The sequence below is a fragment of the Ornithinimicrobium tianjinense genome (assembly GCF_014636495.1).
GTDB lineage: Bacteria > Actinomycetota > Actinomycetes > Actinomycetales > Dermatophilaceae > Ornithinicoccus > Ornithinicoccus tianjinensis.
The window spans coordinates 349,670-405,347 of sequence record NZ_BMEM01000001.1; the positions used below are offsets into that span (position 1 = coordinate 349,670).

58 protein-coding genes (2 of these 58 cut by a window edge) are annotated in these 55,678 nt (G+C 72.7%); 31 read left to right on the top strand and 27 right to left on the bottom strand.

The window, feature by feature from the left end:
- From IEV65_RS01680 to greA, 3 genes are all read left to right on the top strand, one after another.
- Positions 1-1,161 carry the 3' portion of a glutamate mutase L gene (locus IEV65_RS01680; protein ID WP_188427873.1) on the top strand. 222 nt of this gene lie to the left of the window's left edge, so the window shows 1,161 of its 1,383 coding nt (coding positions 223-1,383); its start codon lies beyond the left edge, outside the window; the stop codon is at positions 1,159-1,161.
- A gap of 69 nt (positions 1,162-1,230) precedes the next feature.
- Positions 1,231-2,460, top strand: coding sequence for a threonine ammonia-lyase (ilvA, locus tag IEV65_RS01685; protein ID WP_229734782.1), 1,230 nt, complete (start codon positions 1,231-1,233; stop codon positions 2,458-2,460).
- A 170-nt stretch (positions 2,461-2,630) separates the two neighbouring features.
- Complete coding sequence (greA, locus tag IEV65_RS01690) at positions 2,631-3,125, top strand: transcription elongation factor GreA (protein ID WP_371870146.1); 495 nt, start codon at positions 2,631-2,633, stop codon at positions 3,123-3,125.
- A gap of 56 nt (positions 3,126-3,181) precedes the next feature.
- Here the strand turns inward: greA and IEV65_RS01695 are convergent, their stop codons facing one another.
- Complete coding sequence (locus IEV65_RS01695; protein WP_188427874.1) at positions 3,182-3,685, bottom strand: DUF4307 domain-containing protein; 504 nt, start codon at positions 3,683-3,685, stop codon at positions 3,182-3,184.
- A 91-nt stretch (positions 3,686-3,776) separates the two neighbouring features.
- Here IEV65_RS01695 and mca point away from each other — a divergent pair, with 91 nt between their 5' ends.
- From mca to IEV65_RS01745, 10 genes are all read left to right on the top strand, one after another.
- Entirely contained in the window at positions 3,777-4,811 is a 1,035-nt protein-coding gene (gene mca, locus IEV65_RS01700; protein ID WP_229734783.1) for a mycothiol conjugate amidase Mca, read from the top strand.
- The gene (locus tag IEV65_RS01705) at positions 4,808-5,020 is read left to right on the top strand and encodes a hypothetical protein (protein ID WP_188427875.1); all 213 of its coding nucleotides are present in this window, start codon (positions 4,808-4,810) and stop codon (positions 5,018-5,020) included. The genes mca and IEV65_RS01705 overlap by 4 nt, the downstream gene beginning before the upstream one ends.
- 29 nt (positions 5,021-5,049) lie before the next feature.
- Positions 5,050-5,766, top strand: coding sequence for a PAQR family membrane homeostasis protein TrhA (gene trhA / locus IEV65_RS01710; RefSeq protein WP_188427876.1), 717 nt, complete (start codon positions 5,050-5,052; stop codon positions 5,764-5,766).
- 71 nt (positions 5,767-5,837) lie between these two features.
- On the top strand, positions 5,838-6,602 hold the full coding sequence (locus IEV65_RS01715) for an isoprenyl transferase (RefSeq protein ID WP_188427877.1): 765 nt from the start codon (positions 5,838-5,840) through the stop codon (positions 6,600-6,602).
- 27 nt (positions 6,603-6,629) lie between these two features.
- Positions 6,630-7,463, top strand: a complete 834-nt coding sequence (locus IEV65_RS01720) for a basic amino acid ABC transporter substrate-binding protein (protein WP_188427878.1) — start codon at positions 6,630-6,632, stop codon at positions 7,461-7,463.
- Positions 7,464-7,497: 34 nt separating this feature from the next.
- Entirely contained in the window at positions 7,498-8,295 is a 798-nt protein-coding gene (locus IEV65_RS01725) for an amino acid ABC transporter permease (RefSeq protein ID WP_188427879.1), read from the top strand.
- Positions 8,295-9,062, top strand: a complete 768-nt coding sequence (locus IEV65_RS01730) for an amino acid ABC transporter ATP-binding protein (RefSeq protein ID WP_188427880.1) — start codon at positions 8,295-8,297, stop codon at positions 9,060-9,062. The genes IEV65_RS01725 and IEV65_RS01730 overlap by 1 nt, the downstream gene beginning before the upstream one ends.
- 300 nt (positions 9,063-9,362) lie before the next feature.
- Positions 9,363-10,742 carry an RNA 5'-3' helicase PhoH2 gene (phoH2, locus tag IEV65_RS01735; RefSeq protein ID WP_188427881.1) on the top strand — a complete coding sequence of 460 codons (1,380 nt, stop codon included), beginning with the start codon at positions 9,363-9,365 and terminating at the stop codon, positions 10,740-10,742.
- A 238-nt stretch (positions 10,743-10,980) separates the two neighbouring features.
- Complete coding sequence (locus tag IEV65_RS01740) at positions 10,981-11,859, top strand: aggregation-promoting factor C-terminal-like domain-containing protein (RefSeq protein ID WP_188427882.1); 879 nt, start codon at positions 10,981-10,983, stop codon at positions 11,857-11,859.
- 82 nt (positions 11,860-11,941) lie between these two features.
- Positions 11,942-12,754 carry a DUF1206 domain-containing protein gene (locus IEV65_RS01745; protein ID WP_229734786.1) on the top strand — a complete coding sequence of 271 codons (813 nt, stop codon included), beginning with the start codon at positions 11,942-11,944 and terminating at the stop codon, positions 12,752-12,754.
- 12 nt (positions 12,755-12,766) lie between these two features.
- Here IEV65_RS01745 and coaA read toward each other — a convergent pair whose 3' ends face one another.
- On the bottom strand, positions 12,767-13,726 hold the full coding sequence (gene coaA, locus IEV65_RS01750) for a type I pantothenate kinase (RefSeq protein WP_188427883.1): 960 nt from the start codon (positions 13,724-13,726) through the stop codon (positions 12,767-12,769).
- Between the two features lie 56 nt (positions 13,727-13,782).
- Here coaA and glmS point away from each other — a divergent pair, with 56 nt between their 5' ends.
- The 6 genes from glmS to IEV65_RS01780 all read left to right on the top strand — a co-directional run bounded on the left by glmS (position 13,783) and on the right by IEV65_RS01780 (position 21,141).
- Positions 13,783-15,648: a glutamine--fructose-6-phosphate transaminase (isomerizing) gene (glmS, locus tag IEV65_RS01755; RefSeq protein WP_188427884.1), complete on the top strand. Its 1,866-nt coding sequence runs from the start codon at positions 13,783-13,785 to the stop codon at positions 15,646-15,648.
- A gap of 10 nt (positions 15,649-15,658) precedes the next feature.
- Entirely contained in the window at positions 15,659-16,045 is a 387-nt protein-coding gene (locus IEV65_RS01760) for a holo-ACP synthase (protein ID WP_188427885.1), read from the top strand.
- Entirely contained in the window at positions 16,046-17,593 is a 1,548-nt protein-coding gene (locus IEV65_RS01765) for a bifunctional ADP-dependent NAD(P)H-hydrate dehydratase/NAD(P)H-hydrate epimerase (protein ID WP_188427886.1), read from the top strand.
- Positions 17,594-17,602: 9 nt separating this feature from the next.
- Positions 17,603-18,058: a VOC family protein gene (locus tag IEV65_RS01770; protein ID WP_188427887.1), complete on the top strand. Its 456-nt coding sequence runs from the start codon at positions 17,603-17,605 to the stop codon at positions 18,056-18,058.
- Between the two features lie 198 nt (positions 18,059-18,256).
- Entirely contained in the window at positions 18,257-19,798 is a 1,542-nt protein-coding gene (gene thiC, locus IEV65_RS01775) for a phosphomethylpyrimidine synthase ThiC (RefSeq protein ID WP_371870156.1), read from the top strand.
- Positions 19,795-21,141 carry an MFS transporter gene (locus IEV65_RS01780; RefSeq protein WP_188427889.1) on the top strand — a complete coding sequence of 449 codons (1,347 nt, stop codon included), beginning with the start codon at positions 19,795-19,797 and terminating at the stop codon, positions 21,139-21,141. Before thiC ends, IEV65_RS01780 begins: the two co-directional genes overlap by 4 nt.
- Before the next feature lie 42 nt (positions 21,142-21,183).
- Here the strand turns inward: IEV65_RS01780 and panB are convergent, their stop codons facing one another.
- The 8 genes from panB to IEV65_RS01820 form a co-directional block, all read right to left on the bottom strand.
- On the bottom strand, positions 21,184-21,996 hold the full coding sequence (gene panB, locus IEV65_RS01785) for a 3-methyl-2-oxobutanoate hydroxymethyltransferase (protein ID WP_188427890.1): 813 nt from the start codon (positions 21,994-21,996) through the stop codon (positions 21,184-21,186).
- 84 nt (positions 21,997-22,080) lie between these two features.
- Positions 22,081-22,473 carry an aspartate 1-decarboxylase gene (gene panD, locus IEV65_RS01790; RefSeq protein WP_188427891.1) on the bottom strand — a complete coding sequence of 131 codons (393 nt, stop codon included), beginning with the start codon at positions 22,471-22,473 and terminating at the stop codon, positions 22,081-22,083.
- On the bottom strand, positions 22,473-23,330 hold the full coding sequence (gene panC, locus IEV65_RS01795) for a pantoate--beta-alanine ligase (protein WP_188427892.1): 858 nt from the start codon (positions 23,328-23,330) through the stop codon (positions 22,473-22,475). The genes panD and panC overlap by 1 nt, the downstream gene beginning before the upstream one ends.
- Positions 23,327-24,064: a DUF2520 domain-containing protein gene (locus IEV65_RS01800; protein ID WP_188427893.1), complete on the bottom strand. Its 738-nt coding sequence runs from the start codon at positions 24,062-24,064 to the stop codon at positions 23,327-23,329. Before IEV65_RS01800 ends, panC begins: the two co-directional genes overlap by 4 nt.
- A 154-nt stretch (positions 24,065-24,218) precedes the next feature.
- Positions 24,219-25,997, bottom strand: a complete 1,779-nt coding sequence (gene leuA / locus IEV65_RS01805; protein WP_188427894.1) for a 2-isopropylmalate synthase — start codon at positions 25,995-25,997, stop codon at positions 24,219-24,221.
- A gap of 436 nt (positions 25,998-26,433) precedes the next feature.
- A complete protein-coding gene (locus IEV65_RS01810) occupies positions 26,434-27,546 on the bottom strand; it encodes a glycosyltransferase (protein ID WP_188427895.1) in 1,113 nt (370 codons plus the stop codon).
- A 5-nt stretch (positions 27,547-27,551) separates the two neighbouring features.
- Positions 27,552-28,205, bottom strand: a complete 654-nt coding sequence (locus IEV65_RS01815) for a TVP38/TMEM64 family protein (RefSeq protein WP_188427896.1) — start codon at positions 28,203-28,205, stop codon at positions 27,552-27,554.
- The gene (locus tag IEV65_RS01820) at positions 28,202-29,386 is read right to left on the bottom strand and encodes a glycosyltransferase (RefSeq protein WP_229734787.1); all 1,185 of its coding nucleotides are present in this window, start codon (positions 29,384-29,386) and stop codon (positions 28,202-28,204) included. The genes IEV65_RS01815 and IEV65_RS01820 overlap by 4 nt, the downstream gene beginning before the upstream one ends.
- Positions 29,387-29,811: 425 nt before the next feature.
- Here IEV65_RS01820 and IEV65_RS01825 point away from each other — a divergent pair, with 425 nt between their 5' ends.
- Positions 29,812-30,162, top strand: coding sequence for a hypothetical protein (locus IEV65_RS01825; protein WP_188427898.1), 351 nt, complete (start codon positions 29,812-29,814; stop codon positions 30,160-30,162).
- A gap of 36 nt (positions 30,163-30,198) precedes the next feature.
- A complete protein-coding gene (locus tag IEV65_RS01830) occupies positions 30,199-30,936 on the top strand; it encodes a hypothetical protein (protein WP_188427899.1) in 738 nt (245 codons plus the stop codon).
- Between the two features lie 21 nt (positions 30,937-30,957).
- On the opposite strand, the gene leuD is transcribed toward IEV65_RS01830, so the two are convergent.
- Positions 30,958-31,557, bottom strand: coding sequence for a 3-isopropylmalate dehydratase small subunit (leuD, locus tag IEV65_RS01835; protein ID WP_188427900.1), 600 nt, complete (start codon positions 31,555-31,557; stop codon positions 30,958-30,960).
- Entirely contained in the window at positions 31,557-32,954 is a 1,398-nt protein-coding gene (gene leuC / locus IEV65_RS01840; protein WP_188429375.1) for a 3-isopropylmalate dehydratase large subunit, read from the bottom strand. The genes leuD and leuC overlap by 1 nt, the downstream gene beginning before the upstream one ends.
- Positions 32,955-33,169: 215 nt before the next feature.
- Here leuC and IEV65_RS01845 point away from each other — a divergent pair, with 215 nt between their 5' ends.
- From IEV65_RS01845 to pheA, 6 genes are all read left to right on the top strand, one after another.
- The gene (locus IEV65_RS01845) at positions 33,170-34,315 is read left to right on the top strand and encodes a 3-isopropylmalate dehydrogenase (protein WP_188427901.1); all 1,146 of its coding nucleotides are present in this window, start codon (positions 33,170-33,172) and stop codon (positions 34,313-34,315) included.
- On the top strand, positions 34,312-35,487 hold the full coding sequence (gene alr / locus IEV65_RS01850) for an alanine racemase (RefSeq protein ID WP_188427902.1): 1,176 nt from the start codon (positions 34,312-34,314) through the stop codon (positions 35,485-35,487). The genes IEV65_RS01845 and alr overlap by 4 nt, the downstream gene beginning before the upstream one ends.
- The gene (tsaE, locus tag IEV65_RS01855) at positions 35,484-35,963 is read left to right on the top strand and encodes a tRNA (adenosine(37)-N6)-threonylcarbamoyltransferase complex ATPase subunit type 1 TsaE (RefSeq protein WP_188427903.1); all 480 of its coding nucleotides are present in this window, start codon (positions 35,484-35,486) and stop codon (positions 35,961-35,963) included. The genes alr and tsaE overlap by 4 nt, the downstream gene beginning before the upstream one ends.
- A 28-nt stretch (positions 35,964-35,991) precedes the next feature.
- Positions 35,992-36,567, top strand: a complete 576-nt coding sequence (locus IEV65_RS01860; protein ID WP_188427904.1) for an arsenate reductase/protein-tyrosine-phosphatase family protein — start codon at positions 35,992-35,994, stop codon at positions 36,565-36,567.
- A 215-nt stretch (positions 36,568-36,782) separates the two neighbouring features.
- Positions 36,783-38,303 carry a sugar transferase gene (locus IEV65_RS01865; RefSeq protein ID WP_229734790.1) on the top strand — a complete coding sequence of 507 codons (1,521 nt, stop codon included), beginning with the start codon at positions 36,783-36,785 and terminating at the stop codon, positions 38,301-38,303.
- Positions 38,304-38,326: 23 nt separating this feature from the next.
- The gene (gene pheA, locus IEV65_RS01870) at positions 38,327-39,256 is read left to right on the top strand and encodes a prephenate dehydratase (RefSeq protein ID WP_188427905.1); all 930 of its coding nucleotides are present in this window, start codon (positions 38,327-38,329) and stop codon (positions 39,254-39,256) included.
- Between the two features lie 42 nt (positions 39,257-39,298).
- On the opposite strand, the gene IEV65_RS01875 is transcribed toward pheA, so the two are convergent.
- Genes IEV65_RS01875 through IEV65_RS01890 form a run of 4 tightly spaced genes read right to left on the bottom strand, consistent with a single transcriptional unit; the run spans position 39,299 to position 42,129 of the window.
- Complete coding sequence (locus IEV65_RS01875; RefSeq protein ID WP_229734792.1) at positions 39,299-39,967, bottom strand: GDSL-type esterase/lipase family protein; 669 nt, start codon at positions 39,965-39,967, stop codon at positions 39,299-39,301.
- A gap of 28 nt (positions 39,968-39,995) precedes the next feature.
- Positions 39,996-40,169: a DUF6104 family protein gene (locus tag IEV65_RS01880; protein ID WP_188427906.1), complete on the bottom strand. Its 174-nt coding sequence runs from the start codon at positions 40,167-40,169 to the stop codon at positions 39,996-39,998.
- A gap of 41 nt (positions 40,170-40,210) precedes the next feature.
- Complete coding sequence (locus IEV65_RS01885) at positions 40,211-41,098, bottom strand: aldose-1-epimerase (protein ID WP_188427907.1); 888 nt, start codon at positions 41,096-41,098, stop codon at positions 40,211-40,213.
- On the bottom strand, positions 41,095-42,129 hold the full coding sequence (locus tag IEV65_RS01890) for a GNAT family N-acetyltransferase (protein WP_188427908.1): 1,035 nt from the start codon (positions 42,127-42,129) through the stop codon (positions 41,095-41,097). The genes IEV65_RS01885 and IEV65_RS01890 overlap by 4 nt, the downstream gene beginning before the upstream one ends.
- A gap of 154 nt (positions 42,130-42,283) precedes the next feature.
- Between IEV65_RS01890 and IEV65_RS01895 the strand changes: the two genes are divergently transcribed.
- Positions 42,284-42,439, top strand: a complete 156-nt coding sequence (locus IEV65_RS01895; protein ID WP_188427909.1) for a DUF6131 family protein — start codon at positions 42,284-42,286, stop codon at positions 42,437-42,439.
- A gap of 83 nt (positions 42,440-42,522) precedes the next feature.
- Here IEV65_RS01895 and IEV65_RS01900 read toward each other — a convergent pair whose 3' ends face one another.
- The 10 genes from IEV65_RS01900 to IEV65_RS01945 form a co-directional block, all read right to left on the bottom strand.
- Entirely contained in the window at positions 42,523-42,672 is a 150-nt protein-coding gene (locus tag IEV65_RS01900) for a hypothetical protein (RefSeq protein WP_188427910.1), read from the bottom strand.
- Positions 42,673-42,802: 130 nt separating this feature from the next.
- A complete protein-coding gene (locus tag IEV65_RS01905; protein WP_188427911.1) occupies positions 42,803-43,633 on the bottom strand; it encodes an HTD2 family dehydratase in 831 nt (276 codons plus the stop codon).
- Positions 43,633-44,451: an HpcH/HpaI aldolase/citrate lyase family protein gene (locus IEV65_RS01910; protein ID WP_188427912.1), complete on the bottom strand. Its 819-nt coding sequence runs from the start codon at positions 44,449-44,451 to the stop codon at positions 43,633-43,635. Before IEV65_RS01910 ends, IEV65_RS01905 begins: the two co-directional genes overlap by 1 nt.
- Positions 44,448-45,635 carry an acyl-CoA dehydrogenase family protein gene (locus IEV65_RS01915; RefSeq protein WP_188427913.1) on the bottom strand — a complete coding sequence of 396 codons (1,188 nt, stop codon included), beginning with the start codon at positions 45,633-45,635 and terminating at the stop codon, positions 44,448-44,450. Before IEV65_RS01915 ends, IEV65_RS01910 begins: the two co-directional genes overlap by 4 nt.
- A gap of 41 nt (positions 45,636-45,676) precedes the next feature.
- Complete coding sequence (locus IEV65_RS01920; RefSeq protein WP_188427914.1) at positions 45,677-46,945, bottom strand: MmgE/PrpD family protein; 1,269 nt, start codon at positions 46,943-46,945, stop codon at positions 45,677-45,679.
- Complete coding sequence (locus tag IEV65_RS01925) at positions 46,942-48,129, bottom strand: CaiB/BaiF CoA transferase family protein (RefSeq protein WP_188427915.1); 1,188 nt, start codon at positions 48,127-48,129, stop codon at positions 46,942-46,944. The genes IEV65_RS01920 and IEV65_RS01925 overlap by 4 nt, the downstream gene beginning before the upstream one ends.
- A 136-nt stretch (positions 48,130-48,265) precedes the next feature.
- On the bottom strand, positions 48,266-49,546 hold the full coding sequence (locus IEV65_RS01930; RefSeq protein WP_188427916.1) for a TRAP transporter large permease: 1,281 nt from the start codon (positions 49,544-49,546) through the stop codon (positions 48,266-48,268).
- Positions 49,543-50,142 carry a TRAP transporter small permease gene (locus tag IEV65_RS01935; protein WP_188427917.1) on the bottom strand — a complete coding sequence of 200 codons (600 nt, stop codon included), beginning with the start codon at positions 50,140-50,142 and terminating at the stop codon, positions 49,543-49,545. The genes IEV65_RS01930 and IEV65_RS01935 overlap by 4 nt, the downstream gene beginning before the upstream one ends.
- 60 nt (positions 50,143-50,202) lie before the next feature.
- Positions 50,203-51,255 (bottom strand): DctP family TRAP transporter solute-binding subunit, encoded by a 1,053-nt coding sequence (locus tag IEV65_RS01940; RefSeq protein ID WP_188427918.1) that lies wholly within the window; start codon positions 51,253-51,255, stop codon positions 50,203-50,205.
- The gene (locus IEV65_RS01945) at positions 51,252-52,052 is read right to left on the bottom strand and encodes a GntR family transcriptional regulator (protein WP_188427919.1); all 801 of its coding nucleotides are present in this window, start codon (positions 52,050-52,052) and stop codon (positions 51,252-51,254) included. Before IEV65_RS01945 ends, IEV65_RS01940 begins: the two co-directional genes overlap by 4 nt.
- A gap of 102 nt (positions 52,053-52,154) precedes the next feature.
- Here IEV65_RS01945 and IEV65_RS01950 point away from each other — a divergent pair, with 102 nt between their 5' ends.
- Both IEV65_RS01950 and IEV65_RS01955 read left to right on the top strand, forming a co-directional pair.
- Positions 52,155-53,477 (top strand): MFS transporter, encoded by a 1,323-nt coding sequence (locus IEV65_RS01950; RefSeq protein ID WP_188427920.1) that lies wholly within the window; start codon positions 52,155-52,157, stop codon positions 53,475-53,477.
- A gap of 21 nt (positions 53,478-53,498) precedes the next feature.
- Entirely contained in the window at positions 53,499-53,927 is a 429-nt protein-coding gene (locus IEV65_RS01955) for a PaaI family thioesterase (RefSeq protein ID WP_229734794.1), read from the top strand.
- Positions 53,928-54,308: 381 nt separating this feature from the next.
- On the opposite strand, the gene IEV65_RS01960 is transcribed toward IEV65_RS01955, so the two are convergent.
- Complete coding sequence (locus IEV65_RS01960) at positions 54,309-55,118, bottom strand: alpha/beta fold hydrolase (protein WP_188427922.1); 810 nt, start codon at positions 55,116-55,118, stop codon at positions 54,309-54,311.
- A gap of 194 nt (positions 55,119-55,312) precedes the next feature.
- On the opposite strand from IEV65_RS01960, the gene IEV65_RS01965 reads away from it, so the two are divergent.
- Positions 55,313-55,678 carry the 5' portion of a LysR family transcriptional regulator gene (locus IEV65_RS01965; protein WP_229734795.1) on the top strand. The gene runs 603 nt beyond the window's last position, so only the first 366 of its 969 coding nucleotides appear in the window; its start codon is at positions 55,313-55,315; its stop codon lies off the right edge, out of view.

Below are 55,678 nucleotides of genomic sequence, written 5' to 3' on the forward strand. Positions count from 1 at the left end.
CCCGCCCAGCGGGACCGGGTGCTCGTCTGCTCGAGCGCGGGCGGCGGCCTGCGGCTGGCGGTCGTGGGATACGAGCGGGCGGTGACCGCCGAGGCCGGCCACCGGGTCGGGTTGTCGGCGGGGGCCAAGGTCGTGCACGTGGCGGCCGGGGCGCTCACGCCGGCGGACGTGGCGGCGCTGCGCGCCGCGCGCCCGGACGTGGTGCTGCTCGTGGGCGGGACGGACGGCGGCAACGCGGATGTGCTGCTCCACAACGCGCGACGGCTCGCACGCTCCAGGGTGGGCGCGCCGGTCGTGGTCGCCGGCAACGCGGCCGCGCGCGCCGAGGTCGCGAGCGAGCTGGCAGCCACCGGCCGAAGGGTCCGGCTGACCGACAACGTGCTGCCGCGGATCGGCGTGGTCGAGCCCGGCCCGGCGCGCCGGGCGATCCGCGAGGTCTTCCTGGAGCACGTCATCGGCGGCAAGGGCCTGTCGAGAGGACCGCGGTTCGGCCGGCTGGTGCGGGCAGCGACGCCCGACGCGGTGCTGGCCGGCGTCGAGGTGCTGGCCGACGTCATGGGCGGGGACGTCATGGTGGTCGACGTCGGCGGTGCCACCACCGACGTCTACTCCGTCCTCACCCCCCAGGGGGAGGACGCGACCCTGCGCAAGCACGTCGTCGCCACGCTCTGGCACGCGCGCACCGTCGAGGGCGACCTGGGGATGCGCTGGGGCGCTCCTGGCGTCCTGGAGGCGGCGTCGGCCGAACACCTTGACCCGGGCGTCGACGGGGCGGCGCTGGCCGGCTGGGTCGCGCGGGTGCACGAGGATCCCGCCACGCTGCCCACGACCCGCACGGAGGAGGAGCTCGACCTGGAGCTGGCCCGCCTCGCCGCGACCGTCGCCGCCCGTCGGCACGGTCGCCCGGGCGCACCCGGTGAGGCCCCGCGCCCGCTCAAGGACGTGGGCCTGGTGCTGGGCTCGGGCGGTGTCCTGAGGCACGCGCCGGAGGGTGGCGCCGGCCGGGTGCTGGGCGCGGTGCTGGACGACCACGGCGGTGGCTGGCGCCCGCCCGCCGCAGCACGGGTCGGCGTGGACACGGCATACCTCCTCTTCGCCGCGGGACTGCTGGCCGAGAAGGAGCCCGACCTCGCCCGCGCCGTGGCGGCCCAGATCGCCTGACACGGCGGCGCGGAGGAGGGACCGGACCCCGGGCTACCGCGCCGTGCCGGGAGGCAATAACGTTGACGGGTGCCGAACACCCTTGCCGTGACCCTCGACGACGTCCTCGCCGCCCGAGAGGTGCTGGCCGACGTCCTGACCCCCACGCCGATGGAGCTGAGCAGGGCGCTGAGCGACCGCACCGGCCTCGAGGTGCACCTCAAGTGCGAGAACCTCCAGCGCGCGGGATCGTTCAAGATGCGCGGGGCGTACACGCGCATGTCCCGGCTGACCGAGGAGGAGCGCTCCCGGGGCGTCGTCGCGGCCAGCGCGGGCAACCACGCGCAGGGCGTGGCGCTCGCCGCCCGGCTGCTGGGGATCGAGGCGACCGTCTACATGCCGCACGGCGCAGCCATGCCCAAGCTGGCGGCCACCCGCGGCTACGGCGCGACCGTGATCCAGGTCGGCACCACCATCGACGAGTGCATCTCCGAGGCGCTGCGGCACGAGGCCGAGACCGGTGCCGTCTTCGTGCCGCCCTTCGACCACAAGGACATCGTCGCTGGTCAGGGCACCTGCGGCCTGGAGATCCTCGAGCAGGTGCCCGACGTGCGCACCATCCTCGTGTGCACCGGCGGCGGCGGCCTCCTCGCCGGCATCGCGGCCGCGGTCAAGGCGCTGCGCCCGGACGTGAAGGTGGTCGGCGTGCAGGCGGCCGAGGCCGCGGCGTGGCCGGCGTCGCTGGCGGCCGGGCATCCCGTCCCGGTCTCCTCGATGAGCACGATGGCCGACGGCATCGCGGTCGGCCGGCCGGGGGACGTGCCGTTCGGGGTGGTGGCCGAGCTCGTGGACGGCATGGAGACGGTCGGCGAGGACTCCATCGCCCGGGCCGTGCTCCAGCTCGTCGAGCGGGCCAAGCTCGTGGTCGAGCCCGCCGGCGCGGCGGCCACGGCCCACCTGATGGACCTGGGGCAGGAGGCCGCGGAGCGCTACGAGGGCCCGGTCGTGGCCGTGCTCTCCGGCGGCAACATCGACCCGCTGCTGCTGCTGCGCATCCTGCGCACCGGTCTGACCGTGGCCGGCCGCTACCTGCAGCTGCGGGTCCGGGTGCCGGACCGTCCAGGGGAGCTCGCGGCCGTGCTGACGATGCTCGCCGAGCAGTCGTGCAACGTTCTCGAGGTCCAGCACCACCGCCGGGTCCAGGGGCTCAAGGTCTCCGAGGTCTCCATCTCGATGACGCTGGAGACCTCCGGCCACGACCACTCCGCGCGGGTGGTCCAGGCGCTGCGCGACCGGGGATACACGGTCGACCCGCTCTGAGGCGCTGCCACCGCCGCCTCCTGTGCGTTCTCGACTCTCGGCGGGTTCGGGGCTAGACTAGGAGGTCTACCACGGTCCGGGCAGAAGGTGCCCGGACCTTGTGTTTGGGGAGCGAGGCAGGTCTGACTACCGGCCCGCGGCCCGGACGCACCGAAGGAGGAACGATCAACGTGACGGGCATTGCGAGCGACGCCAGCTACCTGACGCAGGAGGCCTACGACCGGCTCCGCGCCGAGCTGGACCGGCTCACCGGCGAGGGCCGGACCGACATCGCGCGACGCATCGAGGCGGCGCGCGAGGAGGGCGACCTCAAGGAGAACGGCGGCTACCACGCGGCCAAGGAGGAGCAGGGCAAGATGGAGGCCCGCATCCGCCAGCTCGAGCACCTGCTCCAGCACGCGGTCGTGGGCGCCTCCCCCGCCGACGACGGCATCGTCGAGCCGGGGATGATCGTCACGGTCGAGATGTTCGGCGACGAGGAGACCTTCCTGCTCGGCTCCCGCGAGATCATCGGCGACGAGGACGACGTCGACGTCTACAGCGAGAAGTCGCCCCTCGGCGCCGCTCTGATGGGGCACAAGCCGGGTGACACGGTCACCTACGAGGCCCCCAACGGCAAGCAGATCGAGGTCAAGGTCGTCGCCGCCAAGCCCTACCAGGCCTGACCCGTCTCTCCCTGACGCCTCCACCGACGCGTCGGTCGACGAGGCGTCGTCCGCGGCTACCGCTGCGTGGGCGGCGCCTCGTCGGCATACCAGCAGGTGTCGACGTAGCCGGTGACGGCACGCGTCGCCGTCTCGACCGGCAGCACGTGCCTGCTGGGCGAGGCCGGTGCGGGGCCCACCTCGACCTCGGTCCGACCCACCACCGTGTGGCTGATGTCCTGCGCCTCGAGCCGGCAGACGACCGCCCGCGCGGGGTCGCGGCGCAGGTCGAAGCGCACGTCCACCCGGCTGTCGGAGACGATCTCGTGGCCGGTGTCGACCCAGTTCACGTGGCCCGTCGTCGCCGAGATCCCGAACCACACCGCCAGCGCCGACATCGCCGCCACCGCCAGCCCGCCGGCCCACCACCAGAGACGCCGCGGCCGGCCCGCGTCGCCCCGGCCACCGCCGGGGCCGCCCCACGTGCCCTGCGACTCCTCCTCCGCCTCCACGGCCGCGAGGTCGGGCGCCACGGTGTCATGGGGGGTCGGGACCGGCCGGTCCGGGGAGGGGGTCGTCACGTTCGTCACGTCCTGGGGCGGGTGAGAGGATGGCAGGGACGCGCCGCGAGCGGCGCCCTCCCATTGTCCACACCGAAAGAGCCGCACGAGCATGCAGGACCTCCGGCTGATGGCCGTCCACGCCCACCCCGACGACGAGTCGTCGAAGGGGGCGGCGACGAGCGCGCGCTACGTCGCCGAGGGCGTCTCGGTGCGCGTCGTGTCCTGCACGGGTGGCGAGCGCGGCGACGTGCTCAACGAGCGGCTCAAGCACGACCCGCACATCGAGCGCGACATCGCCAACGTGCGGCGCGCGGAGATGGCCCGGGCCGCGCAGATCCTCGGGGTCAGCCACACCTGGCTCGGCTTCACCGACTCCGGGCTGCCGGAGGGCGACCCCCTGCCGCCGCTGCCGGACGGCTGCTTCGCGCTGGAGCCCCTGGACGTCACGACGGAGGCGCTCGTGCGGGTGATCCGCGAGTTTCGCCCGCACGTGCTCACCACCTACGACGAGAACGGCGGCTACCCCCACCCTGACCACGTGATGACGCACGTGGTGACGATGTCGGCTTTCCGCGCCGCGGGCGACCCCGCGGCCTACCCGCACGCCGGGGCGCCGTGGCAGCCGTTGAAGGTCTACTACAACGCGAGGAACCCCGACCGCATGGAGCGGCTCGACGAGGCCATGGTCCGCGCCGGGCTCGAACCCGCCTACGCCGACTGGCGCAAGCACCTCGCCGGTCAGCCGCGTCGCACGATCACCACGCAGATCCGGTGCGGCGAGCACTTCCCCGCCCGCGACGACGCTCTCCGGGCGCACGCCACGCAGGTCGACCCGGACAGCAGCTGGTTCGCCGTCCCGCTGGAGCTGCAGGTGCAGGAGTGGCCGTTCGAGGAGTTCGAGCTCGCCGCCGCGCTCGTGCCCGTGGAGCTGCCCGAGGACGACCTGTTCGCGGGGCTGCGCTCCCTCCCGGACCTGGACGCGGTATGCCGTCGCGCACCTGTGCGCGACGACGCGGGCGAGCTGGTGCTCGCCTACGCGACGACGCCGCCCGCGAGCGGCCCGGAGGCACGGTCGACCGCGGCGCAGGACGCCGACGGCGACGGCCGCGACGACATGCGCGAGGAAGAGGGACACAGCGGATGAACGAGACCGGTGTCGAGATCACGGCGGGGCTGGGCGGGTTCCTCGTCCTCTTCGGGCTGGCGCTGGCGGTGTGGCTGCTCGGGATCGACCTGACCCGCAGGCTGCGCCGGATGCGGCTGCGCGAGGAGGACCGGGTCGCCCGCGAGCTCGAGAGCCGCGAGGCACAGGCTCCCGCGGCCACCGAGGACCGCGAACCTACGGAGTCGTAACTTACGCAACCGTAGGTTACGCTCGGACCATGAAGCGTCCTGACTCTGCGCCCTCCGCGGCCGCCTCCGTCGGCGAGCGGATCGACCAGGTCGTCGAGCAGGCCAAGCCACACCTGCGCGGCTGGCTGCACGTCGGCATGGTCCCCGTGAGCCTCGTGCTGTCCCTGGTCCTGGCCCTGCTCGTGCCCACGACCTCCGGCCGGGTGGCCGCCGCCGTCTTCGGCGTGACGGCCGTCCTGCTCTTCGCGACCTCCGCGACCTACCACCGGGGCCGTTGGTCACCGCGCGTGGCCGGGGTCCTCAAGCGGATGGACCACGCCAACATCTTCCTCATCATCGCCGGCACCTACACCCCGTTCGCCGTGCTGCTCCTGCCCGACGGCCAGCAGCGCACCCTGCTGTGGGTGGTCTGGGCCGGCGCTGTCGCCGGGGTCGTCTTCCGCGTCTTCTGGGTCCGAGCGCCGCGCTGGCTCTACACCGTCGTCTACGTGGCGCTCGGCTGGGTCGCAGTCTTCTACCTCGTGCCCTTCTGGCGCACCGGGGGGCCGGCGGTCGTCGTGCTGATGATGCTCGGGGGGATCATGTACACCGTGGGCGCGGTGGTCTACGGGCTCAAGCGGCCCAACCCCTCGCCCCGCTGGTTCGGCTTCCACGAGGTCTTCCACGCCTTCACGGTGGCCGGCTTCTCCTCCCACTGGGCCGCGGTCCTCGTGGCAGTCCTCGGGGTCAGGGCGGCGATCGCCTGACGTCCTCGTCCCGCCGTCGGGTGACAGGGTCCGCGCGGGGAATTCACAGGGCGGGCCGGTAGGTTGACCGTATGCAGACGCCGCGCGACCTGGTCTACCGCGCCTACACCTCGTCGCTGCGACGGCACCTTCCGGCAGACCAGCTCCCGCGCCACATCGGGGTGATGCTCGACGGCAACCGCCGCTGGGCGAGGGAGCGCGGGGCCGCGAGCGCGGAGGGCCACCGAGCGGGCGCGGACAACATCGCCCCCTTCCTCGGCTGGTGCGAGGAGGCCGGGATCGAGGTGGTCACCCTGTGGCTGCTGTCGACCGACAACCTCAACCGCGGCGCCGCCGAGCTCGAGCCGCTGCTGGGGATCATCGAGCAGGTCGTCACCGACCTGGCGGACACCCGTCGCTGGCGGGTGCACGTCGTCGGCGCGCTGGACCTGCTGCCCGAGCAGACCGCGCAGTGCCTGCAGCAGGCCGCCGGGCGCAGCGCCGACGTCGACGGGATGGTCGTCAACGTCGCGATCGGCTACGGCGGACGCCGTGAGATCGCGGACGCCGTCCGGTCGCTCCTGCGCGAGGCCGCCGCCGAGGGCCGCACCCTGGAGGAGCTGGCCGCGTCGGTGACCGCCGAGGACATCGCCGCGCACCTCTACACCAAGGGGCAGCCCGACCCGGACCTGGTCATCCGCACGTCGGGGGAGCAGCGCCTCGGTGGCTTCCTGCTCTGGCAGAGCGCGCACAGCGAGTTCTACTTCTGCGAGGCCTACTGGCCGGACTTCCGCAAGGTCGACTTCCTGCGCGCCCTGCGGTCCTACGCGGAGCGGGAGCGCCGCTTCGGCACCTGACCCGGTGAGGGCATAGTCTGCCCTGCTATGAACACGCGATCGTTCCAGGCCCTGTCCATCGCCGCCGTGCTGGCGCTCGGCCTGTCGGCCTGTGGCTCCGACTCCGAGGAGAGCCCCGACGCAGCCGGCGGCTCCGACCTCAACCTCGTGACCGACGGCACCCTGACCGTCTGCTCCGACGTGCCCTACCCCCCGTTCGAGGACTTCGACACCTCCTCCGAGTCGGGCTTCAAGGGCTTCGACATCGACATCGTGCAGGAGATCGCCGACGGTCTCGAGCTGGAGCTCGCCGTGAAGGACTCCTCCTTCGACGCCCTGCAGTCCGGTCTGGCCCTCAACGCCGGCGACTGCGACATGGCCGCCTCGGCGATGACCATCAACGAGGAGCGCAAGAAGAGCATCGACTTCAGCGACGGCTACTACGACTCCAAGCAGTCCCTGCTGGTGCCGACCGACAGCGACATCAAGACCATCGCCGACCTGGCCGGCAAGAAGGTCGGCGTCCAGGCCACCACCACCGGTGAGGCCTACGCCAAGGAGAACGCCACCGACGCCGAGCTGATCTCCCTGCCCAGCGACGCGGAGATGTTCCAGTCGCTGCAGGCCGGCACCGTCGACGCCCTCCTGCAGGACCTCCCGGTCAACCTCGAGCACACGAAGAGCGGTGACTTCACCATCGTCGAGGAGTACTCCACCGACGAGCAGTACGGCCTGGCGATGAAGAAGGGCAACACCGCGCTCGTGGACGCCGTCAACGCCGAGCTGGCGGAGATGCGCGACAACGGTACCTACGACGAGCTCTACGCGAAGTACTTCACCGAGGGTGGCGACGCCGACAGCGCCACCAGCACCGGTCGCTGAGCCGGCCTGCCCCGGACGAGGACAAGGAGGACCGATGACCAGACGCCAGCGTCAGCGCGCCATCCGGATGGTGCTCTACGCCATCTTCCTGGCGCTGGTCGTCGGCCTCCTGTTCCTCGTCGACTGGGAGAGCGTCACCCGCAACTTCTTCATGACCGAGGCGTTCACCGGCACCTGGCAGGACATGGTGCTGACCGCCGCCAAGAACACGATCCTCTACACGATCGCCGCGTTCGTCGGTGGCTTCGTCCTCGCCATGATCCTGGTGCTGATGAAGCTCGCCCCGGTCGCCCCCTTCCGCTGGGTGGCGACCGGCTACATCGAGCTGTTCCGCGGGCTCCCCGCGCTCGTCGTCATCCTGTTCATGGGCTTCGGCGTGCCGATCGCCTTCGGCGGCTGGCGCCCGCCGGGCGGGATCATCGGGTCCGGCCTGACAGCCCTGATGCTCGTCGCCGGGGCCTACATGGCCGAGACCCTGCGAGCGGGCATCGAGGCGGTGCCGAAGGGACAGTCCGAGGCGGCACGCTCACTCGGCATGAACGGCGTCTGGACCATGTCCTCGATCGTCATGCCGCAGGCGCTGCGCATCGTGGTCCCGCCGCTGACCAACGAGCTGGTGATCCTCCTCAAGGACACCTCGCTGCTCTTCGTGCTGGGCTTCGCGGCCAACCAGAAGGAGCTGACGTCGATGGCGCGAGACTTCATGGTCAGCGGTCCGTCGGCCGGCACCGCCACCAGCCTGACGTTCGCCGCGCTGCTCTACCTCGCCATCACGCTGCCCCTGACGCAGCTGGTGTCGTGGATGGAGCGCAAGCAGAAGAGGAGCCGGTGATGGAGGATCTTCACCCCACCCAGAAGGTCGACCGGTCCGCCCCCGCGATCGACGTCCGGCAGCTGCACAAGAGCTACGGCGACCACGAGGTGCTCAAGGGGATCGACTTCTCGGTCGAGAAGGGCCAGGTCGTCTGCGTGATCGGTCCTTCCGGCTCGGGCAAGTCCACGCTGCTGCGCTGCGTCAACCGGCTCGAGGAGCCGTCCTCCGGCCAGATCCTGGTCGAGGGCATCGACATCACCGACCCGGACACCGAGCTGGACAAGGTCCGGTCGCGGGTCGGGATGGTGTTCCAGCAGTTCAACCTCTTCCCGCACATGACGGTGCTGCGCAACCTGACGATCGCCCAGCAGCGCGTCAAGAAGCGCGGCCGCGCCGAGGCGGAGAAGATCGCGCGGGAGAACCTGGCCAAGGTCGGGCTGGCCGACAAGGAGGGTGCCTACCCCGGTCACCTCTCCGGCGGCCAGCAGCAGCGGGTGGCGATCGCCCGGGCGCTGTCCATGGACCCCGACATGATGCTCTTCGACGAGCCGACCTCGGCTCTGGACCCCGAGCTCGTCGGTGACGTCCTGGACGTCATGCGCAAGCTCGCCGAGAGCGGCATGACGATGATGGTGGTCACCCACGAGATGGGGTTTGCCCGCGAGGTGGGCGACAAGCTGGTCTTCATGGACGGCGGCGTCATCGTCGAGGAGGGCAGTCCGGTCGAGGTGCTGACCAACCCCCAGCACCGGCGCACGCAGTCCTTCCTGTCCAAGGTGCTCTAAGACCTCGTCACGCCCGTCACCTGCGCCCCACCCGCCTCGTGGTCGACAGCGGGTCGCCGGAAATTCACCCGGAGGTCGCCGACTCGCCGTGTCGCCACGAGGGTATGACGTGGGTCACGGCATACCGTCGGAGGCAGACGTCAGGACACCCGTCCTCGTCTCGGGAGGCCCACCACATGGAGCTCTGGCTTCGGACGGAGGGCCGGCACCGGCTCACCGTCGTCGTGGCGGGGTCCGGTCCCGGCCCCACACCGACCATCGGCGCGTGACCGCACGGGCGCGCGTCAGCAGGGAGCCACGATGACGACCACCACCCGCGTCCCCTCTTCCACGCGCGTCGCCGACACCGCGGACGGCACCGCAGCCGCCGGATCCGCGACCACCGGGCTGAAGACCTACGTCCTCGACACCTCGGTGCTGCTGTCGGACCCCCGCGCGATCCAGCGGTTCGCCGAGCACGACGTCGTGCTCCCCGTGGTCGTCATCACCGAGCTCGAGGCCAAGCGGCACCACCCCGAGCTGGGCTACTTCGCGCGCCAGGCGCTGCGGCTGCTGGACGACCTGCGCATCGAGCACGGCACGCTCAGCGAGCCCGTCCCCGTCGGGGAGGACGGCGGGCGTATCCACGTCGAGCTGAACCACAGCAACCCCGAGGCCCTGCCGGCCGGTTTCCGCCTCGGCGACAACGACACCAGGATCCTGGCGGTCGCCGCCAACCTGGCCGCCGAGGGCAAGGACGTCACGGTCGTCAGCAAGGACCTGCCCATGCGGGTCAAGGCCTCCGCCGTCGGTCTCGACGCCGAGGAGTACCGCGCCGAGCTCGCGGTCGAGAGCGGCTGGACCGGGATGGCCGAGCTCGAGGTCGACGACGCCCAGATGCACGACCTGTACGAGTTCGGCCGGCTCGAGCACGAGGGCGCCGGTGACCTGCTGGTCCACACCGGCCTCACGATCCTCGGCCCCTCGGGGAGCGCCCTCGGGCGGGTGGCGCCCGACCGCAGCGTGCGGCTGGTGCGCGGCGACCGCGACGCCTTCGGGCTGCACGGGCGCTCCGCCGAGCAGCGGATCGCGCTCGACCTGCTGCTGGACCCCGACATCGGCATCGTCAGCCTCGGCGGCCGCGCGGGCACCGGCAAGAGCGCCCTGGCGCTGTGCGCGGGCCTGGAGGCCGTGATGGAGCGCCGGCAGCACCGCAAGGTCATCGTCTTCCGGCCCTTGTATGCCGTGGGCGGCCAGGAGCTGGGCTACCTCCCGGGCAGCGAGAACGACAAGATGGGGCCCTGGGCCCAGGCGGTCTTCGACACTCTCGGTGCCGTCGTGTCCAAGGAGGTCGTCGAGGAGATCCTCGACCGCGACATGCTCGAGGTGCTCCCGCTCACCCACATCCGCGGGCGTTCCCTGCACGACGCGTTCGTCATCGTCGACGAGGCCCAGTCGCTGGAGCGCAACGTCCTCCTGACGGTGCTCTCCCGGATCGGGCAGAGCTCACGGGTGGTGCTGACGCACGACGTGGCCCAGCGCGACAACCTGCGAGTGGGTCGCCACGACGGCGTCGCCGCCGTCATCGAGGCACTCAAGGGCCACCCCCTCTTCGCCCACGTCACCCTCTCCCGCAGCGAGCGCAGCCCCATCGCCGCCCTGGTCACCGAGATGCTGGAGGGCACGTCGGGGCTGGTCTGAGGCTCGTGAGGCGCTCGGGGCCAGTGAGGCCCCGGGCGCGCCGTCCCGGCGTGTGACCTTCGCCACGATTGCGTGCGTGGGTTTGACGCGGATGCGAGGGGCCCGGCACCGTGGATAGACCAGATCACGAAGTGATAACGCCGTCGGTCCCAATCCCGGGCGTCCCGTGACGTGCCGCGCTCCCTGGCGCGGGACGTGTCAGGCCCGGGGCGGCGCGTCCCTGAGAGGTAACCACCGCATGTCCCAGCCCCCCCTGCTCGAGCCGTCGCGCGGCCCGTCCGGCCGTCACCGTGCGCGCAAGCTCGGCGGCCCCGCCGGTGCCGTCACCGCCGGTATCGCCGTCACCTCGCTGGCCGTGGCCGGCTACGCCGTGAGCTCCAGCGCCGCCGCGCCGGGCACGGGCGGCCTGACCGCAGCGGTGTCGCGCCTCAACCCCGACCTCGCCGCCGACACCGCGGCCGAGCGCAGCGCCAGGGCGAGCTACGAGGCCCACGCCGCGTTCGCCGAGGCCACGGCGCTCCGTGAGCAGCAGGCCCTGGACTCGCTCGGTGCGTCCGCCGACCTGACCTCCAGCAGCGTGCGCTCCGCGCGGGGCGCGTCGGACGCCATCGCGGAGGAGCGGGCTGAGAAGGCCGCCGCCCGCCGCGCCGCGGAGGAGAAGGCGGCCGCCGAGGCTGCCGCCGCAGAGCAGGCCGCCGAGGAGGCCGCTGCCGAGGAGGCCGCCGCCCAGGCTGCCGCCGAGCGCGCGGAGGAGCAGGCTGCCTCCCGCAGCACCCCCCGCGAGGAGGCCTCGGTCTCCACGGCGCCGGTCGTCTCCGGTGACTCGCGCTCGATCGCGCGGTCGATGCTCGGCAGCTACGGCTGGGGCGATGACCAGTGGGGCTGCCTCGACTCCCTCTGGCAGCGCGAGTCCGGCTGGAACCACCTCGCGATGAACGCCTCCTCGGGCGCCTACGGCATCCCGCAGGCCCTCCCCGGCAGCAAGATGGCCTCCGTCGCGGGTGACTGGCAGACCAACCCGACCACCCAGATCACCTGGGGTCTGGGGTACATCTCCGAGCGTTACGGCAGCCCCTGCAACGCCTGGGGCCACTCCGAGTCCGTCGGCTGGTACTGACCACCGCCGCATCGACGACATACCTGCTGCAGGACCCTCGTCTCGCGCCGCGAGAGGGGGTCCTGCGCCGTAGGGTGGGGGAGTGAACGACACCCCCCTCGCCGCTGCTGCCGAGCGTACCGCGCGCAACCTGTCCGACCACCCGTGGCTCGAGCGGCTGGCGCGCGCCGGCTTCGCCGCCAGCGGGCTGCTGCACCTGGTGATCGGCTGGGTCGCGGCGCAGGTCGCTCTGGGCGGTCGCGGGGAGGCGGACCAGGGCGGTGCCCTCGAGGCGCTGCGTGACGCCCCCGGCGGTCCGGTGCTGCTGTGGGCCTGCGTGGTCGGCTTCGCGGCGCTCGCGCTGTGGCAGGCCCTGGAGGCGATCTTCGGCGGCGGTGAGGCCAAGGACCGGCTCAAGGCGGCCGGGAAGGCGGTCCTCTACGGCGCCCTCGGCGCCACCTCCCTCACCTTCGCCCTCGGGGGGAGCACGGACAGCGGCGAGAGCAGCACCGACCTCACCGCCACGCTCATGGGTATGCCGCTCGGTCGGCTTCTCGTGGGCGCCGTGGGTCTGGCTGTCATCGCGGCCGGTGGCTATCACGTCTACAAGGGCCTGGCCAAGCGGTTCCTCGACGACCTGCAGCCCACGGCCGACGACGGTGGCCCCGTCGGTGCGACCGTGGTCGGCAGCGGGATGGTCGGGTATGCCGCCAAGGGGGTGGCCCTGGCCATCGTCGGCGGGCTCTTCGTGCTGGCCGCCGCCACGGCGGACCCCGAGCGCTCCACCGGGCTGGACGGCGCGCTCAAGCTGCTCGTGCAGCAGCCGCTCGGCGGGGCGCTGCTCCTCGCGATCGCGCTGGGGCTCGTGCTCTTCGGGATCTACAGCTTCGCCCGGGCCCGCTTCGCCGACCTGTAGTCCCTGGCCGGCTCAGAGCCGGCGCAGCCGCACGCGGTCGACGGTGTGGTCCGGCCCCTTGAGCAGGACCAGGGTCGCGCGGCTGCGCGTCGGCAGGATGTTCTCGACCAGGTTCGGTGCGTTGATCGAGTCGAAGATCTCCTGAGCCGTCCGCACCGCCTCGTCGTCGCTGAGCGTGGAGAAGCGATGGAAGTGCGATGTCGGGTCGGCGAAGGCGGTCTCGCGGAGCGACAGGAACCGCTCGGTGTACCAGCGGCGGATGTCGCTGAGGTGAGCGTCGACATACACGGTGAAGTCGAAGAAGTCGCTCACCGCGAGACCGGCGCGACCGTTGGCGTGCGGGCGGGGGGCCTGCAGGACGTTCAGCCCCTCGACGATGAGCACGTCCGGCTGGCGGACGACGATCGACTCGCCGGGCACGATGTCGTAGATGAGGTGGCTGTAGACGGGTGCGCGGACCTCGGCGCGCCCCGCCTTGACCTCGGAGACGAAGCGCAGCAGCGCACGACGGTCGTAGGACTCGGGGAAGCCCTTGCGGTCCATCAGGCCGCGCTCCTCCAGCACCCGGTTCGGGTAGAGGAAGCCGTCGGTGGTCACGAGGTCGACGCGCGGCTGCGAGTCCCACCGGGAGATCAGCTCGGCCAGGATGCGCGCCGTCGTCGACTTGCCCACGGCCACCGAGCCCGCCACACCGACGATGAAGGGGGTCCGCGCGGCGCGCTCGCCGAGGAAGTCACCGGTCACCTGGTGCAGCCGCGCCGTGGCCTCCTCGTAGAAGGACAGCAGCCGGCTGATCGGCAGGTAGACCTGCTCGACCTCGTCCATGTCGAGCCGGTCGCCCAGACCCCGCAGCCGCTCGACGTCGGCCGCGTCGAGGTGCATCGGGTGGGACTCGCGCAGCCGCGCCCAGTCCCGCCGGTCGAGCTCGACGTACGGGGAGGGGATGCTGGCGCCGTTGCCATGGGAAGCCATGCGCGGCATTCTGGCAGAGTCCGGGAGCGTCCCTGCGACGTCGTAGGCTTGCCCCCATGTGCGGAATCGTCGGTTACGTGGGCCCCCAGGTCAGCGGCAAGGCGCTGGACGTCGTCATGGAGGGGCTGGGACGCCTGGAGTACCGCGGGTACGACTCGGCCGGGGTGGCGCTCGTCGCCGAGGGCGACGTCGAGACCCGCAAGCGCTCCGGCAAGCTCAGCAACCTGCGCGAGGAGCTGGCCAGCGCCCCGCTGCACGAGACCGCCACGGCCATCGGCCACACCCGGTGGGCCACCCACGGCGGCCCGACCGACGACAACGCCCACCCGCACCGCGGGGGCCGGGACGGCAAGCTGGCGCTCGTCCACAACGGCATCATCGAGAACTTCCACTCGCTCAAGCAGGACCTGCTGTCCCAGGGCGTGGAGTTCACCTCCGAGACCGACACCGAGGTCGTCGCCCACCTGGTCTCCCAGGCCTTCGACCGCACCGGCAACCTCACCGACGCGATGCGCGAGGTCGTCAACACCCTGCACGGCGCGTTCACCCTGCTGGCGGTCCACGCCGACGCCCCGCAGACGGTCGTCGGCGCCCGCCGCAACTCCCCGCTCGTCGTCGGCCTCGGCGAGGGCGAGAACTTCCTCGGCTCCGACGTCGCCGCCTTCATCGGCCACACCCGCCACGCGCTCGAGCTCGGTCAGGACCAGATCGTCACGATCACCCCCGACACCTACGAGGTCATCAACTTCGACGGCACGCCCTCCGACGGCAAGGCCTACGAGGTCACCTGGGACGCGGCGGCCGCGGAGAAGGGCGGCTACGCCACCTTCATGGAGAAGGAGATCCACGACCAGCCGCACGCGGTGCGTGACACCCTCATCGGCCGCTTCGACGCCGAGGGTCGGCTGGCGCTCGACGAGCTGCACATCCCCGAGGACGAGCTGCGCGCGGTGACCAAGATCGTCATCGTCGCCTGCGGCACCGCCGCCTACGCCGGCATGGTCGCCAAGTACGCCATCGAGCGGTGGACCCGCATCCCCGTCGAGGTCGAGCTGGCCCACGAGTTCCGCTACCGCGACCCGGTCATCGACCAGCACACGCTCGTCGTGTCGATCTCCCAGTCCGGCGAGACGATGGACACCCTCATGGCGGTCCGTCACGCCAAGGAGCTGGGCGCGCGCACGGTCTCCATCTGCAACACCCATGGCTCGACGATCCCGCGCGAGTCCGACGCGGTGCTCTACACCCACGCCGGGCCGGAGATCGCGGTGGCCTCGACCAAGGCCTTCCTCGGGCAGATCACCGCCTCCTACATCCTCGGCCTCTACCTCGCCTCGCTGCGCGCGGGCGTCACCGGGGTCGAGCCGGACGTCGAGGGCATCCTGGCCGAGATGCAGGCCATCCCCGCCAAGATCGAGCAGCTCCTCGGCCAGATGGACCGCGTCAAGGAGATCGCCTCCTACATGGCCGACTCCCGCTCGGTCCTCTTCCTCGGTCGCCACGTCGGCTACCCGGTGGCCATGGAAGGCGCGCTCAAGCTCAAGGAGCTCGCCTATATCCACGCCGAGGGGTTCGCCGCCGGAGAGCTCAAGCACGGCCCGATCGCGCTCATCGAGCCGGGCCAGCCGGTGTTCGTCATCGTCCCGTCGCCGGACAGCGAGCACGGTCTGCACGGCAAGGTGGTCTCCAACATCCAGGAGATCCGCGCCCGCGGCGCCCGCACCCTCGTGATCGCCGAGGAGGGGGACGAGGACGTCGTGCCCTTCGCCGACGTGGTCATCCGCGTCCCGCGCACGCCCGCCCTGCTGGCGCCGCTGCTGACCGTGGTGCCGCTGCAGGTCTTCGCGCTGCACCTGTCCACCGCCAAGGGTCTGGACGTCGACCAGCCGCGCAACCTCGCCAAGTCCGTCACCGTCGAGTGAGCGTCGGCCGGTGATCCTCGGGATCGGGATCGACGTCGTCGACATCGCCCGCTTCACCGCGCGGCTCGAGGCCAGCCCGCGCCTCGAGGAGCGCCTGTTCACCTCCGAGGAGCAGGGGCTGCGTCCGGCCTCGATGGCCGCGCGGTTCGCCGCCAAGGAGGCCCTCGCCAAGGCGCTCGGCGCACCGGTCGGCCTGCGCTGGACCGACGCCATCGTCGTCCGCGCGGACGACGGGCGGCCGCACCTGCGGATCACCGGCACCGTCCAGGAGCGGGCCGAGGCGCTGGGCGTGACGTCCCTGCACCTGTCCCTGTCCCACGACGCGGGGATCGCCTCCGCCGTCGTCGTCGCCGAGGGCGACGCCCCGTCGCCCATCGTCGCCCCCGAGGAGGACTAGGTGCTCAAGGGGTATGCCGTGGAGGACGTCCGCGCGGCCGAGGCCCGGGTGCGGGCCGGCCTCCCGTACGGCGAGCTGATGCTGCGCGCGGCCCGGGCCCTGGCGGAGGTCGTCAAGGAGCGCGCCGCCGAGCGCGGTGCCACCCGGGTGGTGGTGCTGGCCGGGCCGGGCGACAACGGCGGCGACGCGCTGCACGCGGCGGCCCTGCTCGCGGGCGGCCTGTCCGTCACGGCGGTGGGCATCGGCAAGGAGCTGCACGCGCGCGGCTTCGCGGCCGCGACGCGCGCAGGCGTGCTCGTGCACCGCACCGACCCCACCGCGCCCCTGCCCCGCCTCGTCCACGAGCTGCTGGCCGGGGCCGACCTCGTCGTCGACGGTCTGCTGGGCACGGGCGCCCGCCCGGGGCTGCGGGGAGCCATGGCCGAGGCCATCGACGCGGTGCCGGACACGGCATACCTGCTCTCGGTGGACCTGCCGAGCGGGGCCGACCCGGCCGGGCTGAAGAGCGCCGGGAAGACGCCCCTGGGCGACCCGCTCAGCGGGCCCCGCGTCAGCGACGTCGCGCACGCCGACGAGACGGTCACCCTGGCCCTGCTCAAGCCCGCGCACCTGCTCCCGGCCACGGAGTCCTCGATCGGGCGGCTCATGCTCGCCGACATCGGCGTGCAGACGACGCGTCCCCCCGCGGTGGAGCGGCTGGAGGCGCAGGACGTCGCAGAGCTGTGGCCGGTCCCCGGGCCGCAGGACCACAAGTACACCCGCGGTGTCCTCGGCGTGATCGCCGGCAGCGACGCCTATCCGGGAGCCGCCGTCCTGTGCACCACCGCGGCCGTGGAGGCGGGCGCGGGCATGGTGCGCTACTTCGGGCCGCGCCGGTGTGAGGACCTGGTCCTGGCCGCGTGCCCGGAGGTGGTCCCGGGGGCGGGGCAGATGCAGGCCGCCGTGGTCGGCCCCGGCATCGGACCCCTGGGCCGCAGCCACGCCGACCACGACCACCACCACGACCACGCGGACATCGTGCGTGAGGCGCTGGGCGCCGACGACCTGGCCCTGGTCGTCGACGCCGGCGCCCTGGAGCTGCTCGTGCCCTGGATCCTCGAGGGCCACCGGCGCACGGCGCCGACGCTCCTGACGCCCCACGCCGGCGAGCTCGCGACCCTGCTCAGCGGCCTGGACCCGGCGCGCCGAACGACCCGCGAGGAGGTCGCGGCCGACCCCGTGCAGCACGCGCGGCGCGCCGCGGAGCGCACGGGGTGCGCCGTCCTGCTCAAGGGCGCGACGACGATCGTCGCACCCGCCGAGCGCGGGCAGGCGGTCCGCAGCCAGGGGGTCGCGCCGGCCTGGCTGGCCACCGCGGGCAGCGGCGACGTGCTCGCCGGGCTGGCGGGCGTGCTGCTCGCCGCCGGGCTCTCGCCCGTCGACGCCGGCTCCCTCGCGGCCCTCGTCCACGCCCGCGCGGCCGAGCGGGCCAACCCGGGCGGGCCCCTGCGCGCGCTCGCCGTGGCCCGCGCGATCCCCCTGGCGGTCGCCGAGCTGCTCGCTGTGTAGGTTGACGGTATGGATCAGCGCCTCTCTCTGGTGACGCTCGGTGTGGCCGACATGGACCGCGCCAAGGACTTCTACACGGCCCTCGGGTGGGAGACCGGCCCGTCGCCGGAGCACATCGTCTTCTTCCAGACCGGCGGCATGGTCGTCGCGCTGTGGGAGCGCATGGCGCTGGCCGTCGACTCGGGGATCGACCTCGACGACGAGGACGAGGACACCCCGGGCAGCGAGGGCTGGGGCGGCAAGGTCCTCGGCCTCAACGTCGGCAGCGCCGGCGACGTGGACGAGCAGTTCGCGACCGCCGTGGACGCGGGGGCCACGGTGCTGCGCCGGCCCGCGACCCGCTACTGGGGCGGCTACTCCGGCATCTTCGCCGACCCCGACGGTCACGTCTGGGAGATCGCCCACAACCCCTACTGGACCGTGACCGACGAGGGCCAGACGCTGCTGGGCGACGGCCGGGGCTGACGGGGCGCCGGCGGGCGTCTGCTAGCCTCGCCGGCGCACCACCACAACCACACACCACGGGAGTCCGCACGAGGCGCGGGCTGAGAGGACGGCAGCCGGCCGTCGACCGTCGAACCTGTCCGGATCATGCCGGCGTAGGGAGAGATGACGATGACGTCTGCCCAGCATTCCTGCCACCGCGTCACCACGGGGCCGATCATGGCCAGCCGCAAGGAGCACCAGCACGTCGAAGGTCCCGCGGGCGAGGACCTGCGCGTCCCGGTCCGCCGGATCGGCCTGACCGACGGCACGCACCTCGACGTCTACGACACCTCGGGGCCGTACACGGCATACCTCGAGGACGGCAGCGACCTGCACGACCTGACGGTCGGGACCGTCCGCACCCGGGAGACCTGGACCCACCCCGAGCCGGTCGGCGGCGCCGCCACCCAGCTGGCCTGGGCGCGCGCCGGCACGGTGACGCCGGAGATGGTCTTCGTCGCCGCGCGTGAGGGGTGCGACGTCGAGCTGGTCCGCAGCGAGGTCGCCGCCGGCCGCGCGGTGATCCCGGCCAACCACCGGCACCCGGAGAGCGAGCCGATGATCATCGGCCGCGCCTTCCGCACCAAGGTCAACGCCAACATCGGCAACTCCGTGGTGACCAGCTCGGTCGCCGAGGAGGTCGAGAAGATGGTGTGGGCGACCCGGTGGGGCGCGGACACCGTCATGGACCTGTCGACCGGCGCGGACATCCACGAGACCCGCGAGGCCATCCTGCGCAACAGCCCGGTGCCGATCGGGACGGTGCCGATCTACCAGGCGCTGGAGAAGGTCAAGGGCGATCCCGAGGCGCTCACCTGGGAGATCTACCGCGACACCGTCATCGAGCAGTGCGAGCAGGGGGTGGACTACATGACCGTCCACGCCGGGGTGCTGCGCGCCCACGTGCCGCTCACCTCCGGGCGCGTCACCGGGATCGTGTCCCGCGGCGGCGCGATCATGGCGGCCTGGTGCTTGGCGCACCGGCAGGAGTCCTTCCTCTACACCCACTTCGATGAGCTGTGCGAGATCCTGCGGCGCTACGACGTCACCTTCAGCCTCGGCGACGGCCTGCGCCCCGGCTCGATCGCGGACGCCAACGACGACGCCCAGCTCGCCGAGCTGCGCACCCTCGGCGAGCTGACCCAGGTCGCCCGGAGGTATGGCGTGCAGGTCATGGTGGAGGGGCCCGGCCACGTGCCGATGCACCTCGTCGCGGAGAACGCGCGGCTGGCGCACGAGTGGTGCGACGACGCGCCGTTCTACACCCTCGGCCCGCTCACCACCGACATAGCGCCCGGCTACGACCACATCACCTCCGCCATCGGGGCGGCGATGATCGCCCAGGCCGGGACGGCCATGCTCTGCTACGTCACGCCCAAGGAGCACCTCGGGCTGCCCGACCGCGACGACGTCAAGGTCGGCGTGATCACCTACAAGATCGCCGCGCACGCCGCGGACCTGGCCAAGGGCCACCCGGGTGCGCAGGCGCGCGACGACGCCCTGAGCAAGGCCCGGTTCGAGTTCCGCTGGCACGACCAGTTCGCGCTGGCGCTCGACCCCGACACGGCCCGGGCCTTCCACGACGAGACGCTGCCGGCCGAGCCGGCCAAGACCGCGCAGTTCTGCTCGATGTGCGGCCCGAAGTTCTGCTCGATGAAGATCTCGCAGGACCTCAAGCTGTCCACCCTGTCCACCCCGTCGACCCTGACCGTCCAGTGAGCGCCGAGGCCCGCCGGCGCGCGCGGGTCGCGGCGCTGGTCGGCAGCACGGCCGAGTGGTACGACTACTTCGTCTTCGCGACCGCGTCCGCCCTCGTCCTCGCGCCCCTGTTCTTCCCCGGTGAGGACCGGCTGACCGCCACCCTGGCGTCGTTCGCCGTGCTCGGCGTCGGGTTCCTGGCCCGACCGCTGGGCGGCCTCGTGCTCGGCTCGCTCGGCGACCGGGTCGGCCGGCGACGGGTGCTGCTCCTGTCGCTGTGGACCATGGGGCTGGCGACGACCGCGATCGGGCTGCTCCCGACGGCGGAGGCGGTCGGTCCCCTGGCTCCCGTGCTGCTCGTCGTGCTCCGGCTCGTGCAGGGCTTCGGGGTCGGTGGCGAGTGGGCAGGCGCCGCCCTGGTCGCGGTCGAGAACGCCCCGGCCGACCGCCGCGCCCGCTGGGGCAGCCTGCCGCAGATGGGCGTGGCCCTGGGTGCGGTCCTCGCGACGGCGGTCTTCACGGCTGTGTCGGCGTTGGGCGAGGAGGCGTTGCTCGCCTGGGGCTGGCGGGTGCCCTTCCTGGTCGGGGGTGCCGTGCTCGCGGTCGGCGTCTGGGTCCGCTCACGGCTGACGGAGACGATCGACTTCGCGGACCTGGCAGCGCGGGACGACCTCGCGACGCGACCGGTCGTGGAGGCCTGGCGCACCGACCGTCGCTCCCTCCTGCTCGCCGCCGGCATGCGGCTGGCCGAGAACGTCTGGGGGTATGTCGTGCTCGTCTTCACGGTCTCCTACGTCACCGGCCTCGGCCGGCTGTCGCGCGACACCGTGCTGCTCGGCGTCTCGCTGAGCATCCTGGCCGGTATCGGCTGCTACTGGCTGGCGGCCACGCTGGCCGACCGGGTCGGCCGCAAGCCGGTCTACGTCGCCGGTGGCGCGTTCGGCGTGCTCTTCGCCTGGCCGTTCTTCGAGCTGGTGGGCAGCGACCGGGTCGCCCTCGTCTGGGGCGCGCTCCTCCTCGGCTGGGGGGTCGCCTCGGGCTTCAGCTTCGCGATCCAGCCGGCCTGGTTCACCGAGCTCTTCGGCCGGCGCACCCGTAGCGCCGGCCTGTCGCTCGCCTACAACCTGGCGACGATGATCTCGGGGTTCACCCCCTTCGTGGCGACGGCCCTCCTGGCGGCGGGCGACGGGGAGCCGCACCTCGTCGTCCTGCTGCTGGTCGGCGTCGGGGTGGTGTCGCTCGGGTGCGCCCTGGCCGCCCCGGACCCCTACCGGGACGGGCTGGCAGCGCGTGCGGACTCCACCGGCCGGCGGCGACCCCGGGTGCGGTCACTGTCCTCGGACCTCCATCGCCCTGCAGCGTGATGGGGGTCCCTCCCGGGTGACCGCACGTCGCGGGACGTGACCTCACTCGAGCGTCGACCGGAACGCCTCCATCTCGGCGGGGTCGATGCCGTAGCAGTGCTCCGGTGCGGGGTAGCTGCCGTCCCGCACGTCTGCGGCAAAGGCGGTGAGGGCGGCGACCGCCTGGCGGTGCAGGTCGGCATACCTCCTGACGAAGCGCGCGGAGCCGCCGGAGCCCCAGCCCAGCAGGTCGTGCAGGACGAGCACCTGGCCGTCCGTGGCGGGACCGGCGCCGATGCCGATGGTCACGAGGTCGAGCGACGGGCAGATCGCTGCGGCGACCTCCGCGGGCACCGCCTCGAGGACGACCGAGAAGCAGCCCACCTCCTGCAGTGCTCGCGCCTCCTCGGCGACGCGCCGGGCCGCCGCGGCGGTGCGACCCTGGGCCCTGAAGCCGCCCAGGGCCGTCGCGGTCTGCGGGGTCAGGCCGACGTGGCCCATCACCGGGATGCCGGCCGCGACGATCGCGGCCGCCCGCGCCAGGGGCACGGCGCTGCCGCCCTCGAGCTTCACCGCGTCGCAGCCGCCCTCCTTCACGAAGCGCAGCGCCGTCGCCACCGCCTGCTCGTCGCTGACCTCGTAGGACCCGAAGGGCAGGTCGCCGACGAGCAGCGGGGCGTGCAGTCCCCGACGCGCGGCGCGGGTCAGGACGAGCATCTCGTCCACGGTGACCGGCACGGTGCTGTCGAGGCCGAGGACGGTCATCGCGGCGGAGTCGCCGACGAGGACGACGTCGACGCCCGCCTCCTCGGCCGCCAGGGCCGACGGGAAGTCATAGGCGGTGACCATGACGATCCGGTCGCCGGCCTGCTTCATGGCGGCGAGGTCGGGCAGCGTGAGGCGAGGGCGAACGTGATCGGCCGCGGGCCCGGGGCGTGGGCGCGTCGACACCGGCCCGCCTCAGCGCGCGCCGGTGAGGAGCGTCCCGACCTCGGCGTCCACGTCGACGACGGTGTTGGTTCCCTTCTCGACGTGGACGACCACGGGCTCGTAGGTCGCCAGCTCGGCCCGGTCGTACTGCCCGTAGGAGATGACGATGATCGTGTCGCCGCGGTGGACGAGGCGGGCGGCGGCGCCGTTGACCTTCATCTGTCCCGAGCCGCGCTCGCCGGCGATCGTGTAGGTCTCGAAGCGGGCGCCGTTGTCGACGTTGACGACGCTGACCTGCTCGTGCTCGAGGATGTCCGAGGCCTCGAGCAGGTCCGGGTCGATGGTGATCGAGCCGACGTAGTGCAGGTCGGCGTCCGTCACCGTCGCGCGGTGGATCTTGGACTTGAGCATGGTGCGGAGCATCAGCGGGTCTCCAGGGCGAGGGCGGGGACGGGCAGGTTGTCGATGAGCCGGACGTCGCCGACCCGGGCGGCGACCACGGCCACGCTCGGCCGGCGCGGGTCGTGGGCCGGGGCGAAGGTGTCGGGGTCGACCAGGGCGAGGTACTCGGGGTCCACGCGCATCACCCGCATCCACTGCTGGCCCAGCTGCTCGGCGGCGCGCAGGTCACCGCCCGAGGCCGCCTCGACCGCGACGTCCAGGCCGGCCTTGAGGGCGAGGGCGCGGCGGCGGTCCTCGGGGGCGATGCGCACGTTGCGGCTGGACATCGCCAGCCCGTCCGCCTCCCGCACGGTCGGGGCGGCCTCGATGGTCACCGGCAGGCCGAGGTCGGCCACGAGCCGGCGCACCACCGCCACCTGCTGGGCGTCCTTCTGACCGAACCACGCCACGTCCGGCGAGGCGGCGAGGAGCAGCTTGGTCACCACCGTCGCGACCCCGTCGAAGTGCCCCACACCACGCTGCTCGCCCTCGAGCGGCTCGCTGACGCCGCGCACCTGGACGGTGGTGGCGAAGCCGTGGGGATACATCTCCTCCACCGACGGGGCGAAGAGCAGGTCCGCCCCGGCGCCTGCGGCCAGGGCCGCGTCGCGCGCCTCGTCCCGGGGGTATGCCGTGAGGTCGGCCCGGTCGTCGAACTGGGTCGGGTTGACGAAGACCGAGACCACGACCACGTCGCAGGCGGCCCGGGCCGCTCGGACGAGCGAGAGGTGCCCGTCGTGCAGGGCCCCCATCGTGGGCACGAGCCCGATGCGTCGGCCCTCGGCCCGTGCCGGGGCCAGGGCCGAGCGGAGGTCGGCGACGGTGCGGACGGTTCTCAACGGGGGGCCTCCTGGGCGGCGAGTCGGCGGGTGCGGGTGAGGAGCACGTCATACAGCTCGAGGTCGTCGGGGCAGCGCTCGGCGACGGCGGCGCGCTGGCGGGCGACGGTCTCCTCGTCGCCGCGCGCGACCGGGCCCGTCAGGGCCGACGCGGAGCCGGTGCGGGCCCAGCTCTCGACGGTGGCGCGAACGAGGGGCAGCAGCCGCTCGCGCGGCACCCCGGCGGAGGCCGCGAGGCGCTCGGCGAGGTCCTCGAGGGTCAGGAGGAAGTTGGAGGCGACGGAGGCGGCGGCGTGGTAGGCCGCCCGGTCCGCGTCACGCACGTGGACCGTCAGCATGCCCAGGGCGTCCGCGAGCTGCTCGGCGAGCTCGAGCGCACGGTCGGTGGAGCCGGCGACGGCCGCGGTGGCGCCGGTCAGGTCGGCGCCCTGGCCGGTGACGGTCATGAGCGGGTGCAGGCTGAACGCCTCGTGCGGGGCCAGGACGTCGAGCGTGGTGGCGCCGGAGCAGTGGCCGACGAGGAGACCGTCCCGGGGGGTGAGGGCGGCGGAGGCGTGGGCGACCTGGGCGTCCGGGACGACGAGGAGGACGACCCCGACCTCCTGAGGGTCCGCGCCGCGGCCCAGGGGGCCGGTCACCGACCAGCCCGCGAGGCGCAGGGCCCGGGTCAGCGTGGTCCCGAGGCGTCCGCCACCGACGACCGCGACGCGAGGGCGCACGCCTGTCCGGTCCATCCGTGGCCTCCTCGCTCCGTCGCTCGACCGCGGAGGACTCTAGTTGAGCAATACCCCCACCACGAAATCGACCGGACAGGCGGTAGTGCCACCAGCGGCGCGGCGCGCCATACCGGACGCGCCGTCCTGCCAGCAGGACGGCGCGTCGACGGGGTCAGCGGCGGGTGGGCCGGTTGAGGGCGCTGGTGACCGCGCGGAGGGAGGCAGTGACCGTGCTGGGGTGGATGCCCACGCCCCAGCGCACCTCGCCGTCGACCGCGCACTCCACGTAGGACGCGGCCAGGGCGTCCGAGCCCGAGCTGAGCGCGTGCTCGTGGTAGTCGAGGACGCGGACGTCGACGCCGATGGTGGACAGCGCGTCGGTGAAGGCGGCGATCGGGCCGTTGCCGGTGCCGGAGATGTGCCGCGGCTCGCCCTCGACCGCGACCTCCGCCTCGATCCGGTCGTGCCCGTGCTGCTCGTCGTGGCTGACGGTGTAGTCGGTGCCGACGACGGGGCCGGTGTTGTGGAGGTACTCCTGCTGGAAGCTGTCCCAGATCTGCGCGGGCGTCATCTCGCCGCCCACGTCGTCGGTGCGCTCCTGCACGACCCGGCTGAACTCGATCTGCAGCCGGCGCGGCAGGTCCAGCTTGTGCTCGGTCTTCATCACGTAGGCGACGCCGCCCTTGCCGGACTGGCTGTTGACGCGGATGACGGCCTCGTAGCTGCGGCCCAGGTCCTTGGGGTCGACCGGCAGGTAGGGCACCTCCCAGCGGTAGTCGTCCACGGCCACCCCGGCCGCGGCCGCGTCGCGCTCCAGGGCGTCGAAGCCCTTCTTGATCGCGTCCTGGTGGCTGCCGGAGAAGGCGGTGAAGACCAGGTCGCCGCCGTAGGGGTGGCGCTCGGGCACCGGCAGCTGGTTGCAGTGCTCGACCGTGCGGCGGACCTCGTCGATGTCGGAGAAGTCGATCATCGGGTCGACACCCTGGACGAGCAGGTTCATCCCCAGCGTCACCAGGCACACGTTGCCGGTGCGCTCGCCGTTGCCGAAGAGGCAGCCCTCGATGCGGTCCGCGCCGGCCAGGTAGCCCAGCTCCGCGGCGGCCACGCCCGTGCCGCGGTCGTTGTGCGGGTGCAGCGAGAGGATGACGTTCTCGCGGTGGTTGAGGTGCCGGCTCATCCACTCGATGGAATCGGCATACACGTTGGGGGTGGCCATCTCCACGGTCGCCGGCAGGTTGATGATCACCGGCTTCTCGGGGGTCGGGACGAAGACCTCCATCACCGCGTTGCAGACGCGAACGGCATACTCCAGCTCGGTGCCGGTGAAGGACTCGGGGGAGTACTCGTAGTAGATGTCCGTGTCCGGGTGGTGAGCGCGGAGCTGCTCCTCCTGCTTGACGCAGATGCGGGCGCCCTGGACGGCGATGTCGACGATCTCGTCCTCGCTGGCGTCGAAGACGACGCGCCGCTGCAGGGTCGAGGTGGAGTTGTAGAGGTGCACGATCGCCTGCCGGCAGCCCGCGATCGCCTCGTAGGTGCGCTCGATCAGGTGCTCGCGCGCCTGGGTCAGCACCTGGATCACGACGTCGTCGGGGATCAGGTCCTCCTCGATGAGCATCCGGACGAAGTCGAAGTCGGTCTGGCTCGCGGCCGGGAAGCCGACCTCGATCTCCTTGTAGCCCATCCGGACCAGCAGCTCGAACATGCGGCGCTTGCGGTCCGGGGTCATCGGGTCGATGAGCGCCTGGTTGCCGTCGCGCAGGTCGACCGCGCACCAGCGCGGGGCCTGGGTGATCCGCTTGCTCGGCCAGGTGCGGTCCGGCAGGTCGACCGCGGGGTATGCCGCGTAGCGGCTGACCGGCATGCCGCTCGGCTGCTGGGGGTTGCGGCGGATGATGTGGGTGTCGCCGGGCGCGTCCGTGGACGGGGCGGCGGGGGTGCTGATGCTCATGGGGTCCTGCTCTCTTCTCGCTGGGTGCTGTCGGTGCGGTCCGGGACAGCAGAACTCCGCAGCGAGGGCCGGACCTAGAAGGTCTCGCTGCGGCGCGGAAGGAGGAGCGGAGAAGTCATTGCCCAGAACCATAGCCCACCACCCTGACGCCGGGTCAAGGTGGCCCTCGTCACACACCTGCCGACCGTCCGACCGCCCACACCGCCCGTCCGCCCCCATCTCCCACCGAGCGCGTCACCTGGTTGCCGCGCTCACTCGCTCCGCGCATCGATGTGCAGGGCTGTATCGATGTGCAGGACTGTTGTGTCGCAACGAATGCTCTGGCATTGCTTGTGACACAACAGCCCACGGTCGCCACGATGTCGCCGCAGGTCGCTCTGCGGGCCGGCAGGTCGACGGTGATCTCGGTGCCCGGCTCGAGGTCGCGGGCTGAGCGTCACCGGTTGAGGGTCGCCGGCCGACGCTGACGTCGCGCTGAGCGGCCCCCGCCGTCTCGACGGTGAGGGCCGGCCTCGCTCCGGGCGACCCGCGCCGCGACCAGCTCCCGGTAGATCCCGACCAGCCGCTCCGCCGCGGCCGCGCTGTCGAAGCGGTCCGCGATCCGGCGCGACCGCTCCGCCCACGTCCGGTATGCCGTCTCGTCTTCGCGCAGGTGCACGAGGGCCTCGCCGAAGGTCTCGTCGCGGCAGCGGAGCACGTCGTCGCCGAAGGTGTCGTCGTACTCCGGGATGTCGCGCGCCACGACCGGCAGGCCCACGCCGGCGGCCTCGAGGATGCACATCGGGTGGTTCTCCTGCTCGGCCGGCAGGCAGAAGACGTCGGCGGCCTGCAGATATCGCCTCACCTCGGGGTGCGGGAGCATGTCGGTGAAGACGAGGTTGTCCGGGGCGTCGTCCATCAGGGAGCGCATGGCGCCGTAGTCGGCACCGAGGTGCTTGAACGGGATGCCGCCCACCCACACGAACGTCATCTCCGGGTGCTCGCGGGCCAGCCGGTCGACCAGGTCGACCCGCTTGCGCGGCTGCACCTGACCCACGCCGAGCACCACGAACGCGTCGTCGCGGAAGCCCAGCTCCCGACGCGCGGCAATGCGGTCCTGCGTGGTCGTGCGGTAGGCCGCCATGTCGATGGTGTTGTAGAGGACCTCGATGCGGTCCGGGTCGACGCCGAGCTCGGACTCGAGCGCACGGGCGACCGTCCCGGATACGGCGAGGACCGTGTCGGCGCGCCGGTAGAACCACCGCATGTAGAGGCGGGCGGCCGGACGCCACCAGCGTGCCCCGCGCAGCGAGCCGACGAGCGAGTCGGGCACGACGTGCGCGGAGACCACGGTGGGCGCGCGCGGGTCGAGGAGCTTGCGCCATACCCGCGTGCCCAGGGTGTGCAGGTGGTAGACGCCGCAGTCGACGCGCTCGCCGTAGCGGCCGCGGACGACGGACACGTCGTCGCGACGCTCCAGCGCGGTGGCCAGCTCGACGTAGGCGGTGTGCACGCCGTGCCCCTGCACGGAGACGTCGCTCTCGCTCGCCATGTTGACGACCAGGCTCATCGCGCTCACCCCGCCAGCCACGGGATCCAGCGGGACAGGAGCGTCAGAACGCCGAAGGTGTAGACGATCAGCGCCCACGGCTTGAGCAGCAGGATGATCACCACGAAGGTGCGCCACCGCATGCGGGAGAGCCCGGCCAGGTAGCAGAGCAGGTCGTCCGGCGCGACGGGCAGCGCGATCGCGACCGCGAACCAGCGGGTGAAGTGCTGGTGCTGGAGCCAGCCGAGCCAGCGCTCGACCGTCGCGGTGCGGAAGCGCGCGAGCAGCAGGTCCTGGCCGACGTGGCGGGAGAGCGCGAAGACGAGCATCGAGCCGAGGGAGGTCGCGGCGTAGGCGACCAGGACGCCGACCACCGGCCCGAAGAGGATCGGGGCGGCCATGATCGTCGCGGAGCCGGGAAGGACGGGGAAGACCGCCTCGCCCGCGCCGACGAGCGCGTAGACGACGGGCGCGAGCGGCCCGAAGCCGTCGACGGTGTCCTGCAGCGCCGACACCGACGTCAGGGCCCCCGACTGGAACCCCCAGACGACCATCGCGACCAGTTCGACCCAGCCCACGACCGCGACCCGGCGCGACCAGCGCAGGAAGGCGGCTGCCGTGGGAGGCGGGGGTGGGGACGGCCGGTGGGTCGACGCCCGCTCGAGCCGTGCGGTGGTCATGCCGCCCACCTCGCCGTGCCGGCGGCACTGATCGCCCGGTCATAGGCCGCGCCGACGGCGGCGGCGAAGGTGTCGCGCCCCGAGCGGGCCGCGCTGCGGACCGCGCCCTCGCTCCAGCGCTCTCGCAGGTCGGGGTCGCGCAGGAGGTCTGTCAGCGTGCGGGTGAACTCCTCGGGCGTGGTGTAGGTGCGGCCGTTGACGTCGTCCACGACGACACCGTCTACCGAGGCGTCGTCGCGGCACAGGACGGGTATGCCGCTGGCCAGGGCCTCGAGGTAGGTCAACCCCTGGGTCTCGCTGCGCGAGACGGAGACGAAGACGTCGGCGAGCCGGTAGAAGTCCGGGACCCGCGCAGGCTCGATGGCCCCGACGAAGCGCACCCGGGGCGTCAGGCCGAGCCGCTCGACCTGCCGGCGCAGCGCGCCGGCCTGCGGCCCGTCGCCGGCCACGACCAGCTGCCACGGCTCGTGCACGGTGGCCAGCAGGTCGATCACCTCGGCGGTGTTCTTCTCCGCCGCCAGCCGGCCGAGGCTGAGGACCACGGGCACGCCCGGCGTCAGGTCCAGCGAGGCGCGCAGGTCCTCCGACCCCGGGCCCGGGGTGAAGCGGGTGAGGTCGATGCCGGTGGGGACCACGCACACCGGCGCGCGGACGCCATACCCGCGCAGGAGCGTCTCGATCTTGGCGGTCGGGGCGATGACCAGGTCCGTGCGGTTGAGGGTCTTGCGCGCGAACCGGGCGACCAGGGCGCGGCCGGTGCGCTCGTGCGGGAAGAAGTAGTGCGTGTAGTCGGCGTAGAGCGTGTGGTAGGTGTGCAGGTGCGGGACGTCCAGCCGGTGCGCGAGCCGCCGCGCCCACCAGAACGCGACGAACTCCGTGTGCGAGTGCAGCACCTCGGGACGCCAGGCGACCAGGTCGGCCCACAGGTCCCGGTCGACCGGGCGGCCCAGCCGGGCGTGCGGGTAGATGTGGCTCGCGTCCAGCGACGGCAGCCGGTAGACCTCGCCGTCGAAGGTGGTGCGGCGGGTGGGTCCGACGGTCAGGACGCGGACCTCGTGACCGGCCTCGACCAGGCCCTTGCGCAGCTCGTCGATCGAGGTCACGACCCCGTTGACGGTCGGGCGGTAGGAGTCGGTGAGCAGCAGGACCCGACGGGCGCGCGCGGCGGTGGTTCGAGGCACACCCGCATCGTGTCGGGAGCCGCCCCGGTGCGTCATCGACCGTCGGTGTTCGAGGGCGAAGACCACGGTCTGATGTGTGTCAGCTCGGTCTCCGCCGACGGGATGAGGCTGTGCGTCCATGCGCCCAGCCTCGTCCGGGGCAGGGCCGCGAACGATGGTGCGACCCGCCCGACCGCACGGGGGTTAACCCGATCGCCGTCCGCCGTTCAGCAACAACCCCGGCAGGCCGCAGGGAAGGACCAGCACGCCGAGCACCGCGCGCGGTGTGCATATCGTTGTTCTGATGCCCAGCAGCGGGGCGATGGTGCTCTGCACGTCGCGGCTCTCGCGCTGACAGCACGCAGGACGAGGTCCCGCCGCTGGACGAGATCTGGTGGCTCGTCAACGCCAACGCCGCCGCCGCCGAGTCGGTCACCTACCACGTCGTGGAGCCGATCTTCGGTGTCCCGCTCGAGGCGACGTTCACCGGCCGCCCCGACTCCCCGAGCTACGGGATGGATGTCGACTTCGCCGGCATGACGGTGGAGGGCGTGGTCGCCGACGGTGTCTACTACGTCCGGGCCGACGAGGCTTTCTGGCAGGAGGCCGGCTACGCCGACGTCGCCGCCGACGGGGCGTCGGCGATGGAGGGCATCAGCTTCCCTGCGCTCTGGAGCGAGCTGGTGACGAAAGCCCTGGTCGGCGGATACCTCGACACGACGGTCGCCGAGCTGACCGAGCTGGACGGCACCGCCGCCTACCACTACGTGACCGAGAAGCAGGGGCGAGAGTTCTGAGTCACCGCAGAGGGGGAGCCGAGGCTCCTCCGCGCGGTGGGCGAGGGTGGCATCGAGGTCACCACGACCGGCTGGGACGCGACCGAGGTGCCCGCCGCCCCCGACGACGCGATGACGCTCACGGGGGAGCCAGCCCCACCCGCGCCAGAGCCGGAGGACGGAGAGGCTCCGGACGTCCCGGACGGCGAGGTGCCGTCAGTGGAGAAGATCTGGCCCACGGTCGTGGAGCGGGCACGGTCGGCCAGCTCGGTCACCAGCAGCTCGGTGGAGGCCGGTACCTATGAGCCGCGCACCCAGATCATCACGGGCCAGACCGACGACTCCAACGTCGAGCAACGGTCCCTGGTGAACGGCAAGGCCAGCACGGAGCGTCTCGTCGACGGGGTCACCTACCTCAAGGGGGACGTGGCCTACTGGGACAGCGCCATCGAGCTCGCCGACCGGTGGCTCATCAAGCCTGACGAGGGCAGCCCTCTGCTGTTCACGCCCTCCCAGGAGATCGAGGACCTGCTCGCATGGGTGGGGCCAGCCGAGGGGACAGAGATGGTCCGGGCGGAGCTGACGACCTTCCGGGGAGCGCCGGCCTACTGTTACACCCTGGTCACCGCGGACGACGACCCCCGACAGGTCTGGGTCTCGGCCGAGAAGGAGCCACGGCTGCTCATGGTCGCCATCGACCAGGGAGGCGACGAGTGGGGGGTCTACACACTCACCGACTGGGACAGAGTCGAGCCGGTCATCGCTCCGGAGGGGGCTGTGCCGCTCGGCCAGTGACCGGTTGACGTGGACGTGCTGCTAGTCGACGGCGGGGGTGACGACCGGCTTCCAGCTCGGCCGGGCGGCCTCGTAGGCGCTGATCTCGTCCTCGTGCTGGAGCGTGAGGGAGATGTCGTCCAGGCCGTTCTCGAGGCGCCAGGCGACGTAGTCGTCGACCTGGAAGGTCGCCACGATGTCGCCGCAGGTCACGCTGCGGGCCGGCAGGTCGACGGTGATCTCGGTGCCCGGCTCGGCCTCGAGCTGCTTCCAGATCAGCTCGATGTCACCCTGCTCGAGCTGCGCGGTGAGCAGCCCGCCCTTGCCGGAGTTGCCGCGGAAGATGTCGGCGAACTTCGAGGAGAGCACGGCCCGGAAGCCGTACTGCTGCAGCGCCCACACCGCGTGCTCGCGCGAGCTGCCCGTCCCGAAGTCGGGACCGGCGACGAGGACCGAGCCCGCGGCATACCCGGGCTGGTTGAGCACGAAGCCGGGGTCCTCGCGCCAGCGCGCGAAGAGCCCGTCCTCGAACCCGGTCCGGGAGACCCGCTTGAGGTAGTGCGCCGGGATGATCTGGTCGGTGTCGACGTTCGAGCGCCGCAGCGGGACCCCGACGCCGGTGTGCGTGGTGAACTTCTCCATCAGGCCATGACCTCCTCGGCCAGGTCGGCGGGCGAGGACAGGGTGCCGCGCACGGCGGTCGCGGCGGCGACCGCGGGGGAGACCAGGTGCGTGCGGCCCCGGGCGCCCTGCCGGCCCTCGAAGTTGCGGTTGGACGTTGAGGCGCAGCGCTCCTCGGGGGCGAGCTGGTCGGGGTTCATGCCCAGGCACATCGAGCACCCGGCCAGGCGCCACTCGCCGCCGGCCTCGGTGAAGACCGTGTCGAGCCCCTCCTCCTCGGCCTGGAGGCGCACGGAGTGCGAGCCGGGCACCACCAGCAGCCGGACCCCGTCCGCGACGTGGCGGCCACGCAGCACCTCGGCAGCCAGGCGGAGATCCTCGATGCGTCCGTTGGTGCACGAGCCCAGGAAGACCGCGTCCACCCCGACCTCGCGCATCGGCGTGCCGGCGGTCAGACCCATGTAGTCCAGGGCCCGGCGGGCGGCGTCCTTGCTGTCGTCGTCGCCGAAGGACTCCGGGTCCGGCACGGCCTCGCCCAGCTGGACGGACTGGGCCGGGTTGGTGCCCCACGTGACGTATGGCGTCAACGTCGCGGCGTCGAGGTGCACCTCGGCGTCGAAGACGGCGCCCTCGTCGCTGGGCAGCTGGCGCCACGCCTCGACGGCGGCGTCCCAGTCGGCCCCCTGCGGGGCGTGCGGACGGCCCTTGAGGTAGTCGAAGGTCTTCTCGTCCGGGGCGACCATCCCGGCCCGCGCCCCCGCCTCGATCGACATGTTGCAGATCGTCATCCGGCCCTCCATCGACAGGCCCCGGATGGCTGAGCCGCGGTACTCCAGCACGTAGCCCTGCCCGCCGCCGGTGCCGATCCGGTTGATGACCGCCAGGATGATGTCCTTCGCGCCGACGCCGGCGGGCAGCTCGCCCTCCACGGTGATCGCCATCGTCCGGAAGGGCTTGAGCGGCAGCGTCTGGGTGGCCATCACGTGCTCGACCTCGGAGGTGCCGATGCCGAAGGCCAGGGCGCCGAACGCGCCGTGGGTGGAGGTGTGGGAGTCGCCGCACACGATCGTCATACCGGGCTGGGTCAGACCCAGCTCCGGGCCGATCACGTGCACGATGCCCTGGCCGCGACGACCGCGCTCGTGGTGCACGATCCCGAACTCGGCGCAGTTGGCCTTCAGCGCCTCCAGCTGGGTGCGCGAGACGGGGTCGGTCACCGGGCCGAGCGTGGTCGGCACGTTGTGGTCCTCGGTCGCGACCGTCAGGTCGGGGCGGCGCACGGGGCGCCCGGCCATCCGCAGGCCGTCGAAGGCCTGGGGGCTCGTGACCTCGTGGATGAGGTGCAGGTCGATGTAGAGAAGGTCGGGCTCGCCCTCGGCAGAGCGGACGACGTGCTGCGCCCACAGCTTCTCGGCCATCGTGAGTCCGGCCACTGGACCTCCTCGGGTATGGGGTGTCCCCGGCCGTCGCGTTGACGTCGGGGCAAGGGAGAGAGGCCCACTCTATCGACTGCCCCCGCGCTCCTCGTCGTCGCGGTCGGTCAGGCGGCTGGCGCGCCCACGTGGTCACGGCCCGGAGCCGGTGCGCCACAATGTCCGCAACCCCCACCGACCGTCGCGTCAAGGAGCCCCGCATGACAGAGCCGCAGCGCACCCACAGCATCGCCGTCCTGCCCGGCGACGGGATCGGTCCCGAGGTGACGGCCGCCGCGCTCGCCGTGCTCGACGCCGCTCAGGAGCGGTTCGGCTTCACGACCGAGCGCACCGACGTCCCCCTCGGTGCCGACCACTACCTGTCCACCGGCGAGCTGCTGCCCGACGCGACCGTCGAGGAGCTGCGCGGCCACGACGCCATCCTCTTCGGGGCGATCGGCAGCCCGACGGTCACGCCGGGCATCCTCGAGCGCGGCATCATCCTGGCGCTGCGCCGCCAGATGGAGCAGGCGATCAACCTGCGGCCGGTCCGGCTCTACGACGGCGTGCCCACGCCCATCGCCGGCCTGACCCCCGAGCGCTGCGACATGGTGATCGTCCGCGAGAACACCGAGGGCGCCTACGTCGCCCAGGGCAGCACCGTGCACGCCGGCACGAGCGCCCAGGTGGCGGTCCAGGAGTCCGTCAACACCTGGTATGCCGTGGAGCGCGCCGTGGACTTCGCGTTCCGCCTGGCCTCGGTGCGGCGCAAGAAGCTCACCCTCTGCCACAAGACCAACGTCCTCGTCGAGGCCGGCAAGCTGTGGACCCGGGCGATGGAGGAGGTCGGCGCGCGCTACCCCGACGTGGAGACCGACTACGTCCACGTCGACGCGATGTGCATGCACCTGCCGGTCAACCCGGAGCGCTTCGACGTCGTCGTCACCGACAACCTCTTCGGTGACATCGTCACCGACCTCGGTGCGGTCGTGCAGGGCGGGCTTGGCGTCGCGGCGAGCGGCAACCTCAACATCGCCGGCACCGGCACGAGCATGTTCGAGCCGATCCACGGCTCCGCGCCCGACATCGCCGGCCGTGGTTGGGCCAACCCGGCCGGGGCGTGCCTGTCCCTGTCGATGATGCTCGGTCACCTGGGCGAGGGCGAGGCGGCTGCCGCCGTCGAGGCGGCCGCGGCCGCGGTCGTCGCGCAGCTGCCGGCGCTCGCCGGCGCGGAGATGGGCGCCACCACCGAGGAGCTCGGCCGACGCATCGCCGACCTCGTGCGGGACGGCGGTGCCCCGGCCGTCGAGGGCAGCCTGATGAGCCAGCTCGCGCAGGTGATGGCCGGGCTGCGGGACGGGTCGTGACCGAGCTGAGCGCGGTGTGGCCCGCCCGGGTCACCATCGACCTGGACGCGATCCGCGACAACGTCCGAGCCCTGCGCGACCGGGTCGGTGGCGCCGAGCTCATGGCGGTGGTCAAGGCGGACGCCTACGGCCACGGCCTGGTGCCGTCGGCCCGCGCCGCGCTCGCGGGGGGTGCGTGCGCGCTCGGTGTCGCCCAGCCCGCCGAGGCCCTGCTGCTGCGCGCCGCCGAGATCCAGGCGCCGATCCTGACCTGGCTCGTGGCCCCTGGCGTCGACCTGGCCCCGCTCGTCGATGCCGACGTCGAGGTCGCGGCCGCGACCCCGTGGGCGCTGGAGGAGCTGGCCCGCGTCGCCCGTGAGCTCGGCCGCCCCGCGACCACCCAGCTCAAGGTCGACACGGGGCTCGCGCGCAACGGGGCGAGCGCCATACCCCTGAAGAAGGGTGACGCGCGGACCGACTGGACCGACCTCGTCGACCTCGCCGCGCGGCTGCAGGCGGAGGGCAGCGTGCGCACGCGCGGGGTCTTCACGCACTTCGCGTATGCCGACGCGCCCCTGCACCCGACCGTGCGCGGGCAGCAGGAGGCCTTCGCCGACGCGGTGGCGGTCGCCGAGCGCGCCGGGCTGGACCTCGAGGTGCGGCACATGAGCAACTCGGCCGCGACGCTGACCACCCCGGAGGCGGCCTGGGACATGGTGCGTCCCGGGCTCGCCGTCTACGGGCTGTCCCCGGTGCCCGACCTGGGGTCGCCGGCCGACTACGGGCTCCGGCCGGCCATGCGGGTCAGCGCGTCCGTGGTCGTGGCCAAGCGGATCCCGGCGGGGCAGGGCGTCTCCTACGGCCACACCTACGCGCCCGAGCGCGAGACGACCGTGGTGGACGTGCCTCTCGGGTATGCCGACGGCGTGCCCCGTCACGCGTCGGGCACGGGTCCGGTGCTCGTCGGGGGGCAGCGGCGGACCGTCTCCGGGCGCGTGTGCATGGACCAGTTCGTCGTCGACGTCGGGGACCTCGACGTGCAGGTCGGGGACGAGGTCGTGCTGTTCGGCGCCGGGGCCGACGGGGAGCCGACCGCCCAGGACTGGGCCGACGCCGCAGGGACGATCAGCTACGAGATCGTCACCCGCCTCGGGCCGCGGGTCCCGCGCGTCTACGTCGGGGAGGGCGCGTGAGCGGCGTCGTGCTCGAGCTGCCGACGAGCGCGGACACCCAGGCGCTGGGGGAGCGTCTCGGGCGGCTGCTGCGCGCCGGGGACCTCGTCGTGCTGACCGGCGACCTGGGCGCCGGCAAGACGACGCTGACCCAAGGGCTGGCCGCCGGGCTGGGCGTGCGCGGCCCGATCACCTCGCCGACCTTCGTCATCGCGCGCGTCCACCCCTCGCTGGTCGGCGGGCCGGCGCTCGTGCACGTCGACGCCTACCGGCTGGGGGGCGAGGCGGAGCTCGACGACCTCGACCTGGACACCTCGCTGGAGGAGTCCGTCACGGTCGTGGAGTGGGGGCACGGGCTGGCCGAGCACCTCGCCGACGAGATGCTCGAGGTCGAGCTGCAGCGCTCCGGCAGCGAGGACGGTGACCAGCAGTCGCGGTCGGTGTCGCTGCGCGGCGTCGGGGACCGCTGGGCGCAGCTGGCGCAGCAGCTCGGCTGAGTCGGCGGCGGGCCCTACATTGGGACCCATGGAGCAGGGGTTGATCCTGGTGGTGTGCACCGGCAACGTGTGCCGTTCGCCGCTGGTCGAGCGGGTGCTGCAGGCGGGGCTGGACCAGCGGCACGGGCCCGGGAGCGTGCTGGTGCGCTCGGCGGGCACGTCGGGGCTGGAGGGATGGCCGATGGACGAGCGCTCGGCGGCGCTGCTCGCCGACCTGGGCGGGTCGGCGGACGGTTTCGCGGCCCGCCGACTCACGCCCGAGATGGTGGCCGCGGCTGAGCTGGTGCTCACCGCGACCCGTGACCACCGTGCCCGGTCGGTGAGGCTGCACCCCCGGGCGTTGCGGCGCACCTTCACCGTGCGGGAGCTGGCGGACATCCTGTCCAGGGTGCCCGAGGAGGAGCTCCCGACGGCCGCCGACCCCGCGGAGCGGCTGCGGGAGCTGGTCCGGGTCGCCGGTGACCACCGCGGGCTGCACCTGCCCGACCGGCCCGAGGACCACGACCTCGTGGACCCCTTCCGTCGGGAGGACTCCGTCTACGCCCAGCTGCGCGAGGAGCTGCTGCCGGCGCTCCCGCACCTGCGGCGTGGGCTCGGTCTCTGAGCCCGCGCCGAGCGACCAGCTCACCCGTGCTGGTGCCTCATCTGCCCCTCCAGCCCCCACCCGGAGCCCGAGGGTGGACGTATGTGGGTGCGGGCTGCTCTAATGACCAAGGGTAAAGAATTGGTAAGGAAGTGCTGGTCGCCGTGCCGACCGCGCTCCTGACCAGCGGCAGATGGGACGCCATGACGGCATCGGTTGAGGTTACTCGGGCTGGGGTGCCTGGGTCCTACGGAGATGGGGCCGTAGGAGCAACCCCGCTCTTCGTGCTGCCCGAGGCGATGAACGCCGCCCGCGAGTCCCGGGCCCGCTCCACCAACCGGGCCCGGCGCTACCTCGCCGGCTACCTCCGGTCCGTCCGCGCGATCGACCTGCTGGCCGTGTCCGTGGCCCTGGTCGCGGCGCACCTGCTCCGCTTCGGCGTCGAGTCCCGTCAGCTGCAGTACGGCCTGGGCCAGGTGAGCTACGTGCTGGTCACCGCGCTGCTCGTGCTCGGCTGGATGGTCTCCCTCCAGCTGCAGAACGCCTACGACGGCCGTCTCGTCGGGCACGGCGTGCAGGAGTACCGCCAGGTCTTCCAGGCCTCCACCTGGCTGTTCGCGATCCTGGCGATCGTGGCGCTGGCGTTCAAGGTCGACGTCGCGCGGCTCTACGTCCTCGTGGCCTTCCCCCTCGGGACGCTCCTGCTGCTGACGGGTCGATGGACCGCCCGACGCTGGCTGGTCAGGCAGCGCCGCCGCGGCCGGCTCTCCGACCGGGTGCTCCTCGTCGGTGACCGCGACCACGTCGCCAGCCTCGTCGTCGCCCTGCGGCGCACGCCGGACGCCGGCTACAACGTGCTCGGTGCCTGCGTGGACCGCGTCAGCACCGGCAAGGTCGCCGGGGTGCCCGTGGTCGGCCCGGAGTCCGACGTCCTGCTCAAGGCGCTGGAGCTCGAGGTCGACGTGGTGGCCGTGTCCTCCTCCGCCGGGCTGGGGCAGACCGGCCTGCGGCGTCTGGGCTGGGCGCTCGAGGGCACCGACATCGACCTCGTCGTGGCGCCAGGCATCATGGACGTCGCCGGTCCTCGCGTGCTGACCCGCCCCGTGCAGGGGCTGCCGCTCATCCACGTGGAGGCGCCGTCCTTCGCCGGCCCCCAGCTCGTGCTCAAGAACGTCACCGACCGCGTGCTCGCCGTCGTCACGGCCGCGCTGCTGGCTCCGGTGATCCTGGGCGTGGCCCTCGCGGTCAAGCTCGAGGACGGCGGCCCGGTGCTCTTCCGCCAGGAACGGGTGGGTCGGGACGGGCGCACCTTCTCGATGTACAAGTTCCGCAGCATGGTCGTCGAGGCCGACCGCCAGCTGCCGGCGTTGCTCGCCGCGCACGACGGCGCCGGACCGTTGTTCAAGCTCCACGCCGACCCGCGCGTCACCGGCGTGGGTGCCGTCATCCGTCGCTACTCCCTCGACGAGCTGCCCCAGCTGCTCAACGTCATGCTCGGGCACATGAGCCTGGTCGGTCCGCGACCGCCCCTGCCGCGCGAGGTGGCCGAGTACGAGGCGGACACGCGCCGGCGCCTCCTGGTCAAGCCGGGCATGACCGGGCTGTGGCAGATCAACGGACGCAGCGACCTGTCCTGGGAGGAGTCGGTCCGGCTCGACCTCTACTACGTGGAGAACTGGACGCCGGTGCTGGATCTGATGATCCTGTGGCGCACCGTCTCGGTCGTGCTGCACCCGGACTCCAGCGGAGCCTACTGACCGTGTCTCGGTAGGGTTCGTGGGTGACCAGCACCCGCATCGCCTACCTCGGCCCCACCGGCACCTTCACCGAGCAGGCTGTCCGGCAGTGGGCTCCGGAGCTGGTGACCGCCGCCTGGGCGGCACCCAGCGTCCCGGCCGCGATCCAGGCGCTGCGTGACCGTGAGGCCGACGCCGCGGTCGTGCCGTTCGAGAACTCCGTCGAGGGGTCCGTGCCCGCCACCCTCCAGGCGCTGCTCGAGGGCGACGGTGACGACGGCGTCCGCATCACCGGGGAGGTGCACGTGCAGGTGCAGTTCTCCCTGCTGGTGCGCCCCGGCACCACCCTCGAGGGGGTGCGCACCGTGGCCTCGCACCCGCACGCCTTCGCCCAGACCAGGGAGTGGCTGGCCACGCACCTGCCGGACGCTCAGCAGGTGCCCGAGTCGTCCACCGCTCGTGCCGCCCAGGCGGTGGCCGAGGGCGGGTATGACGCGGCCGTCGCCGCGCCGGGCGCGGGCACGGCATACCAGCTCCAGACCGCTGCGGAGCGGATCGCCGACCGGGAGGGGGCGGTGACGCGCTTCGTCGTGCTGACGCGGGGGACCCCGGTGCCGCCGCCGACGGGCAGCGACCGGACCACGCTGGTCGCGCTGATCTGGCAGAACCGGCCCGGTGCGCTGCTGGAGCTGCTGGAGCAGTTCGCGACGCGCGGGATCGACCTGAGCCGGCTCGAGTCGCGGCCGACGGGGGAGGGGCTCGGGGAGTACTGCTTCTGGATCGACGCGGACGCGCACCTGTCGGAGCACCGGATGCGCGAGGCGCTCACCGGCTTGCGACGGACCTGCCGGGACGTGCGGTTCCTCGGCTCGTACGCCCGTGCGGACCGGCGACCGGTGCCGGCGCCGCCGCATGCGGACGACCGCGCCTACGCCGAGGCGCAGGCGTGGGTCGAGAGGCTGGGTCGGTCCTGACCCGACCGGACAGGCGCTGGTGCCGCCCCGGTCGTCAGCGGGTCAGTCGAGACGCAGCCACTGCTGCCAGCCGTTGTTGAGCACCAGCCAGGCGATGAGGCCGTAGCCGGCCTGCCCGGGGTGCACGGTGTCGCCGGCGGCGAGGTCGGACTGCCACTGGTCGTGGGCGACGAGGGGCGCGAAGCAGTCGACGAAGGGCACCGAGCGTCGCTGGCAGACGTCCATCTGGGCGTCGACGAGCACGCGGAGGCGCTCGTTGACCTCGTGGTCCAGCGTCGGCGTGGGACCGACGACGAAGGTGGCGATGCCCGTGGAGCTCGCCTCGTCCAGGATGTTGGCCAGGTTGAGGCGCGACCGTGCCGTGGTCAGCCCCCGCGCCACGTCCTCGGCGCCGACGCCGACGACGAGCCGCCGCTCGGCGCGACCCTCCCAGCGCGGGGGGCACTCCGAGCGCCAGCGCGTCATCGCGTCCGCGGAGCTGCTGCCGCGCACGCCGAGGTTGTAGGACGTCAGGGTCGCGTCCTGGGTGTCCGTGCGCCCCACCACCCTGGACACCCAGCCGAGCGCCTTAGGGTCGCCGAAGCCCGCGACAAAGCCGTCGCCGACGAAGCACAGGCCGATGTCGCGCGGGCCGTCGCCGACCTGGAAGTCGGCGCTCGGGGTGTAGTGCAGCTCCGCCGGCGTGTCCTCGGTCTGGTCCTCGATGCTCACGTCGTCCGTCCTCCGTGCTGTCGCCGGCTCACTCGTCGTCGTCGTCGCGGGCGAGCCAGGTCGCGAGCCGGTCGACCGCCACCTCGAACTCGGGGTGCAGGTCCACGAAGGTGCGCAGCTGCTCGGCCAGCCAGTCGAGGCTCACCTCGTCCTCGCCCCGGCGCTGCGCCAGCTCCTCGATCCCGCGGTCGGTGAAGTACACACCAGCAGGTTAACCCGGGGTGAGCGCCCAGCCCCGCAGGCTCAGCGGTCGAGCACGTCGATGGTCAGCGTGAGCGCGCGCGAGTCACCTGGGGCGAGCAGCACCCCACCGGGGTCGATGTTGAACGCGTCCGGCGGGCAGGTCATCGGCTCGACGGCCGCCCCTCGCCGGCCGATGCGGTCGCCGGTGTAGAGCTGCACCCAGCGGGCGTCGCTCGTCATACGCACGCCGACCGCCTCAGGATGCGTGAGCTCGACCTCCCACGTCCCCTCCGGCAGGTCGGTGTAGGCGTTGTCGACCATCCGGTCGAGCACCGGGGTCGGGGCCAGGAAGTCCAGCTGCGTGCCCGCCACGGGGACCACCTCGGTCGGGGAGAGCCGCGCGTCCGTAAGCATCGCCGCGCGGGCCGGCAGCCTCAGCGTGCACTCGTCCAGCGGCCGGTCGTCGCAGGAGAGATAGGGATGGGTCGACGGCCCGAACGGCGCGGGGCGATCCCCCTGGTTGGTGCCCGACACCGTCACGGTGAGGCCGTCGGCGGCGTCCAGCACGTAGTCCGCACGACAGAGGACATCGAAGGGGTAGCCGTAGCTGGCCGGCAGGTCCAGCACCCACGTCACCCGGTGCGGGGCGACCCCCTCGGCCACCCAGGCCTGGAAGGCGCCGAGGCCGTGCAGCGCCGCCCCGGTGGCCGGCTCGTTCACCGGCAGCTCGTATGTCGTGCCACCTACCTCGTAGTGTCCCCCGACGACGCGGTTGGCCCACGGCACCAGCGTGCGGCCCTGGTAGCCCTCGTTGAGAGCGTCGGCGAGCGCGGGCTGGACCAGGTGGCGGCCGCGGTGGGTGAGGGTGAGCAGGCTGGCGCCGACCGCGGCGACGGTCGCCTCGTAGTCGCCTGCGCGCAGCCGGGTGACCTGTCCGTTGATGCTCACGCCGACGCCTCCAGCTCGCGGTGCCAGGACTGGGTGACGTACTTCGTCACCCACCCGAGCGAGCTGTAGAGCCCGTCGGCCCCGGTGGGGGAGTCAGCGTCGACCTCCAGGCCCACCGCCGCCCGGCCCCGCGCCGCCGCGTCGGCGAGGACGGTGCCCAGCAGGGCCTTGGCGACGCCGCGTCCGCGGGCCCGGCGGTGCACGCCGATGTAGTCGACGTAGGTGGAGTCGGGCCGCGCCACCCCGTCGGTCCCGACCCTCCCGGGGCTGGTGCTGGCGACGAGCGCGCCGGCCGGCTGGCCGTCGACCGTGGCCAGCCACCAGTGGTCCCACCGGTGGCCGGGGTCCTCGCGCAACCGCCCGACGAACTCCTCGAAGGTCTCCCGGTAGGAGTTGAAGTGGTCGGCGAACGACTCCTCGAGCACGAGGTGCACCGCGCGCAGGTCCTCGTCGTCGGGCATCCCGACCCCGTCGTCACGCCGGACGCGGCGCACCTCCACGCCCTCGCGCAGCACGGGAGGACGCGCGTCGGCAGGGGTGACCGGCCGCGACATCTGCCACCACTCGCGCACGTGCTCGTAGCCCGCGGTCCGCAGCCAGCGCTGCTGCCGCGGGTCGTCGGCGAACGCGCCCGAGTCCAGCTGCGTGCGCGGCATGCCCCGCCTCTGCAGGACCTCGCGACCGAGGTCCTCGGCCCGGGCGAAGCCGTAGGCGGCGAGCGGGTCGGCGGCGGCGTCGTCGAGGTCGGGGTCGACGGTCACGCCGACGAGGACGCGCCCCGCGGCGCGGTCGTGGCAGTTGATCCAGGCGCGGACCCGCCCGTCGCCGTCGCGGACGACCTCGTGCAGGTGGGTGCTGGCGCCGCGACCGGTGACCTCGGCGGCCACGGTCTCGCTGTCGGCCCCGGGCCAGCCGCGCGCCTCGCGCTCGTGCCGCCGGAGCAGGCGCACCAGGTCGTCCAGGTCCTCCTCCGTCGGAGGGTATGCGGTGTGGCTGGCGGGCAGGAGGTGTCCGGCGGCGCTGGCGGTCATGCCCTGCAGCATCTCATGGGCCGGCCGACGGCCCGGGCCTCGGCGGGCGAGGCGGCCCCCGGCCAGAACCGCCTGCCGCGCGGCGCGGCGCGCCCGGGCCTAGCCTGGACGTGCGGGGCGGCCGCCCCGCTCGATGAGGCAAGGAGGCTGGCTCGTGATCATTCTCGGCATCATCCTGCTGATCCTCGGCGCGGTCCTGGACATCTCGATCCTGTGGACCATCGGCATCATCCTCGTGGTCATCGGCGTGATCCTCTGGATCCTGGGCGCCGTGGGCCACGCCGTCGGAGGACGCAAGCACTACTGGTGAGGCCCGTCCAGGGCCGCCGAGGACGCCCGGGCCCGGCCCCGGGCTTCCTCGCGTCGGGGCCCTGGCTGTGCGCCGGGTAGGACTCACTCCATGTAGTAGTGGGCGCCACCGCCGCCACCACCGCCCGAGCCGCCGGCGGTCGCGGTGAGCGAACCGGTGGCGGCCAGGAGGAGCGCGGCGACGATGCCTGCGAGGGTCCTGCGGATGACGACGGTGCTGGTCGTGCGGGTCATGGTCTTTCCTCTCGGACGACCACCTGCGGGGTGCTGGTGGCTCGTCTCGAGCGTGAAACAGCGTGGTACCGCCCCGGTGTCGCTCCGGTGTCACCCGGGTATCACCACCGCCGGCCCTCCCGCCCCGACGTCAGCGCGGAGTGTCCGCCTCGCTCACCGTGCTCACCGCGCACACCGCCCCGGCCGCCGACCGGGACTCGGCGCCGCGCTCCAGGCCGTCCTGGCCGGGCACGACGGTGAAGGTCTGCGGCCCGACCATCGGCGAGACGAGCCGGTAGCCGAACGTCCGACCGACCAGCGAGATCCCCTCGCGGCGCAGGTGGTCGCCCATCATCAGCGCCTGCAGCGGGCCGTGGATCACCAGACCGTCATACCCCTCGCTCGGCACGTAGCCGAGGTCGTAGTGGATCCGGTGCGTGTTGTAGGTGAGCGCGGAGAACCGGAAGAGCATCCGCTCGTCGACGTCGAGGCGCAGCGTCGGGCCGGCCGGCGGAGCGGGAGGCTCGGGTGCGTGCGGCAGCGCACCCGTCCCCGGTGCGCGGTAGACGATGTCCTGCTCCTCGCGGACCGCCAGCTCGCCGCCCTGCGTGATCTGCTGCAGCACGGTGACGAAGGTCAGGGGCCCGGTCCGGCCCTCCTTCTCCACCGTCCTGGCGATCGAGGTGACCTTCGTCGCCTCCGTGCCGATGACCAGGGGCCGGTATGTCGTCACGCGCCCGCCCGCGAACATGCGCCTGCGTCCGGGGCCGGGCGGGGCGGGGATGCCGCTGGTCGGGTGGCCGTCGGTGCCGAGGTCGCTCTGCCGGCGGCGGTCGAGGAGGTACATCCAGTGCCACAGGGGCGGCACCGGGTCACCTGCGCCGTAGGGCACCTCGATGTCCAGCATCGCCGCGAGAGACTCGACCGGCTCTGCGGCGATGACCTCGGTCCTCGTCGTGGTCGTGGGGTTGGTGTCGGTCATCAGCGGTCCTTCCGTCGCAGCACGTCGCGCGCCCGCGCGATCACGGGCGCGTCCACCATGTCGCCGTCGACCCGCACGGCGCCGCCGTCGGTGTCGCTGACGGCGGACAGCACCTTCTCCGCCCAGGCGACCTCGTCGGAGGAGGGCCGGTAGGCGGCGTGCGTCCCCTCGACCTGGCGCGGGTGGATGAGCAGCTTGCCCGTGAACCCCAGCTCCCGGGCGTGCGCGAGGTCCTCGGCGAGCACGGCCGGGTCGTCGAGGGTGACGGTGACCCCGTCGACCGGGCCGGGCAGCCCGGCGCCGCGGGAGGCCAGCACGAGGGTCGAGCGACCGTGCAGCATGGCGGTGCGGCCGTTGTCGGCGCCCAGGTCGACGGCGTAGTCGAGGTGGCCGAAGGCCAGCCGAGCCACTCCCTCGGCGCGCGCCAGCTCGGCGGCGCGCAGCATCCCGGCGGCCGACTCCACCAGCGCCACGACCGGGACGCCGCACCGCGCGGAGACCGCGTCGGCCAGGGCAGGGTCGTCGGCCTTGGGCAGCACGACGGCGACCAGGCCGGACGCGCCGGCCAGGGCGGCCACGTCGTCCTCGTGCTCGGGGCTGCCGGCGGCGTTGACCCGGACGCAGGCCGAGCCTCCGTCGGTGAGCCACGCCACCACCGCGTCGCGTGCGGCGCGCTTGTGCTCGGCCACGACGGCGTCCTCGAGGTCGACGATCACGAGGTCGGCGCCGGCGGCCGCGGCCTTGTCGAAGCGCTCCGGCCGGTCGCCGGGCACGAAGAGGAACGACCGCGCGCCCTGCACCTGCTCGAGCGACGTCATACCGGGTCCACGTTCCCGCGCTTGACGAGCTGGCGCGCGATGACGTTCTTCTGGATCTCGTTGGTGCCCTCGCCCACGATCATGAGCGGGGCGTCGCGGAAGTAGCGCTCGACGTCGAACTCGGTGGAGTAGCCGTAGCCGCCGTGCACGCGGATCGCGTCGAGCGCGATCTGCATACCGACCTCGGAGGCGAACAGCTTGGCCATCCCGGCCTCCATGTCCGCGCGCTGACCGGCGTCGAAGGCGCGCGCCGCGTGCAGGGTGAGCTGCCGGGCGGCCACCAGCTTGGTCGCCATCTCGGCGAGGTAGTTGCCGATCGACTGGTGCTTCCAGATCGGCACCCCGAAGGCCTCGCGCTCCTGCGCGTAGCGCAACGAGTCCTCGAGAGCCGCGCGGCCCACCCCGAGGGCCCGCGACGCGACCTGCAGCCGGCCGACCTCCAGGCCCTTCATCATCTGGGCGAAGCCGGCACCCTCGGCGTCGCCGAGCAGGTTGGCGACCGGCACGCGCATGTCGTCGAAGGCGATCTCGCAGGACTCGACGCCCTTGTAGCCGAGCTTGGGCAGGTCGCGCGAGAGGGTGAACCCGGGCAGGCCGGGCTCGTCGCCGCCGTCCTTCTCGACGAGGATGATCGAGACCCCCTTGTGCCGCGGCTGCGCCTCCGGGTCCGTCTTGCACATGAGGGCGATGAGCCCCGCCTTGCGGGCGTTGGTGATCCACGTCTTGGAGCCGCTGATGACGTAGTCGTCGCCGTCCCGGCGCGCGACGGTGCGCATCGCCTGCAGGTCCGAGCCGCCGCCCGGCTCGGTGAGCGCCATGGTGGCGCGCAGCTCACCAGTGGCCATCCGCGGCAGGTAGCGGTCCTTCTGCTCCTGGGTGCCGTAGGCCAGGATCAGCTTGGCCACGACCGTGTGCCCGCCCATCGCGCCGGCCAGGCTCATCCAGCCGCGCGAGAGCTCCTCGGTCACCAAGCAGTAGGCCGGCAGCGACACGGCGACGTCGCCCCACGGCTCGGGGATCGCCAGCCCGAAGATCCCCATCTGCTTCATCGCGTCGATGAGCTCCTCGGGGTAGGTGTTGGCGTGCTCGAGCTCGTTGACGACCGGCTTGACCTGCTCGTCGACGAACTCGCGCACCAGGCGGACGATCTCGACCTCGTCCTCGGAGAGCAGCTCGGTGGTCATGGCGTTCCTTTCGCAGAGGGGGAGGTATGGCGTGGTGCCGGTCAGCGACGACCGGCACCCAGCTGCGTGGACAGGAGGGCAGCGCCGCTGGCCCAGGTGATCTCGTCGGGGGTCAGCCCCTCGACGCCGCCCAGGTCCAGGCAGTCGACCACCTTGGCGGACATCTCGTCGGCGGTCGGCGGCCTGCGCGGCGAGCCCGGGGGCAGATCCAGCGAGCCGCGGCGGGTCGTGCCGTCGGCCAGGTCGACCTCGACGTCGACGGCACCGTCGAGCAGGCCGGCGCCGCCGCCCTCGGTGAGCGTGACCTGCGTGAGGCCGACGAGCCTGCGGGCGTCCTCCCGGGCGACCGCCTCGTCGTCGAAGGCCCAGAAGCCGGAGTGGCGGTCGAGGAGGGCGGTGGCCGCGGCATACTCCAGGCTGAACTTGCCCTCCAGGCCCGTGCTCGGGTCGTGGTGGACGAGCGGGGTGACGGTGCCGCGCGGCGTGGTGAGCCGGATGGCGGTGACCTGGTCGGCGGTCACCGGGCCGCCGACCGTCTCGCGCAGCGCACCGATGGGGCGCTGGAGCGCGTAGCAGGCGGGGTAGACCTTCACGGCCAGCCCGTCCGGGACGGCCGCCGGGTCGCCGGCCGGGTCGACCAGGAGGGGGTGGCCCGGGTCGCCGCCGACGAGGGTGAGCCAGGCGTCGAGCGCACGGGGGTCGGCGGTGGCGCCGGCCGCGGCCAGCTGGGCCGCGCGGACGCCGGCCGCGGCCGCCATCCCGACCTGGATGCTCTTGGCGTCGGTGCCGAACGCGCGCTGGACCCCGCCGGCGGCCGGCACGGTGAGCGCGACGGCGGTCGCGAGCTGCTCGGCGTCCAGGCCCAGCGCGATGCCGGCGACGACCGCGGCGGCGGGGGCGCCCGCCGTCGTCGTGGCGTGCCAGCCGCTCGTGTAGTGCCCCCAGCCGAGCGCCGTGCCGAGCCGGGCCATGACGCCCGCCCCGGCCAGGTAGGCGCGGGCGGCGAGGTCGGCGTCGTCCGGCGCGACGGCCAGCGCGACCGGGACGCAGACCGTGGAGATGTGCGTGGTCGAGGGCATGTGGAGGTCGTCGAAGTCGATGACGTGGGCGAGCAGCGCCCAGCGGGCGGCGTCGCCGGCCAGCGGCCCGGAGGTCTCGGCGAGCGCGTCGGCGACCGGACGGATCGGGTGCGTGGCCGCGGCCAGCGCGACGGCGACCGTGTCCAGCAGGCTGCGGTCGGCGAGCGCGAGGTCCTCGGCGGTGGGCTCGAGGGCCAGGGCCCAGTCGGCCAGGGCGCGGGCGATGGTCATGGCGTCCCTTCGTGGTCGTGCGCGACGGTGCGGGCGTCCGGGTCGGGGTGCAGGCCGAGCTCGGCCAGGACGGCGTCGGTGTGCTGGCCGGCCGTCGGGATCGGGCCCATCACCGGGGTGGCGCCCTCCAGGGTCGCCGGGGGGATGAGCGCGCGCAGGGGGCCGACGGGGGAGTCGTACTCGCGCCACCGGTCGCGGGCGGCGAGCTGGGGGTGCTCGGCGAAGGAGTGCAGGTCGCGCAGGAGCGCGTTGGCGATGCCGACCTCCTCCAGCAGCTCGGCGGCCTGCTCGGCCGTCCTGCCGGCGAGAGCGCGCTCGACCTCGGCGGTGAGGTCGGTGAGGTTGTCCACGCGCAGGGAGTTGCGCTCGAACCGGGGGTCGGTGGCGAGGTCGGCGCGGCCCAGCACGCGCTCGCAGAACGTCGCCCACTCGCGCTCGTTCTGGATGCCGAGGAAGACCTGCTCGCCGTCGCCGCAGGTGAACGGGCCGTACGGGGCGATCGCGGCGTGGCGGGCCCCCGAGCGGGAGGGCGCGGCGCCGCCGTACATCGCGTAGTTGAGCGGGAAGCCCATCCACTCCCCGAGCGCCTCGAGCATGGAGACCTCCAGCGTGGCGCCCTCGCCGGTGCGGCCGCGCTGGATCAGGGCGGTGAGGACCCCGCTGTAGGCGTACATGCCGGCGGCGATGTCCGCGACCGAGATGCCGACCTTCGCCGGCTCCTCGGGGGTGCCGGTGATCGAGACGAGGCCGGCCTCGCACTGCACGAGCAGGTCGTAGGCCTTCTTGGTGGTGTACGGACCGCCGGGGCCGTAGCCGGAGATCGAGACGTGGACCAGCCGCGGGTTGAGCGCCCGGAGCTCGGCCGCGCCGAGGCCCAGGCGCTCGGCCGCGCCCGGTGCGAGGTTCTGCACGAACACGTCGGCGCGGGAGACCAGCTCGCGGACCGCGCGCAGGCCCAGGTCGGTCTTGAGGTCGAGGGCCACCGACTCCTTGGAGCGGTTGAGCCAGACGAAGTGGCTGGCCATCCCCTTGACCGTCTCGTCGTAGCCGCGGGCGAAGTCGCCGTCGCCGGGACGCTCGACCTTGATGACCCGGGCGCCGAGGTCGGCGAGCTGGCGGGTGGCGAAGGGGGCCGCCACGGCCTGCTCGAGGGAGACGACGGTGATCCCGTCCAGAGGGTTCATGGACCTAGCCTATCGAAAGTGAGTGCCAGATGACAAAGGGCCGTACATTAAGTCGTGCACGGGCTGCGGCCAGGAGGGCGAGGTGAGGTATGCGGTGGTGCCGGTCCGGGGAGACCGGCACCACCGCATACCCGCGCTAGGGGACGAGGGAGAGGGCGATGAACGGGATGTAGGTGACGATCAGCAGCGCGGTGAGCAGCACGCCCGCGCTGGGCAGCGCGGCCTTGGCCACCTGCAGCACGCTCATCCCGGACAGCCCGGAAGCGACGAACAGGTTGAGCCCGAGCGGCGGCGTGATCATGCCGATCTCGAGGTTCATCACCATGATGATGCCGAGGTGCACCGGGTCGACCCCCATGTCGAGGGCGACCGGCAGCAGGATCGGCGCCAGGATCAGCAGCGCGCTGCTCGTCTCCATGAAGCAGCCCACGATGAGCAGCAGCAGGTTGACGATGAGCAGGAACTGCCAGGGCTGCAGGTTCATCGCGGCGATGCCCTCGGTCACCTGCAGCGGGATCCGCTCGGCGGCCAGGACGAAGGTGAACAGGATGCCGTTGGCGATGATGAACATGATCATCGCCGAGGTCTTGGCCGAGCCGAGCAGCACCTTGCCGAGGTCCTTGATCTTCAGCTCGCGGTAGATGACCATCGAGACCAGCAGGCTGTAGGCCACGGACGCGGCCGCCGCCTCCGTGGGGGTGAAGAAGCCGCCGTAGATGCCGCCCAGCACGATGACCGGCAGCATGAGCGCCAGGACCGCGTCCCGCAGCGCCCGGCGCCGGAAGCCCTTGGGCCGCTCCTCGCCGCCGCTGGAGCCGTAGTTGTTGCGGCGCGAGACCCAGACCGCCATCCCGAGGAGCATGAGGCCGGCCATCACGCCGGGCAGGATGCCCGCGACGAAGAGGTCGCCGATGCTGGTCTCGGTCGCGATGCCGTAGACGATCAGCGGGATCGAGGGCGGGATGAGGATGCCCAGCGAGCCCGAGGTCGCGATGAGACCGGTGGAGAACTGCTTGGGGTAGCCGGCCCGGATCATCGCCGGGATCAGCAGCGTGCCGACCGCCACCACGGTCGCCGGCGAGGAGCCCGACACCGCCGCGAAGAACATGCACGCCAGCACGGCGGTCATCGCCATGCCGCCGCGGTACTGCCCGACGAGGGCGTTGCCGAAGTCGGTCAGCCGTCGGCTGATCCCACCCCTCGTCATGATGTTGGCCGCCAGGACGAAGAAGGGGATGGCCATCAGCGGGAAGCTGTTCAGCGCGTTGAAGAGCCGCTCGACCACCTGCGTGAGCGGGATGGTCGTGAACCAGTACAGGTAGACGAAGGAGGTCAGGCCCAGTGCCATCGCGATCGGCGTGGACGTGAACAGCAGCAGTGCCAGGATCACGACGAGGGCGATCACCTCGGTGCTCATCGGCCGTCCTCCCTGGTCTGGTCGCGGTCGGCGCGGGCGATCGCCTCGTGCGAGGCCTTGATCTCCTCGAAGGTCAGGCCGGTGGCCTCGGCCTCGGCGGCCAGCACCTCCTCGGGGCTCTCGCCCACCGTGCCGTAGCGGGCGGTGCGGTAGAGCATCTCGATGGCCCGCAGGAACATCAGGGTCATCCCGATGGGCACCGCGGCCTCGACCACCCACAGCGGCAGCTTGAGGACCGGGGTGACCGTGGTGCGCGAGAATGGCTCGAGGAGCAGCAGCCAGCCCAGGTAGGACATGATCCCCAGGTAGACGAGGGTGACCACCCCCGCCACGAGCGCCAGCCACTTCTTGCCGCGCTCCTTGAAGAAGACGCCGAGGATGTCGACGCTGACGTGCTCGTTGTGCCGCAGCGTGATGACGGCGCCCAGGAAGGTGGAGAAGATGATCAGGTAGATCACCGACTCCTCCGTCCAGAACCAGGCGGCTCCGAACTGGCGGATGATGATGTTGACGATCGAGATCAGGGCCGCCAGGCCGAGGGCGCCGGCGGCCAGCACGTTCTCGACGGTGGTGAGCGCGCGATCGAGTTGCTTCATCGTTCTCCTTGGGCAGGGGCCGGGGCGGCGCGATGACCGCCCCGGCCGGGTGGGGAGGACTCAGCCCTGGTTGGCGAGCAGCTCGTCGATGATCTCGCTGCCGATCAGCTCGCGGTACTCCTCGTAGAGGGAGGGGACGACGACGTCCTTGAAGGCCTGACGCTGCTCGTCGGTCCAGACGTTGATCTCGGTCGAGCCCTCCTCCTCGATCGCCTTCTTGGACGCGTCGTTGATCGAGGTGACGTTGTCACGGTTGTAGGTCGAGGCCTCCTCGGCGACCTCCACCAGCGTGTCCTGCAGGTCGGTAGGCAGGCTGTCGAAGAAGTCCGTGTTGACCACGAGGATGTAGCCGATGTAGCCGTGGTTGGACTCGGCGATGTTGCTCTGCACCGTGTGCATCTTCTGCGACTCGATGTTGGAGTAGGTGTTCTCGCCGCCGTCGATGACACCCTGCTGGAGTGCGGAGTAGACCTCGGCGAAGGCGATCGCCTCGGCGTGGCCGCCCCAGGCCTCGATCTGCGACTTCAGGACGTCGGAGGGCTGGATCCGGTACTTCTTGCCCTTCATGTCCTCGGGCTTCTCGGTGAGGTTGTTGGAGTGGATCTGCTTCATCCCGGAGTCCCACAGGCCCAGGACCTTCATCTTCTTGGCCTCGAGGTCGGGGTTGGCGAAGATCGCCTTGCCCACCTCGGTGTCCGGGGCGGCGACGGTGGGGATGTCCTCCGGGCCGTCGAAGAGGAACGGCAGGTCAAGGACCTGCAGCGCCGGCGCGACCGTGGTGAACTTCGCGGAGGCGGGGGCCAGCATCTGGACGGAGTTCTGCTGGATGGCCTGCATCTCGTCCTTGTCGCCGTAGAGCGAGGAGTTGGAGTAGACCTCGACGTCGATGCGACCGTCGGTGCGCTTCTCCAGCTCCTCCTCGAACCAGAGGGCCGCCGCGCCCTTGGGGGTGGTGTCCGTGGTGACGTGGGAGAACTTCAGCGTGAACGTCTCCTCGCCGTCGGCGGACCCGCCGGCCGAGTCGCCGCCGCGGGCGCCGCCGCAGCCGGCCAGCGTGAGGGAGGCGACGGCGACCAGGGCCGCCAGCGTGCGCAGGGAGTTGCGGTTGCTCATTCGGGTGTTCCTTTCGGGGGGTGGGGTGCCGCCGTCAGGGACGGCGACGGCATGCTCCGGCGGCCCAGACGGAGCCGGTGCGTGTAGTGCTCGGGCAGGAAGTCGGAGACCGCCCACTCGACGGGTCGGCCACTGGCGTCGACGTAGAGCCGCTCGACGTGCAGGAGGGGGTGGCCGACCGAACAGCCCAGCCGAGGGGCTGTCAGCTCGTCGGCGGCGCGGGCGGTCATCGACTGCTCAGCGCCGCTGATCTGGATGCCGTGGTCGGCGAGGGCGCCGATCACGGTGCGGGTGGTCTTCAGGCCGGGCTCGAGGAAGGTCGCCTCGTCCTCGAGGACCTGGCCGACCGCCAGCGGCAGGTAGACGTCGGTGGCGCAGAAGACGACGCCCTGGTGGCGGCGCACGAAGCGCATGCCGTACATCAGCCGGGTCGTCAGCTGCAGCTGAGCCGCGGCTCGGTCGTCGTAGGTGCCGGCCAGCGCCTCGACGACCTCCAGCTCGGTGTCCTCGGAGAGGGAGAGCAGGTCGTCGACGGTCTCGAAGGGACGGTGGTAGCGCAGCCGCGAGGGCGTGACGAAGGTGCCCCGGCCCGGGACGCGGTAGACCAGCCCCTCGTTGACCAGCTCGAGGTAGGCACGCCGGACGGTCTGCCGGCTCACCCGGTGCTCCTTCTCCAGCTCGCCGTCGGTGGGGAGGGGCTCGTCCTCGTCCCACGTCTGCGCGCGGATCTGCTCGCGCAGCGCCGACGCCAGACGTCGGTAGCCGGGCTGCTCGGCCCGGACGGTCGGCGGCACCATGCGCCCTCCCTTCGTTGGGTCCGGGGAACAGCATCGCAAATGGCACAACATTTCGTCAATGGTGTGTCGATAAGGTGTCTGCGTGACCAGACAGGATCAGGCGTGAGCGGCCGGGGAGGTGCGGCCTCCGGGGTGAGCAGCGGCCGGCTGATGCTCGGCGCCAGCGCGCTGACGACCCTCGGCGCCATCCCGCCGTTCCTGCTCGGCTCGCAGGCCGTGCTCATGATGCGCGAGCTGGACTTCGGGGCCGCGGGGCTCGGGCTCGCGGTGAGCGTCTTCTTCGCGGTCGCCGCGGCCGTGACGATCCTCCTCGGCTCCCTCATCGCCCGGTGGAGCGGTCCTGGCGGTCTGCTGGTCGGCGGCTCGCTCGTCGCCGTCGGCGGGCTCGGGGTCGTCTGGTTCGTGCACGGCTGGCCGGTGCTCGTGGGCGCCATGGCCGTCCTGGGCGCGGCGAACGCCGTGTGCCAGGGCGTCTCCAACCGCACCGTGGCGACCGTGCTCCCGCCCGACCGGCGCGGGCTGGGCTTCGGGCTCAAGCAGAGCGCCGTGCCCGCGGCGATCATGCTCGGCGGCCTCGCGGTCCCGACGACGACGGCCGTCTTCGGATGGCGCAGCACCTTCCTGGTGACCGGGACCATCGGCGTCCTCGTCGCCCTCGCCGGCCTGGCCCCTCTGGTGGCCGGTGCTCTGCGGGGGCGCCGGGCGGCCCGGGCGGCCGAGCACCCCGTGACCGCCGCGCGCCGCGGTGACGGCGCACGGCATACCTCGGCGCCACGGGACCACGCGCCCTGGGGACCGCTGCTGCTGTGCGGCGTGGCGATCGCCTTCGCCAGCTCCGCCGCCAACTTCCTCGGTGCCTACCTCGCGAGCTGGGCGCACGACGTGGGCCTGACGATCGGGCAGGCCGGGCTGCTCATGGCGGCGGGTTCGGGCACCTCGGTCCTCGTGCGCGTCGCGACCGGCTTCCAGGCCGACCGGCGCTACGGCGGCAACCTGTCGGTGGTCGCGACGATGATCCTCATCGGCGCCGGCTGCCTCGCGCTGATCGGCGCGCTGCCCTCGCCGTGGGCGGTCGTGGTGTTCGGTTACCTCGGCTTCGCCCTCGGCTGGTCCTGGCCGGGCCTGATGCTGTATGCCGTCGCGCGGGTCGGGCGCGACGCCCCCACCGAGGCGTCCTCGGTGGTCCAGGCGGGCGCCTTCGTCGGCGGGGCGCTGGGCCCGGTCAGCCTGGGCCTGGTCATCTCGACGGTCGGCTTCCGGACGACCTGGTATGCCGCCGCGGCCTGCTTCCTCACCGCCGGGCTGCTCACCCTGCTGGCGCGCCGGGGCTTCCGCAAGGACCTCATCGCGCGCCCGCCGGCGGAGCCGCTCGGCTTCGGCGGCGGTCGACGGGAGCCCCGCTACACGACCCCACTGCCCGAATAGGCGTGGTCCATCATGTGCCCCATGGAGTCCGGCAACCACGTGTCCTGGTCCAACTTCTCCCGGCACCTCGGGATCGAGCAGGTCTCCCTGGATCCGCAGCGCGCCGTCTACCGGATGCCGGTGCTCGAGCAGCACGCCAACCGCAACGGGGTCCTGCACGGGGGCGCGCTGATGTCGCTCGTCGACCAGGTCGCCGGATCGCTGGCCTTCGCCAACTGCCCGCCGGGGTCCACCAACGTCACCCTCGAGGCCAAGACCAACTTCTTCCGCTTCGCCCGGGTCGGTGACGTCGTGACTGCGGTGGCGGTGCCGCTGCACGCCGGGCGCACCACGGTGGTCGCCCAGGTCACCACGACCCGCGGTGACGGCAAGGAGCTGTCCGCCACGATGCAGACCCAGCTGTTCATCCGGTGGGACGGCGACCCCACGGGAGCGCCGACCCAGGGCTGAGTGAGCGCGCCCGCCCGCCCGCCCGCTGGTTCGCCCGCCCGCCCGCCCCGGTGGTTCGCTCATGGCCCACACTTCGGGGAAGGATTCGTTGGATGTGACCAACGAATCCTTGACGGAAGTGTGTGCTTTGAGCTAGGGGTGCGGCTGGGCTTGTCGGCCTCGCTGCAGAAGCACCGGCGACGGGTGGGACTACCGCGGGTGAGGTGCCGCCGGTGGGGCTGCCGCCGGTGGGGCTGCCGCCGGTGGGGCTGCCGCCGGTGGGATGCCGCCGGTGGGGCTGCCGCGGGTGAGGCTGCCGCCGGTGGGGATGCCGCCGGTGGGGATGCCCCGGTGGGACTACGGCCGGTGGGGCTGGCGCCGGTGGGGTTGCCGTCGGTGGGGCTACAGCTCGAGCAGCCACCTCGCCAGCGCCTCCGCGGTGGCGACCGGCGCCTCGGCGGGGGCGAGGTGCCCCACCCCCGGGAGCACGACCGCCTCAGCCCCGGGGACGGCGGCAGCCAGGTCCTCCTGCACCTGCGGCGGGGCGACCGGGTCGGCCGCGCCCCCGAGCGCGAGGACGGGCACCGTGATCTGACCCAGGCGGTCGCGGACGTCGTGCTGGCCGAGCGCCCCGCACACCAGCGCGTAGGACTCGTCGTCGGCCGCGCGCAGCGTGTCCAGCAGCCGGGCTGCGACGTGCGGCCCGCGCTCGAGGAAGCCGGGGGCGAACCACCGCTCGCGGGAGCCGTCGACCATCGACGCCGTGCCGTGCTCCCGCACCTGCTCGGCCCGCTCGGCCCAGCCCTCGGGCGAGCCGAGCTGGGGGCCCGAGCACACCACGGCGCTCGCGCGCACGGCGCCGGCCAGCGCGAGATGGAGCCCGGTCGCACCGCCGACGCTGACGCCCGCGTGCGTCCACGAGCCGGGCGCGACACCGGGCGCCGCGAGAGCCACCGCGGCGACGACCGCGCCGGCCAGGTCCTGGAGGGTGAACGGCTCACGAGCGGGGGCCCCGTCCCCGTGGCCCGGGAGGTCCCACGCCAGGACGTCGACGTCGATCAGCCCGGCCAGCTCGCGCGCGCACTCCTGCCAGAGCGCGACCACACCGGTGCCGAGCGAGGGGCCCACCACCACCAGATCCCTCGCTGGGGCCGAGCCCGGCGCAGGCTTCGGGTCCGTGGGGGTGAGCCAGTGGGTCGTCAGGGTCAGCATGCGGGTCAGTCTGGCAGTGTCCGCGCCGCCCTCCCCGGCGGCCGGCACGGTCGAGCACCCGCCGCGCAGCTCACGTGCACTCATGCCCTAGAAGAATCAATCGTCCTCAACTTGTTCTTGCGCAGCCCTGCGATTGATGTCTACCGTCGATCAGACACGGCGGACTACGACGGTCCCGAGGACGGAGCGCGGCGATGAGCATCGAGACACGGCACCTGCGGTGCTTCCTCGCGGTCGCCGACACCCTCCACTTCGGGCGGGCCGCCGAGCAGCTCCACCTTGCCCAGCCGGCCGTCTCCCGCACGGTCCGCCAGCTCGAGCGCGAGGTGGGCACCGAGCTGCTCACGCGTTCCACGCGCAGCGTCGCGCTCACCGCCGCCGGCGAGGAGTACGCCGCCCGCGCCCGCGCCGTCCTGGACCAGGTCGGTCTCGCCGGCGAGGCCGCGCGCAACATCGCCGAGGGCCGCTCCGGCGTGCTCCGGCTCGGGGTGACCGGCGCCGCCACCTACGGCTACCTGCCCGACCTCGCGCGGGTCGCGGCCGCCGCGATCCCCGACGTC

Bases quoted from the DNA above. Each gene is read 5' to 3' on its own strand.
- mca (WP_229734783.1), top strand. From the start codon at position 3,777: ATGCAGGACCTCCGGCTGATGGCCGTCCACGCCCACCCCGACGACGAG.
- IEV65_RS01705 (WP_188427875.1), top strand. From the start codon at position 4,808: ATGAACGAGACCGGTGTCGAGATCACGGCGGGGCTGGGCGGGTTCCTC.
- trhA (WP_188427876.1), top strand. From the start codon at position 5,050: ATGAAGCGTCCTGACTCTGCGCCCTCCGCGGCCGCCTCCGTCGGCGAG.
- IEV65_RS01715 (WP_188427877.1), top strand. From the start codon at position 5,838: ATGCAGACGCCGCGCGACCTGGTCTACCGCGCCTACACCTCGTCGCTG.
- IEV65_RS01720 (WP_188427878.1), top strand. From the start codon at position 6,630: ATGAACACGCGATCGTTCCAGGCCCTGTCCATCGCCGCCGTGCTGGCG.
- IEV65_RS01725 (WP_188427879.1), top strand. From the start codon at position 7,498: ATGACCAGACGCCAGCGTCAGCGCGCCATCCGGATGGTGCTCTACGCC.
- IEV65_RS01730 (WP_188427880.1), top strand. From the start codon at position 8,295: ATGGAGGATCTTCACCCCACCCAGAAGGTCGACCGGTCCGCCCCCGCG.
- phoH2 (WP_188427881.1), top strand. From the start codon at position 9,363: ATGACGACCACCACCCGCGTCCCCTCTTCCACGCGCGTCGCCGACACC.
- IEV65_RS01740 (WP_188427882.1), top strand. From the start codon at position 10,981: ATGTCCCAGCCCCCCCTGCTCGAGCCGTCGCGCGGCCCGTCCGGCCGT.
- coaA (WP_188427883.1), bottom strand. From the start codon at position 13,726: ATGGCTTCCCATGGCAACGGCGCCAGCATCCCCTCCCCGTACGTCGAG.
- glmS (WP_188427884.1), top strand. From the start codon at position 13,783: ATGTGCGGAATCGTCGGTTACGTGGGCCCCCAGGTCAGCGGCAAGGCG.
- IEV65_RS01770 (WP_188427887.1), top strand. From the start codon at position 17,603: ATGGATCAGCGCCTCTCTCTGGTGACGCTCGGTGTGGCCGACATGGAC.
- thiC (WP_371870156.1), top strand. From the start codon at position 18,257: ATGGCCAGCCGCAAGGAGCACCAGCACGTCGAAGGTCCCGCGGGCGAG.
- panB (WP_188427890.1), bottom strand. From the start codon at position 21,996: ATGAAGCAGGCCGGCGACCGGATCGTCATGGTCACCGCCTATGACTTC.
- panD (WP_188427891.1), bottom strand. From the start codon at position 22,473: ATGCTCCGCACCATGCTCAAGTCCAAGATCCACCGCGCGACGGTGACG.
- IEV65_RS01800 (WP_188427893.1), bottom strand. From the start codon at position 24,064: ATGGACCGGACAGGCGTGCGCCCTCGCGTCGCGGTCGTCGGTGGCGGA.
- leuA (WP_188427894.1), bottom strand. From the start codon at position 25,997: ATGAGCATCAGCACCCCCGCCGCCCCGTCCACGGACGCGCCCGGCGAC.
- IEV65_RS01810 (WP_188427895.1), bottom strand. From the start codon at position 27,546: ATGAGCCTGGTCGTCAACATGGCGAGCGAGAGCGACGTCTCCGTGCAG.
- IEV65_RS01815 (WP_188427896.1), bottom strand. From the start codon at position 28,205: ATGACCACCGCACGGCTCGAGCGGGCGTCGACCCACCGGCCGTCCCCA.
- leuD (WP_188427900.1), bottom strand. From the start codon at position 31,557: ATGGAGAAGTTCACCACGCACACCGGCGTCGGGGTCCCGCTGCGGCGC.
- leuC (WP_188429375.1), bottom strand. From the start codon at position 32,954: ATGGCCGAGAAGCTGTGGGCGCAGCACGTCGTCCGCTCTGCCGAGGGC.
- IEV65_RS01845 (WP_188427901.1), top strand. From the start codon at position 33,170: ATGACAGAGCCGCAGCGCACCCACAGCATCGCCGTCCTGCCCGGCGAC.
- IEV65_RS01860 (WP_188427904.1), top strand. From the start codon at position 35,992: ATGGAGCAGGGGTTGATCCTGGTGGTGTGCACCGGCAACGTGTGCCGT.
- IEV65_RS01890 (WP_188427908.1), bottom strand. From the start codon at position 42,129: ATGACCGCCAGCGCCGCCGGACACCTCCTGCCCGCCAGCCACACCGCA.
- IEV65_RS01900 (WP_188427910.1), bottom strand. From the start codon at position 42,672: ATGACCCGCACGACCAGCACCGTCGTCATCCGCAGGACCCTCGCAGGC.
- IEV65_RS01905 (WP_188427911.1), bottom strand. From the start codon at position 43,633: ATGACCGACACCAACCCCACGACCACGACGAGGACCGAGGTCATCGCC.
- IEV65_RS01910 (WP_188427912.1), bottom strand. From the start codon at position 44,451: ATGACGTCGCTCGAGCAGGTGCAGGGCGCGCGGTCGTTCCTCTTCGTG.
- IEV65_RS01915 (WP_188427913.1), bottom strand. From the start codon at position 45,635: ATGACCACCGAGCTGCTCTCCGAGGACGAGGTCGAGATCGTCCGCCTG.
- IEV65_RS01920 (WP_188427914.1), bottom strand. From the start codon at position 46,945: ATGACCATCGCCCGCGCCCTGGCCGACTGGGCCCTGGCCCTCGAGCCC.
- IEV65_RS01925 (WP_188427915.1), bottom strand. From the start codon at position 48,129: ATGAACCCTCTGGACGGGATCACCGTCGTCTCCCTCGAGCAGGCCGTG.
- IEV65_RS01930 (WP_188427916.1), bottom strand. From the start codon at position 49,546: ATGAGCACCGAGGTGATCGCCCTCGTCGTGATCCTGGCACTGCTGCTG.
- IEV65_RS01935 (WP_188427917.1), bottom strand. From the start codon at position 50,142: ATGAAGCAACTCGATCGCGCGCTCACCACCGTCGAGAACGTGCTGGCC.
- IEV65_RS01940 (WP_188427918.1), bottom strand. From the start codon at position 51,255: ATGAGCAACCGCAACTCCCTGCGCACGCTGGCGGCCCTGGTCGCCGTC.
- IEV65_RS01945 (WP_188427919.1), bottom strand. From the start codon at position 52,052: ATGGTGCCGCCGACCGTCCGGGCCGAGCAGCCCGGCTACCGACGTCTG.
- IEV65_RS01955 (WP_229734794.1), top strand. From the start codon at position 53,499: ATGGAGTCCGGCAACCACGTGTCCTGGTCCAACTTCTCCCGGCACCTC.
- IEV65_RS01960 (WP_188427922.1), bottom strand. From the start codon at position 55,118: ATGCTGACCCTGACGACCCACTGGCTCACCCCCACGGACCCGAAGCCT.